The organism is Halomonas sp. AOP25-F1-15, assembly GCF_052378675.1.
GTDB lineage: Bacteria > Pseudomonadota > Gammaproteobacteria > Pseudomonadales > Halomonadaceae > Vreelandella > Vreelandella casei.
In genome coordinates, this window is record NZ_JBQSXV010000005.1 from 115,344 (window position 1) to 172,162 (window position 56,819).

The 56,819-nt window shown below is 54.0% G+C and carries 51 protein-coding genes, 2 tRNA genes and 1 other RNA gene (2 of these 54 cut by a window edge); 18 read left to right on the forward strand and 36 right to left on the reverse strand.

All coding sequences use genetic code 11. From position 1 onward, the window contains the following. From ACT3TF_RS11090 to betI, 5 genes are all read right to left on the reverse strand, one after another. A protein-coding gene (locus ACT3TF_RS11090; protein WP_444672213.1) for a glycerol-3-phosphate dehydrogenase/oxidase crosses the window boundary here: on the reverse strand, window positions 1–24 show its 5' end (the start). 1,620 nt of this gene lie to the left of the window's left edge; the window shows 24 of its 1,644 coding nt (coding positions 1–24); its start codon is at window positions 22–24; the stop codon falls past the left edge of the window. A 234-nt stretch (window positions 25–258) separates the two neighbouring features. Beyond that, window positions 259–2,745, reverse strand: a complete 2,487-nt coding sequence (locus ACT3TF_RS11095; protein WP_444672214.1) for an acyl-CoA dehydrogenase — start codon at window positions 2,743–2,745, stop codon at window positions 259–261. Between the two features lie 231 nt (window positions 2,746–2,976). Further along, window positions 2,977–4,650: a choline dehydrogenase gene (betA, locus tag ACT3TF_RS11100; protein WP_444672215.1), complete on the reverse strand. Its 1,674-nt coding sequence runs from the start codon at window positions 4,648–4,650 to the stop codon at window positions 2,977–2,979. Window positions 4,651–4,659: 9 nt separating this feature from the next. Continuing rightward, window positions 4,660–6,129 carry a betaine-aldehyde dehydrogenase gene (betB, locus tag ACT3TF_RS11105; RefSeq protein ID WP_444672216.1) on the reverse strand — a complete coding sequence of 490 codons (1,470 nt, stop codon included), beginning with the start codon at window positions 6,127–6,129 and terminating at the stop codon, window positions 4,660–4,662. A gap of 21 nt (window positions 6,130–6,150) precedes the next feature. Next, a complete protein-coding gene (gene betI / locus ACT3TF_RS11110; RefSeq protein ID WP_444672217.1) occupies window positions 6,151–6,771 on the reverse strand; it encodes a transcriptional regulator BetI in 621 nt (206 codons plus the stop codon). A gap of 216 nt (window positions 6,772–6,987) precedes the next feature. On the opposite strand from betI, the gene ACT3TF_RS11115 reads away from it, so the two are divergent. The 4 genes from ACT3TF_RS11115 to ACT3TF_RS11130 all read left to right on the forward strand — a co-directional run bounded on the left by ACT3TF_RS11115 (window position 6,988) and on the right by ACT3TF_RS11130 (window position 9,137). Then, entirely contained in the window at window positions 6,988–7,923 is a 936-nt protein-coding gene (locus ACT3TF_RS11115) for a choline ABC transporter substrate-binding protein (RefSeq protein ID WP_444672219.1), read from the forward strand. Between the two features lie 87 nt (window positions 7,924–8,010). Beyond that, window positions 8,011–8,087 (forward strand) — tRNA-Met (locus ACT3TF_RS11120). A gap of 51 nt (window positions 8,088–8,138) precedes the next feature. Then, an RNA gene (gene ffs / locus ACT3TF_RS11125) (signal recognition particle sRNA small type) lies at window positions 8,139–8,235 on the forward strand. A 137-nt stretch (window positions 8,236–8,372) separates the two neighbouring features. Next, a complete protein-coding gene (locus ACT3TF_RS11130) occupies window positions 8,373–9,137 on the forward strand; it encodes a DUF3750 domain-containing protein (protein WP_444672220.1) in 765 nt (254 codons plus the stop codon). 3 nt (window positions 9,138–9,140) lie between these two features. On the opposite strand, the gene mntR is transcribed toward ACT3TF_RS11130, so the two are convergent. Beyond that, window positions 9,141–9,617: a manganese-binding transcriptional regulator MntR gene (gene mntR, locus ACT3TF_RS11135; protein WP_096280296.1), complete on the reverse strand. Its 477-nt coding sequence runs from the start codon at window positions 9,615–9,617 to the stop codon at window positions 9,141–9,143. A gap of 204 nt (window positions 9,618–9,821) precedes the next feature. Between mntR and ACT3TF_RS11140 the strand changes: the two genes are divergently transcribed. Then, window positions 9,822–11,168 carry a Na+/H+ antiporter family protein gene (locus tag ACT3TF_RS11140; RefSeq protein WP_096280294.1) on the forward strand — a complete coding sequence of 449 codons (1,347 nt, stop codon included), beginning with the start codon at window positions 9,822–9,824 and terminating at the stop codon, window positions 11,166–11,168. Window positions 11,169–11,231: 63 nt separating this feature from the next. Here ACT3TF_RS11140 and ACT3TF_RS11145 read toward each other — a convergent pair whose 3' ends face one another. The 4 genes from ACT3TF_RS11145 to ACT3TF_RS11160 all read right to left on the reverse strand — a co-directional run bounded on the left by ACT3TF_RS11145 (window position 11,232) and on the right by ACT3TF_RS11160 (window position 14,915). After that, the gene (locus ACT3TF_RS11145; protein WP_441684434.1) at window positions 11,232–11,966 is read right to left on the reverse strand and encodes an RNA methyltransferase; all 735 of its coding nucleotides are present in this window, start codon (window positions 11,964–11,966) and stop codon (window positions 11,232–11,234) included. A 188-nt stretch (window positions 11,967–12,154) separates the two neighbouring features. Continuing rightward, on the reverse strand, window positions 12,155–13,798 hold the full coding sequence (gene groL / locus ACT3TF_RS11150; protein WP_096280290.1) for a chaperonin GroEL: 1,644 nt from the start codon (window positions 13,796–13,798) through the stop codon (window positions 12,155–12,157). Window positions 13,799–13,855: 57 nt separating this feature from the next. Continuing rightward, on the reverse strand, window positions 13,856–14,149 hold the full coding sequence (locus tag ACT3TF_RS11155) for a co-chaperone GroES (RefSeq protein WP_096280288.1): 294 nt from the start codon (window positions 14,147–14,149) through the stop codon (window positions 13,856–13,858). Between the two features lie 235 nt (window positions 14,150–14,384). Next, the gene (locus ACT3TF_RS11160) at window positions 14,385–14,915 is read right to left on the reverse strand and encodes an FxsA family protein (RefSeq protein WP_444672221.1); all 531 of its coding nucleotides are present in this window, start codon (window positions 14,913–14,915) and stop codon (window positions 14,385–14,387) included. Window positions 14,916–15,097: 182 nt separating this feature from the next. Between ACT3TF_RS11160 and ACT3TF_RS11165 the strand changes: the two genes are divergently transcribed. Further along, window positions 15,098–15,859, forward strand: coding sequence for an SDR family oxidoreductase (locus tag ACT3TF_RS11165; RefSeq protein ID WP_096280284.1), 762 nt, complete (start codon window positions 15,098–15,100; stop codon window positions 15,857–15,859). A gap of 300 nt (window positions 15,860–16,159) precedes the next feature. On the opposite strand, the gene ACT3TF_RS11170 is transcribed toward ACT3TF_RS11165, so the two are convergent. Beyond that, window positions 16,160–16,244, reverse strand: a tRNA-Leu gene (locus ACT3TF_RS11170). Between the two features lie 82 nt (window positions 16,245–16,326). Between ACT3TF_RS11170 and ACT3TF_RS11175 the strand changes: the two genes are divergently transcribed. The 4 genes from ACT3TF_RS11175 to ACT3TF_RS11190 all read left to right on the forward strand — a co-directional run bounded on the left by ACT3TF_RS11175 (window position 16,327) and on the right by ACT3TF_RS11190 (window position 20,465). After that, complete coding sequence (locus ACT3TF_RS11175; RefSeq protein WP_444672222.1) at window positions 16,327–17,046, forward strand: ComF family protein; 720 nt, start codon at window positions 16,327–16,329, stop codon at window positions 17,044–17,046. 35 nt (window positions 17,047–17,081) lie between these two features. Next, window positions 17,082–18,056, forward strand: coding sequence for a serine/threonine protein kinase (locus ACT3TF_RS11180; protein WP_444672223.1), 975 nt, complete (start codon window positions 17,082–17,084; stop codon window positions 18,054–18,056). Window positions 18,057–18,338: 282 nt separating this feature from the next. Next, complete coding sequence (gene folE, locus ACT3TF_RS11185) at window positions 18,339–18,890, forward strand: GTP cyclohydrolase I FolE (protein WP_096280280.1); 552 nt, start codon at window positions 18,339–18,341, stop codon at window positions 18,888–18,890. Between the two features lie 117 nt (window positions 18,891–19,007). Beyond that, window positions 19,008–20,465: an NAD-dependent succinate-semialdehyde dehydrogenase gene (locus tag ACT3TF_RS11190; RefSeq protein WP_096280278.1), complete on the forward strand. Its 1,458-nt coding sequence runs from the start codon at window positions 19,008–19,010 to the stop codon at window positions 20,463–20,465. 115 nt (window positions 20,466–20,580) lie between these two features. Here the strand turns inward: ACT3TF_RS11190 and purH are convergent, their stop codons facing one another. From purH to ppa, 8 genes are all read right to left on the reverse strand, one after another. Further along, entirely contained in the window at window positions 20,581–22,179 is a 1,599-nt protein-coding gene (gene purH / locus ACT3TF_RS11195) for a bifunctional phosphoribosylaminoimidazolecarboxamide formyltransferase/IMP cyclohydrolase (protein ID WP_176483398.1), read from the reverse strand. Between the two features lie 64 nt (window positions 22,180–22,243). Next, entirely contained in the window at window positions 22,244–22,567 is a 324-nt protein-coding gene (gene fis / locus ACT3TF_RS11200) for a DNA-binding transcriptional regulator Fis (protein ID WP_096280275.1), read from the reverse strand. Next, window positions 22,564–23,601 carry a tRNA dihydrouridine synthase DusB gene (gene dusB, locus ACT3TF_RS11205; RefSeq protein ID WP_441684446.1) on the reverse strand — a complete coding sequence of 346 codons (1,038 nt, stop codon included), beginning with the start codon at window positions 23,599–23,601 and terminating at the stop codon, window positions 22,564–22,566. The genes fis and dusB overlap by 4 nt, the downstream gene beginning before the upstream one ends. Window positions 23,602–23,700: 99 nt before the next feature. After that, the gene (gene prmA / locus ACT3TF_RS11210) at window positions 23,701–24,615 is read right to left on the reverse strand and encodes a 50S ribosomal protein L11 methyltransferase (protein ID WP_444625498.1); all 915 of its coding nucleotides are present in this window, start codon (window positions 24,613–24,615) and stop codon (window positions 23,701–23,703) included. Between the two features lie 131 nt (window positions 24,616–24,746). After that, window positions 24,747–26,087, reverse strand: coding sequence for an acetyl-CoA carboxylase biotin carboxylase subunit (accC, locus tag ACT3TF_RS11215; protein ID WP_096280268.1), 1,341 nt, complete (start codon window positions 26,085–26,087; stop codon window positions 24,747–24,749). Window positions 26,088–26,118: 31 nt separating this feature from the next. Beyond that, window positions 26,119–26,571: an acetyl-CoA carboxylase biotin carboxyl carrier protein gene (gene accB, locus ACT3TF_RS11220; protein WP_096280266.1), complete on the reverse strand. Its 453-nt coding sequence runs from the start codon at window positions 26,569–26,571 to the stop codon at window positions 26,119–26,121. Between the two features lie 303 nt (window positions 26,572–26,874). Further along, window positions 26,875–28,758 (reverse strand): protein-disulfide reductase DsbD, encoded by a 1,884-nt coding sequence (dsbD, locus tag ACT3TF_RS11225; protein ID WP_226938589.1) that lies wholly within the window; start codon window positions 28,756–28,758, stop codon window positions 26,875–26,877. 199 nt (window positions 28,759–28,957) lie between these two features. Further along, window positions 28,958–29,488: an inorganic diphosphatase gene (gene ppa, locus ACT3TF_RS11230; RefSeq protein WP_096280264.1), complete on the reverse strand. Its 531-nt coding sequence runs from the start codon at window positions 29,486–29,488 to the stop codon at window positions 28,958–28,960. Between the two features lie 269 nt (window positions 29,489–29,757). Between ppa and ACT3TF_RS11235 the strand changes: the two genes are divergently transcribed. Then, window positions 29,758–31,473 (forward strand): bifunctional protein-serine/threonine kinase/phosphatase, encoded by a 1,716-nt coding sequence (locus ACT3TF_RS11235; RefSeq protein WP_193063195.1) that lies wholly within the window; start codon window positions 29,758–29,760, stop codon window positions 31,471–31,473. A gap of 112 nt (window positions 31,474–31,585) precedes the next feature. Here the strand turns inward: ACT3TF_RS11235 and ACT3TF_RS11240 are convergent, their stop codons facing one another. Then, window positions 31,586–32,845: a 6-phosphofructokinase gene (locus ACT3TF_RS11240; RefSeq protein WP_096280260.1), complete on the reverse strand. Its 1,260-nt coding sequence runs from the start codon at window positions 32,843–32,845 to the stop codon at window positions 31,586–31,588. Window positions 32,846–32,998: 153 nt separating this feature from the next. After that, a complete protein-coding gene (gene rnt, locus ACT3TF_RS11245) occupies window positions 32,999–33,667 on the reverse strand; it encodes a ribonuclease T (RefSeq protein WP_096280258.1) in 669 nt (222 codons plus the stop codon). 226 nt (window positions 33,668–33,893) lie between these two features. Here rnt and ACT3TF_RS11250 point away from each other — a divergent pair, with 226 nt between their 5' ends. Both ACT3TF_RS11250 and ACT3TF_RS11255 read left to right on the forward strand, forming a co-directional pair. Continuing rightward, on the forward strand, window positions 33,894–35,114 hold the full coding sequence (locus tag ACT3TF_RS11250) for an argininosuccinate synthase (RefSeq protein WP_096280255.1): 1,221 nt from the start codon (window positions 33,894–33,896) through the stop codon (window positions 35,112–35,114). 78 nt (window positions 35,115–35,192) lie between these two features. After that, window positions 35,193–35,549 (forward strand): HlyU family transcriptional regulator, encoded by a 357-nt coding sequence (locus ACT3TF_RS11255; protein ID WP_444672224.1) that lies wholly within the window; start codon window positions 35,193–35,195, stop codon window positions 35,547–35,549. Between the two features lie 48 nt (window positions 35,550–35,597). Here the strand turns inward: ACT3TF_RS11255 and ACT3TF_RS11260 are convergent, their stop codons facing one another. Genes ACT3TF_RS11260 through ACT3TF_RS11275 form a run of 4 tightly spaced genes read right to left on the reverse strand, consistent with a single transcriptional unit; the run spans window position 35,598 to window position 40,973 of the window. Then, window positions 35,598–38,330, reverse strand: a complete 2,733-nt coding sequence (locus ACT3TF_RS11260; protein ID WP_444672225.1) for an ATP-binding protein — start codon at window positions 38,328–38,330, stop codon at window positions 35,598–35,600. Window positions 38,331–38,332: 2 nt separating this feature from the next. After that, window positions 38,333–38,542, reverse strand: coding sequence for a hypothetical protein (locus ACT3TF_RS11265; protein ID WP_096280249.1), 210 nt, complete (start codon window positions 38,540–38,542; stop codon window positions 38,333–38,335). Beyond that, on the reverse strand, window positions 38,539–40,602 hold the full coding sequence (locus tag ACT3TF_RS11270) for an exonuclease domain-containing protein (RefSeq protein WP_444672226.1): 2,064 nt from the start codon (window positions 40,600–40,602) through the stop codon (window positions 38,539–38,541). The genes ACT3TF_RS11265 and ACT3TF_RS11270 overlap by 4 nt, the downstream gene beginning before the upstream one ends. Then, entirely contained in the window at window positions 40,599–40,973 is a 375-nt protein-coding gene (locus ACT3TF_RS11275) for a response regulator transcription factor (protein WP_096280245.1), read from the reverse strand. The genes ACT3TF_RS11270 and ACT3TF_RS11275 overlap by 4 nt, the downstream gene beginning before the upstream one ends. Window positions 40,974–41,322: 349 nt before the next feature. On the opposite strand from ACT3TF_RS11275, the gene ACT3TF_RS11280 reads away from it, so the two are divergent. The 4 genes from ACT3TF_RS11280 to ACT3TF_RS11295 are packed head-to-tail and all read left to right on the forward strand — an operon-like array spanning window position 41,323 to window position 45,455. Further along, window positions 41,323–42,999 carry a carbon starvation CstA family protein gene (locus ACT3TF_RS11280; protein ID WP_441684421.1) on the forward strand — a complete coding sequence of 559 codons (1,677 nt, stop codon included), beginning with the start codon at window positions 41,323–41,325 and terminating at the stop codon, window positions 42,997–42,999. Window positions 43,000–43,029: 30 nt separating this feature from the next. Next, on the forward strand, window positions 43,030–43,332 hold the full coding sequence (locus ACT3TF_RS11285; protein WP_176483397.1) for a cory-CC-star protein: 303 nt from the start codon (window positions 43,030–43,032) through the stop codon (window positions 43,330–43,332). 51 nt (window positions 43,333–43,383) lie between these two features. Further along, on the forward strand, window positions 43,384–44,391 hold the full coding sequence (locus ACT3TF_RS11290) for an ArsA family ATPase (protein WP_096280240.1): 1,008 nt from the start codon (window positions 43,384–43,386) through the stop codon (window positions 44,389–44,391). Next, complete coding sequence (locus ACT3TF_RS11295; protein ID WP_444672227.1) at window positions 44,391–45,455, forward strand: tRNA-queuosine alpha-mannosyltransferase domain-containing protein; 1,065 nt, start codon at window positions 44,391–44,393, stop codon at window positions 45,453–45,455. Before ACT3TF_RS11290 ends, ACT3TF_RS11295 begins: the two co-directional genes overlap by 1 nt. Before the next feature lie 35 nt (window positions 45,456–45,490). Here ACT3TF_RS11295 and nth read toward each other — a convergent pair whose 3' ends face one another. The 11 genes from nth to ACT3TF_RS11350 all read right to left on the reverse strand — a co-directional run bounded on the left by nth (window position 45,491) and on the right by ACT3TF_RS11350 (window position 56,380). Beyond that, window positions 45,491–46,129, reverse strand: a complete 639-nt coding sequence (gene nth / locus ACT3TF_RS11300; RefSeq protein ID WP_444672228.1) for an endonuclease III — start codon at window positions 46,127–46,129, stop codon at window positions 45,491–45,493. 66 nt (window positions 46,130–46,195) lie between these two features. Further along, a complete protein-coding gene (locus ACT3TF_RS11305; RefSeq protein ID WP_444625570.1) occupies window positions 46,196–46,894 on the reverse strand; it encodes an electron transport complex subunit E in 699 nt (232 codons plus the stop codon). Between the two features lie 11 nt (window positions 46,895–46,905). After that, window positions 46,906–47,541: an electron transport complex subunit RsxG gene (gene rsxG / locus ACT3TF_RS11310; RefSeq protein ID WP_444672229.1), complete on the reverse strand. Its 636-nt coding sequence runs from the start codon at window positions 47,539–47,541 to the stop codon at window positions 46,906–46,908. After that, window positions 47,538–48,572, reverse strand: a complete 1,035-nt coding sequence (locus tag ACT3TF_RS11315) for an RnfABCDGE type electron transport complex subunit D (RefSeq protein WP_444625491.1) — start codon at window positions 48,570–48,572, stop codon at window positions 47,538–47,540. Before ACT3TF_RS11315 ends, rsxG begins: the two co-directional genes overlap by 4 nt. Continuing rightward, complete coding sequence (rsxC, locus tag ACT3TF_RS11320; RefSeq protein WP_444672230.1) at window positions 48,569–50,257, reverse strand: electron transport complex subunit RsxC; 1,689 nt, start codon at window positions 50,255–50,257, stop codon at window positions 48,569–48,571. Before rsxC ends, ACT3TF_RS11315 begins: the two co-directional genes overlap by 4 nt. After that, window positions 50,241–50,852 carry an electron transport complex subunit RsxB gene (gene rsxB / locus ACT3TF_RS11325; RefSeq protein WP_444672231.1) on the reverse strand — a complete coding sequence of 204 codons (612 nt, stop codon included), beginning with the start codon at window positions 50,850–50,852 and terminating at the stop codon, window positions 50,241–50,243. Before rsxB ends, rsxC begins: the two co-directional genes overlap by 17 nt. A gap of 12 nt (window positions 50,853–50,864) precedes the next feature. Next, the gene (rsxA, locus tag ACT3TF_RS11330) at window positions 50,865–51,446 is read right to left on the reverse strand and encodes an electron transport complex subunit RsxA (protein WP_096280226.1); all 582 of its coding nucleotides are present in this window, start codon (window positions 51,444–51,446) and stop codon (window positions 50,865–50,867) included. A gap of 180 nt (window positions 51,447–51,626) precedes the next feature. Then, on the reverse strand, window positions 51,627–53,663 hold the full coding sequence (metG, locus tag ACT3TF_RS11335) for a methionine--tRNA ligase (RefSeq protein WP_444672232.1): 2,037 nt from the start codon (window positions 53,661–53,663) through the stop codon (window positions 51,627–51,629). A gap of 103 nt (window positions 53,664–53,766) precedes the next feature. Beyond that, the gene (locus tag ACT3TF_RS11340; RefSeq protein ID WP_096280222.1) at window positions 53,767–54,048 is read right to left on the reverse strand and encodes a hypothetical protein; all 282 of its coding nucleotides are present in this window, start codon (window positions 54,046–54,048) and stop codon (window positions 53,767–53,769) included. 115 nt (window positions 54,049–54,163) lie between these two features. Continuing rightward, entirely contained in the window at window positions 54,164–55,345 is a 1,182-nt protein-coding gene (locus tag ACT3TF_RS11345; RefSeq protein WP_441684415.1) for a 1-acyl-sn-glycerol-3-phosphate acyltransferase, read from the reverse strand. 105 nt (window positions 55,346–55,450) lie between these two features. After that, a complete protein-coding gene (locus ACT3TF_RS11350) occupies window positions 55,451–56,380 on the reverse strand; it encodes a recombination-associated protein RdgC (protein ID WP_444672233.1) in 930 nt (309 codons plus the stop codon). A gap of 175 nt (window positions 56,381–56,555) precedes the next feature. Here ACT3TF_RS11350 and ACT3TF_RS11355 point away from each other — a divergent pair, with 175 nt between their 5' ends. Continuing rightward, window positions 56,556–56,819 carry the 5' portion of an acyl-CoA thioesterase gene (locus ACT3TF_RS11355; RefSeq protein WP_096282364.1) on the forward strand. 171 nt of this gene lie beyond the right edge of the window, so the window shows 264 of its 435 coding nt (coding positions 1–264); it begins with the start codon at window positions 56,556–56,558; its stop codon lies beyond the right edge, outside the window.

Below are 56,819 nucleotides of genomic sequence, written 5' to 3' on the forward strand. Positions count from 1 at the left end.
AGTGTTTCGATTTCGCAGTGTCATGGCGGGCCCCGTTAACATAAAAAACTCGCTTACCGTCATGGTGTGAACAGTAGGAGGTTTATTGTTTTTTTCACTAACGAAACTATAGGTGATCATTTTCGAACATTCAATGTTCTTTTGGACGCATTAGGCTAGCATCGCCTTATAGACTGCTCGGTAGGTAGATAACGTGGGCGCAAAAAAAACGGCCCCTTATTATCAGGGGCCGGTTGAAGGCGAGCAGAGCAAAAAGCGTTATTTAATGCCGGCTTCTTCCTGCTGAGGTGCTGGCGAGGATTGGCCGTTATGATCAATTAGCGTGGATTTGTTCTTGGCAAAGGCATCGTAGGCGAAGTCATCGACGGTGAGCATTTCCAACACTTCCGCTTCAAAGGTACGCATGAAGATGGCATCGTCCTCGCTGATGAGGCCTTTTTCCAAACCGGCCTCAATACGAGCTTCCGGGTGAAGCGCCGTTTGCGGTATCTCACCTTTTGAATAGGCTTTATTCACCGTGCGATAGAGTACCTCGGCGCGGTCATAGTCAACCAGCAGGGCGTTATAGCGTGCTAGCGGGTTGCGCTGTTCACCGTCATCCACGTCCCAAGTGTTATCCAGCAGCTTTGTGCGCAGAGCGCTGTGGGTGGAAACGCGCTTGGCGATGTCGCGGGCAAGATCGTCATGGGGCTTATTCCAGCGACGGCCGGCCGGCATGACCAAGGCATTGAGCGTTTTACCCAGGATACGATTGGGAAGATTATCGAAAACCTCCACAAGCGCTTGCTCGGCACGCTGGAGTAAAAAGCGGCAGCTATAGTGCAATAGCGCTTCTTCGCCTTCTACCTTACTGCCGGCTTGCCACTGCTTCAGCACCATTGACGTGAGATAAAGATTCGAAAGCACATCGCCCAGGCGTGCAGAAAGCATCTCGCGCTTCTTAAGCGCTGAGCCTAAGCTTGCCATCGCGGCATCGGCACATAGCCCGAAGCCCGCAGAGAGACGTGCCACGTCTTGGGCATACATAGCGGCAGGAGCATCGAAAGGCACGCTAGCTTTACCCAGGCCAAAGCCGAGGGTTAAGGCGCGGGCTGCGTTGCCGAAAATCAGCCCTGCATGGCTGAAGAAGGCTTTATCAAACGCCTGAATATCGTTTGCGTCTTTAGCGGCCAGTTCATCCAGCACATACGGGTGACAGCGGATAGCGCCCTGACCAAAGATCATCAGGTTACGGGTCATAATGTTGGCGCCTTCCACGGTGATCGCCACCGGGTTTGCGCTGTAGCCGATGCCCAAATAGTTGCGCGGGCCAAGCGTCACGGCCTTACCGCCATGAACATCCATGGCGTCACTAAGCAGCACGCGCTGAAACTCGGTTAGCTGACTTTTCAGAATCGCTGAAGGCACCGCGGGTTTTTCGCCGTGATCAATCATGTTCGCGGTTTGGTACACGGTTGCCTGGGAAATGTAGGCCATTGCTGCCATGCGTGCGAGCGGCTCTTGCACACCTTCCATTTCCGCCACCGGCACGTTGAACTGACGACGAACACGGGTGAAACCGCCGCTCCAACCCAGCGCATAGCGCGCAGTGCCGGTAGCGCCTGACGGCAGCGTGATACAGCGGCCAATAGATAAGCATTCCACCAGCATGCGCCAGCCTTGGCCGATCATGTCCTGGCCACCAATAATGGTGTCCAGCGGTACAAAGACATCGTTACCCACAATCGGTCCGTTCATAAACGGGCTGCCGATAGGGTGATGGCGACGACCTATTTCCATGCCAGCGGTGTCACGGGGAATCAAGGCCAAGGTTATGCCGCGATCTTCTTCGTCACCCAGCAGTTTCTCTGGATCAAACAAGCGAAACGCAAGGCCCACAACGGTGGCGATGGGGGCGAGGGTGATCCAGCGCTTTTCGAAGTTAAGACGAAGACCCAGCACCTCTTCGCCATTGATGGTCTGCTTGCAGACGATGCCGGTGTCGGGCAGGGACGTGGCGTCTGAGCCCGCGCGAGGGCCGGTGAGGCCAAAGCAAGGGATTTCACGGCCGTCGGATAGGCGCGGCAGGTAGTGATCTTTTTGCTCTTGGGTGCCGTATTTAAGCAGCAGTTCACCGGGGCCGAGTGAGTTGGGAACGCCCACGGTGACCATCAGCGTTTCATTGGCAGAGAGTTTTTGCAGCACCATCGACTGGGCTTTCGCGGAGAAGCCAAGCCCGCCGTACTCCTTCGGAATAATCATGCCGAAGAAGCCTTCTTTTTTCAGGTAGTCCCACAGTTGCTGGGGCAGGTCGGCGCGCTCATGGGCGATATCCCAGGCATTGCACATCCCCGCCGCTTTGGCGCACTGGTTGGCTAGAAAGGCTTCCTCATCGTCGCGCAGCCCGTCGTCTTTAAAAGCCAGCAGTTTGTCCCACTGAGGCTTGCCTGAAAATAATTCGCCATCCCACGAAACGCTGCCTGCTTCTAAAGCCGTGCGCTCTGTCGCAGATACTTTCGGTGCCACCTTTTTAAACATGGTAAATAGGCGCGGCGTTAGCCATTGGCTACGCAGCGCGGGGAGGCCAGCGGCGGCAACCGCCGCAGCGGCAATAAGCAGCAGCAGGCCGATCACTTTCGCGTCAAACAGCAGGCCAACGAGGCCCAGCACGGCAAGCACGATCAGCGCCGCGGGAGCGCCAGCTTCACGGCGCATTACCACGAGCAGACCTGCGATGGCGAGCACGATAAGGAGTAGGGTGAGCATAGACTCTCTCTCTGTTTCAGGCCTTTTATTTCAGCCTGCTGTTGTTAGTAAAAAGGCAATACAATAGTGGGTCGAACGCCTGTTTGAATATTGGCAGATGGGTGCCGTTTGGTGCAAGTATTTAGGTAGGGTTAAGGCCATTATAGCCACACACACTATAAAAAAACGCCATGGCAATGAGCCATGACGTTTTGAGTGATAAACGGACTAAATGTTCAGGTGTGCTTATGTTTAGACGCGTTGGGCGGGTGCGCCGTTTGCTACATAGTAGTCAACGCTGGCGCGAGGCAGCGGTGCGCTACCTTTTATACGGTCCGCGATTTTTTCCGCCAGCATAATGGTCGGAGCGTTTAGATTGCCAGTAGGGATTACCGGGAAAAGTGACGCATCGACCACGCGCAGACCTTCAATGCCATGGACGCGGCCCTGGCCATCGGTCACCGCGAGTTCATCGCTACCCATTTTGCAGCTGCCACAGGGGTGGTAGGCCGTTTCGGCGTGTTCCTTAACGAATGCATCGATTTCAGCATCTGACTGAACGTCAGCGCCAGGGGCTATTTCACGACCGCGATATGGTTCAAACGCTGGCTGGGCGATGATATGGCGGGTGAGGCGAATGGCGTCGCGAAACTCTTGCCAGTCGTTTTCTTTAGCCATGTAGTTGAACAAAATGCTCGGCGCCGCGTGAGGATCTTTCGACGTTAAGCGAATGCGGCCACGGCTTTCTGAGCGCATAGAGCCAACGTGGGCCTGGAAGCCGTGAGCCTGCACCGCGCTTTTGCCGTTGTAGCTGATGGCAATGGGTAAAAAGTGGTACTGAAGATTGGGCCATTCTTCTTCATCACGGCTGCGGATGAATCCACAGGCTTCGAACTGGTTGCTGGCGCCTACGCCGGTGCCATTGAAAAGCCATTCCGCGCCAATTTTAGGCTGGTTATACCACTTCAGCGCCGGATAGAGCGAGATAGGTTCTTTGCACTCGTATTGAATGTACATTTCCAGGTGATCCTGGAGATTTTCACCCACGCCGGGCAGGGCGTGAACCGTCTCGATATTAAGCTCTTTCAGCAGTTCTGGATTGCCGATGCCTGAGCGCTGCAAAATCTGCGGCGAGGCGATAGCGCCCCCGCATAAAAGAACTTCACGGCGTGCGTAGACCTGCTGCTTTTCGCCTTTCTGTTCATAACGAACGCCAACGGCGCGTTTACCTTCAAACTCAATAACGTCAGTAACCGCGTGAGTTTCAATGGTTAAATTTTGGCGTTTTTTGGCAGTGTCTAGGTAGCCACGGGCAGTGGACGCACGACGGCCCTTCGGCGTCACAAAGCGGTCCATGGGGCCAAAGCCCTCTTGCTGGTAGCCGTTTACGTCTTCGGTTTCCGGGTAGCCTGCCTGCTTACCAGCTTCAATAAAGGTGCGATAGAGCGGGTTGTTATCCGCTTTTGGCGTGGTCACGCTGACCGGGCCTTCACCACCGTGGTAGCTATTAGCGCCGGTATCGCGGGTTTCGCATTTTTTGAAGTAGGGAAGGCAGCTGAGGTAGTCCCAATCTTCAAGACCGGGCTGTTTGGCCCAGTTGTCGTAGTCGAGGGCGTTGCCGCGGATATAGCACATGCCGTTAATCAGCGACGAGCCGCCCAGGCCTTTGCCTCGGCCACACTCCATGCGGCGGCCATCCATATGCGGTTCGGGATCGGTTTCGAACGCCCAGTTATAGCGTTTGCCCTGCAGTGGGAATGCCAGGGCCGCTGGCATTTGGGTGCGGAAGTCGAGGCGATAGTCTGGGCCGCCCGCTTCCAGTAGCAACACACTGACGCCGCTGTCTTCGGTCAGGCGAGTAGCAAGCACGTTGCCCGCGGAGCCTGCGCCGATAATGATGTAATCAAATTCGCGTGGTTGAGACATAATAACTCCTTAAAACACTGACTCAAACAGGCCCATTTCAATCTGTACGGACTTAGTTTGGGTATAGTGATTAAGCGTCTCGATACCGTTCTCGCGACCAATACCCGACTCTTTATAGCCGCCTACCGGCATCTCGGAGGGTGACTCACCCCAAGTGTTAATCCAGCAAATACCGGCTTCCAGTTGGTGAATCACGCGGTGGGCACGATTTAGGCTTTCGCTAAAGACACCGGCGGCAAGTCCATATGTGGTGTCATTGGCGCGGCGAATAACTTCATTTTCGTCATCGAAAACCAACACTGACATTACCGGGCCGAAGATCTCTTCACGCACGATACGCATATCGTCGGTGCAGTCGGTGAACACGGTGGGTGCAGCCCAGGCGCCATCTGCAAAACTGCCAGTGCTCCAGTCGTCACCGCCTACGAGCAGGCGAGCACCTTGCTCTTTGCCCAGAGCGATATAGGAAAGCACTTTCTCTTGATGCTCGAAACTGACCAGCGGGCCAAAGTTGACGCTAGGGTCCATAGGGTCACCCGCCTTAATGCGCTTAACGCGCTCGACCAGCTTGGCTTCAAAGGCATCTTTGACGCTGCGCTCCACAAACACCCGTGTGCCGTTAGTGCAGATTTGGCCACTTGAATAGAAGTTGGCCATCATGGCGGCGTCAGCGGCACGGTCCAGGTCGGCGTCGGCGAATACCAGCAGCGGCGACTTGCCGCCAAGCTCCATAGTGACGTCTTTTAGCGTCGAGCTTGCGGCGGCAGCCATGACTTTCTTGCCGGTGCCCGCTTCGCCAGTAAACGAGACTTTGGCGATGCCAGGGTGCTGGGTGAGCATGGCGCCCACGCGGCCATCGCCTTGCACCACGTTAAAGACGCCGTTAGGCAGGCCTGCTTGTGTAAATATCTCGGCCAGCTTCATGACCGTGAGTGGGGTGACTTCGCTAGGCTTAAATACCACCGCATTGCCTGCGGCCAGCGCCGGCGCTGCTTTCCAGCAAGCTATTTGGATGGGATAGTTCCACGCCCCAATGGCTCCAATCACGCCCAGCGGCTCGCGGCGGGTGTACACAAAAGAGCTGCCACGTAGGGGGATCTGATTGCCTTCAATAGCAGGCGCCAGGCCAGCGTAGTACTCAAGCGCATCGGCGCCGGTCACGATATCAACGCTCGCCGTTTCGCTGATCGGCTTGCCGGTATTGCGGGTTTCCAATTCGGCAAGCTCGTCATTACGTTCTCGTAACAATGCCACGGCGCGCAATAATACGCGCGAACGCTGCATGCCGGTCATGGCGGCCCACTCACGCTGGCCGCGCTGAGCGGCTTCAACCGCGGTGTCAACATCTGACTGGCTGGCTTGGCCGATCGTAGCGATCAGGCTGCCATTAAAAGGATTGGTGACGGTAAAGGTTTCACCTGACGTGGCGCTTACCTGGCGACCATCAATATAGAGAGGCTGTATGTCTTGAGCGGCCATGTAGGTCTCCTCGAATAAAAACTAGCGATATGTATCGGATGCAGACGTTGCACAGCCATGATGATCAAGCAGTTGATCAAGGTAGGCCTGCGCGATAAGCCGGGCTTCATCTGCATCAAGCCCTGCGGGCGTTAACGCTCCGCGCAGCCATAGGCCGTCAATCATCGCCGCCAAACCGCGGGCGGCGCTGCGGGCATCATGGCGTGGCATTACGCGTCTAAACTGATGGCATAAATGGGTGTAAAGGCGCCGGTCATTGACATTTTGCAAGCGCTGTAGCATGGGCTTGTGCATGCTGCTCGCCCAAAAGGCTAACCATGTCTTGGCAGCGGGGCCGGTGACTTGGGTGCGGTCAAAGTTGCCCTCAATAATAGCGTTAATGTGGGCGCGCGGAGAGTCGTCTGTTAACGCATGGCGGCGCGCGGCAACGGCCTCGGTAAGATCGGTGAGGATTTGCCGCATGGTTGCTTCCAGCAGGCCATCTTTGCCGCCAAAGTAATGGCTGATGATGCCCGCAGATACGCCCGCATGACGAGAAATGCGCATCACGGTGGCTTCGGCTAGACCAACTTCATCAATGGCAGCCATCGTTGCGTGGATTAACTGCTGACGGCGTATCGGTTCCATTCCAACCTTTGGCACGTTGATCTCCTGCGAACGCTCACCTGTATACGTTGAATACTTAGCGTGAGTGAAACTTGAAACCCACTGTTAAGCATGATTACCTAACCATGATGGCATTTTTTTATTGAACGTTCAATCAATAAAAGATCGGTCTATACAGGCGACGTACTTTTTTCTGAATGTGAGCTGAGCTCTCAGTGCGCTCGCATCAGACGTTTCAAGGGGACAACGAACATGAGTAAAATTTCGACGTGTTACGCCGGTGCTTTACTGCTGGCCGCCGGATTACCAGCGGTGGCTTATGCCGACGACTGCAGCAGCGTACGCTTTGCTGAAGTCGGCTGGACAGACATTACCGCGACCACCGCGCTGGCCAGTGAAGTGCTTGAAGGGCTCGGCTATGCATCAAGCATAGATACGGTCTCTGTGCCCATTGCCTACGCGGGGATGCGCAACAATGATTTTGATGTATTTCTGGGCAACTGGATGCCTTCAATGGCATCTATTAGCGACCCTTATATTGAGCGAGGTGAGGTCGAGCGTTTGGTCGCTAACCTGGAAGGGGCAAAGTACACCCTGGCCGTGCCTCAATACGTTTATGATGCGGGAGTGACATCGGTCAATGACCTGGCGGCGCATGCCGATCAGTTTGACCGCAGCGTGCACGGCATTGAAGCAGGTAACGATGGCAACGAGCTAATCGAGCAAATGATTGATGATAACGCCTATGAGTTAGGCGACTGGCAGGTGGTTAACTCCAGCGAGGCAGGGATGTTGGCGGAGTTGCGCGCGCGCGTCCCGAATGAGCAGTGGATGGTGTTTTTAGGTTGGGAGCCACACCCCATGAACTCTAACTTTGAGATGGCCTATCTCTCAGGCGCCGATGATTATTTTGGCCCGGAGCTAGGGGGCGCGACGGTGCATACAAATACACGCGCGGGGTTTGTGGATGAGTGCCCAAATGTGGGGGTGTTATTACGCAATATGACCTTTACGCTGGAAATGGAGAACCAGCTGATGAGCGCGATTATGGATGATGGTGTCGCGCCCCGTGACGCCGCGCGTGACTACTTAAAAGCCAATGACAGTATCCTGGATGAGTGGTTAAACGGCGTGACAACGCGTAATGGCGAGCCTGGCGCAGAGGCCGTGCGCGCTGCCATTCAATAAGCTAATTTAGGTGGGGAAGGTGAGTCGGAATCCGGCTTGCCTTTCGCATTTAAGATAGGCATAATCTGCACCCGTTGATGAGGAAAAGGCTACGTAGCTCAGCTGGTTAGAGCACATCACTCATAATGATGGGGTCCCCTGTTCAAATCAGGGCGTAGCCACCACATCAGCATTAGCACACTTATTTCATACAGAGTGTGCCGTTATGGTGGCCCCTTAGGTCCTCCCGCAACGCTAAACTGCGAACCCCGCCAGGCCCGGAAGGGAGCAACGGTAGTGGTGGCTGCGTGTGCCGGGATGTGGCTTCTGGGGCTACCACCATTTCTAGCCTGCATTATTTTATTTCCCTCCTTTAAATACTGCTGACGCACAGACTCGTCAAGCAATACGCTTGCGTCTTGTAAGCTAGTGCGGTACTTACATTTAATATTAGCCTTACGGGTATTACGATGAAAACGCTACTGCGATGGCTGCTCAGCCTCGTGGCGCTTTTGGCGCTGCTGTTAGTGGGACCTGTATGGTTATTGGTGACGAATCAGGTGGTCACGGATGTTCATTGGTCATCGTTAGATCGCACCTCGACGGGTATTGCGCCTGACCCTGCAGCGTATTCTGAGGCTGTTGTGCAGGTCTATTCGGCCCGGGCATACAACTGGCGAGGGGCGTTTGGCGAGCATATTTGGATCGCAACCAAAGCGGAAAATGCTGACAGTTATCGGCTACATCAGGTATTGAGCTGGCGCCAGCCCACGGTGGTGTCCTCTATTGATACGCCTGACCGGACTTGGTTTGGAAATGCGCCTACGCTGTTGGCCGATTATCGCGGGGAAACGGCTGGCCAGATGATTCCGAAAATAGAGGCCGCCGCCACGGATTATCCTCAAGCCGACCTTTACCGCGTGTGGCCCGGGCCTAATAGTAATAGCTTTATTGCTTGGGTAATACGTGAAGTACCAGGGTTTGAAGTGACGCTGCCTGTGACGGCTATCGGTAAGGATTATATTTTTAACGGCGTGTTTGCGTCTGCACCCAGCGGCACTGGCTACCAGTTTTCACTAGGCGGCATGATCGGCATTATGTTCGCGCTGGAAGAGGGTCTTGAGATTAATTTTTTAGGGCTCAGCGTTGGTTTTGATGTTATGCGGCCTGCGTTAAAGCTGCCGGGTATCGGGAGGCTGGGAATGCCCGCCCGAGTATCAGGCAGTGGTGATTAGCTTTTAATTTTGCTGGTGGTCGGTAAAGCGTTGCATGATCGTGAGTGTTTCATCGCTTACGTGATGCTCCATGCCTTCAGCATCAATGCGGGCGGTGGCATCTTTAACACCCAGTGCACGCAGGAAGTGCAGCACGATGTCGTGGCGAGCACGCGACGTCTCGGCCATTTTTTGGCCAGCCTCGGTGAGGAACAGCGATCGGTAGGGCTTGCTAGTCACTAGCTCCAGCTCATTTAAACGCCGAATCATTTTCGATACAGTCGCCTGGCTAACCGCCATACGATTGGCTATATCCGCTGCACGGGCTTCGCCACGGTGCATCAGCAAATCACCTATCAGCTCAACATAGTCTTCAATCAATTCGGTTTCGTGAGCGTTGCGCACCGTTGCGTATTGCAGGGCGTGCTGCTCCACGGGGGGCAGCGCATCGCCAGGAATGCTGGCGGCGGGCAATGAGGCATTTGGATTAGATTCAGTCATTGGAAGATTATATCGGAGGCTGGTGTAACAATCATTGGATAGTCGCGTATTTTTACGCACAAAGCTTGCCAGTTGATAATACACAAAAGAGATCCGCTAAGAATCAGTGATTTTGCTGAGCGCTCCGCTTAGGTTTGTTGTTTTATTCTGCTAAAATCCGCCACCTTCGCTGTTAATAGCCTTTCAATAGCTTTAGGGATCTTCATGAATGCAGTAATTCTGGCGGTGCTGGTGATGGTGGCGCTATCGCTGGCGCGTGTCTCGGTGGTTTTCGCGCTGGTGCTGGGTGCTTTAGTGGGCGGCTTGGTGGGTGGGTTGAGCCTTGAGCAAACCATGGATGCATTTAATGCAGGCGTGGGTGGCGGTGCCCAAGTTGCATTGGCCTATGCCACTCTGGGCGCGTTTGCAGTGGCGATTTCCCGCTCTGGTTTGCCGGACATGCTGGCGAATCGTCTGATTACGTTACTGGGCAAACAAACCACGCCAGCACATCAAGCGCGCGTTAAAGTGCTGCTGCTAACGGCGGTTTTGCTGGTTGCCATCTCGTCACAAAACGCTATTCCTGTGCATATCGCTTTTATACCCGTGCTTATTCCGCCGCTCTTAATCGTGATGAATCGCTTGAGGCTAGATCGGCGCGCGGTGGCCTGTGCACTCACGTTTGGATTAACTGCGCCGTACATGCTGCTGCCAGTCGGTTTTGGGGCGATCTTCCTCAACGATATATTGCTCGCTAACTTAAATAGCGCCGGCGGGCCGTTAGGCTTAGAGATTACCCGTGGCATGGTGCCTATGGCCATGGCGATCCCGGTAGGCGGTATGGCGTTAGGGCTAATCGTCGCGCTATTTTGGAGCTATCGGCGCCCGCGTGACTATCAGGCTCAAGACATTGCTAACGCTAACGTGATGGAAGGGCATACGCCCGCCGAGCCTCACATGCTGGGGCTTATAATGTCGGGCGTTGCCATCGTCGCTGCGCTGGGGCTGCAGCTATATAGCGGCTCAATGATTTTAGGTGGCTTGGTAGGTATTGGTTTGCTCTCGCTTGGGGGAATATTCAAGTGGCGGGAAGCTGATGATCTCTTTACCAGCGGCATGCGAATGATGGCGCTGATTGGTTTTATCATGATTTCAGCGGCGGGCTTTGCCGAAGTGATGAAAACCACGGGTGAAATCGACACGCTGGTATCGGGTGCCTTTGCGGTACTGGGTGATAACCGGGGCTTAGCTGCGCTAGTAATGCTGCTGGTCGGGCTGTTTATAACGCTGGGGATTGGCTCTTCGTTCTCAACCATTCCCATTATTGCCGCTATTTTTGTGCCCTTAGCGGTGCAGTTTGGCTTTTCGCCCATGGCCACGGTAGTGCTGGTAGGTACGGCAGCGGCGCTGGGAGATGCGGGCTCACCTGCGTCTGATTCAACCCTGGGGCCGACCTCCGGTCTTAATGTGGATCGTCAGCATGATCACATTTGGGACAGCGTTGTGCCGACGTTTCTGCATTACAATATTCCACTAGTGGGCTTTGGCTGGCTGGCGGCAATGATGCTGTAAGCATGTGGCTTTGATATGCAAAGGGACAACAGGCGTTGTCCCTTTTTTATGAGTAATCATGCCTCACTGCTTAGGCAAATAAGACTCAAAAGCGCTTAGTAGGCCTCGCAGCAGAGAAAGCTCTTTGCGGCTAGGCTGCGCGCGAGCAAAGAGTGCTTGGAGCTGCTCTTCAGTGCGGGCGTGGGGTTGGGTTAAAAAGCCACTTTTTTGCATTAACTCCCCGAGATGCGCTTGGAAGTGTAGAAACTGTTCACGGCTAGGGGGTATCGCTTCCAGCGGCCGTTGATATGCGAAATCGTTATCTGCGCTTTTACGCCATGCACGGTGCACTTCGTACGCTAAAATTTGCACCGCTTGAGATAAATTCAGAATGCCGTAATCGGCATTGGCTGGGATGCTGACCTGGTGGGTGCAGCAGCGAATCTCATCGTTTGTAAGTCCTGAGCGCTCTCGTCCAAATACTAGTGCTACCGGTGCAGTTTGCGCATTCTGAATGACGTCTAAGGCCATATCGTCGGGTTCATCATAGTGGGGCAACGGTAGGCTGCGCAGGCGCGCGCTAGCCCCCACCACTTGAACACAGTCGATAACAGCGGCGTCTAGCGAGCTGACAATGCGGGCATTATCAAGCACATCGTTAGCGCCCGCGGAAAGGCGAGTGGCTTCTTCATCAGGGTATGAGCGTGGGTTAACCAGCACCAGCTCAGTCAAACCCATGGTTTTCATTGCCCGCGCCGCAGCCCCAATATTGCCTGGGTGAAAGGTCTGTACGAGCACGATACGGATATGCTGCAACATGCGTTATCGCCCTATAGCCTTAAAAAATCGGCCTGATAATAGCACGTTGGCTTAGCTGAATGGACGATAAGTTATGATGTAGCGTTAATGCCGTGCAGGTCTTTATAACGCAACAACCCCGCACAAGGCGGGGTTGTTGGTGATGACATTAACAGCTAGTCATCTTGAGCAAAGGGCTCAGGGTTGCGTTACATCATGCCGCCCATACCACCCATTCCACCCATGCCGCCCATATCAGGAGCGCCTTCTTTCTCTTCGGGGTCTTCTGCGATCATGCACTCAGTGGTGATCATCAGACCTGCAACAGAACCAGCGGACTGCAGCGCAGTACGGGTTACTTTAGCGGGGTCCAGAACGCCCATTTCGAACAGATCGCCGTATTCGCCGGTCTGTGCGTTGTAGCCGAAGTTGCCTACTTCATCTTTAACGCGATTAATTACGATGGCAGCTTCTTCACCAGCGTTAGTCACGATTTGACGAAGCGGTGACTGCATAGCGCGCAGCGCCATGTTGATACCGTGGTTTTGGTCTTCGTTTTCGCCAGTCAGGCCTTGTACTTTAGCCATAACGCGAACGAGTGCTGTACCGCCACCAGGTACCACGCCTTCTTCAACGGCTGCACGAGTAGAGTGCAGAGCGTCTTCAACGCGTGCTTTCTTCTCTTTCATTTCCACTTCGGTCGCAGCACCAACGCGGATAACAGCAACACCGCCTGCTAGTTTAGCAACACGCTCTTGCAGCTTCTCTTTGTCGTAATCAGAAGACGTATCTTCGATTTGCGCGCGGATCTGGTTAACGCGAGCTTCAATGTCGTTTTCTGCACCAGCGCCGTCGATGATTGTGGTGTTTTCTTTAGACATCGTCATGCGCTTAGCCGTACCCAGGTGATCCAGGGTAGCTTGCTCAAGCGTCAGGCCAACTTCTTCAGAAATGACCGTGCCGTTGGTCAGGATAGCAATGTCCTGCAGCATGGATTTACGACGGTCGCCGAAGCCAGGTGCTTTAGCAGCAGCGACTTTAACGATACCGCGCATGTTGTTAACCACCAACGTTGCAAGCGCTTCGCCTTCGATATCTTCAGCGATAATAGCTAGCGGCTTGCCTTGCTTAGCAACGGCTTCAAGAACCGGCAGCAGCTCACGGATATTGGAGATCTTTTTATCCACTAATAGGATGTAAGGATCTTCCAGTTCAACCGTCATGGTGTCCTGGTTGGTAACGAAGTAGGGAGACAGGTAGCCGCGATCAAACTGCATACCTTCAACAACTTCTAGCTCATCTTCAAAGCCACGGCCTTCATCAACGGTGATGACGCCTTCTTTACCTACTTTTTCCATCGCTTCAGCGATGATTTCACCAATACGCTTGTCGCCGTTGGCAGAAATCGTGCCGACCTGAGCAATCGACTTGGTGTCGGTGCAAGGTACGGACATTGCTTTGATTTCTTTAACAGCGGCCGCAACGGCTTGATCGATGCCGCGCTTAAGGTCCATCGGGTTCATGCCGGCAGTCACGCCTTTCAGGCCTTCAGCAATGATTGCTTGGGCGAGAACGGTAGCGGTGGTGGTGCCGTCGCCAGCCGCATCAGAAGTCTGTGAAGCAACTTCTTTAACCATCTGGGCGCCCATGTTCTCGAACTTGTCTTTCAGTTCGATTTCTTTAGCGACAGAGACACCGTCTTTAGTAACGGTGGGGGAGCCGAAGGATTTTTCCAGCACCACGTTACGGCCTTTCGGGCCTAGCGTTACTTTTACTGCGTTGGCAAGAACATCAACGCCGCGCGCCATACGTTTGCGTGCGTCATCAGAAAATTTAACTTGTTTAGCTGACATAGTGGTTACTTCCTAAATTGAATTCAAAAACGTGAAAGTAAATAGCTGAAATGAGGATTAACCTTCAACAACGGCAAGGATATCGGTTTCACTCATAATCAGAACTTCTTCGCCGTCGACTTTTTGTTTCTCAACGCCGTAGCCATCTTTAAAGATCACGTTGTCGCCGACTTTAACGTCTAGCGGACGTACTTCGCCATTTTCAAGAATGCGACCATTGCCGACGGCTAATACTTCACCACGGGTAGGTTTTTCTTGTGCATTACCAGGAAGCACGATGCCACCAGCCGTTTTCTGTTCTTCTTCAACGCGACGGACGATGACACGATCATGTAAAGGACGGATGTTCATTCACGTTCTCCTAAGTAGGTTGAAGCCCTTATTGAGGGCAGCTAGCTAAAAAATGTTCTCGTGGGAGTCCCCGCGAGACGTGAAGACCTTGCGGTCTTCATTGTTAATGGCGGCTGCTACATTAAGCAGTCACCGAAATTATGTGCTGGCTAAAAAGTGGGGGCTGCAGGTGGCCTTTCAAGGGGGGAGAGCAATAAAAAATTGCTTTTGTGCAGATTTTCTTCCAAACGGTGCGTTATCGATGGCGTGACGACTCATCACGGCTAATGAAATCACCTTCAATGGGGCCTTTTTGATCCGATGAGGAAGTTGCGGAGTCTTTAGCTGGCCCATCAAACCATCCGTCATCGTTGTCGGCGCGCGTTGAGCGTGAGTGGGCAGACGATGTATGCGGGCCTTGCTGCTGTCCTGCAATGGTCTTAATGCCTAGCCACGTTAATGCTTTAAGCATTAAATGGCGTGCACTGGGAATCAGGCATGCAAGGCCAAGTGCGTCCGACAAGAAGCCCGGTGCCATCAGTAAGGCGCCGCCAAAAATAAGTGCGGCGCCAGTCAGAAGCTCGCTAGAAGGGATTTCACCTGCCTGCATGCGTTGGCGTGCACGGGCGAAGGTTGAGACGCCTTCTTTACGAATAAGATGTAGCCCGGCAAAGCCTGTGCCAAGCACTAATAATAGGGTAGTAATCAAACCTATTTGGCTGCCAATTGAAAAAAGCACAATAAAATCTAGTAAAGTGAACAGCGATATAAAAATCAAAATAGGCATGGTTAACTCCAGAAATAAACGACTTAATAACCGTCGTAGCTGGCTAATATGGTGCCAGAAATACAAATAACAAGCAGCTAAAGATGTGCGTTTTAGCGTTAGTGCCGTGCGATTCGGGCTAGTAAATCCCTTGTTGTGCGGCGCACAATGAGGCGGCGTAAATCTTCTTAAAGGAGTCAGTGATGGTTATTACCGATAAAGTCATTGCTATAACCGGTGGCGCACGAGGATTGGGCTATGCCACGGCCCTGCGTTTGGGCAAGCAGGGCGCGCGCGTGGCGCTGCTGGATATGAGTAGTGAAGCATTGGCTCAGGCGGTATCACAGCTTTCTGCTGAAGGGGTTGATGCGCAGGCCTTTGTGGTAAACGTTGCGGAAGAGGCTTCCGTTATTCAGGCATTTGCCGATATTGCAAAACGCATGGCGCCGGTAAGCGGCTGCGTGAATAACGCAGGCATTACCCAGGACGCACTGCTGGTCAAGGCGAAAGATGGCCACGTTGAGAAGCGTATGTCGCTGGAAAGCTGGCAAAACGTCATTAATGTTAATTTAACCGGCGTTTTTCTGTGCGGGCGTGAAGCGGCTACTCAGATGATTGAGGCAGGGCATGAGGGGGTAATCGTCAATATCTCAAGCATTTCGCGTGCGGGCAATATGGGGCAGAGTAACTATGCGGCGGCCAAGGCGGGAGTGCATGCGTTAACGGTAACCTGGAGTAAGGAGCTGGCGCGCTATAGCATTCGTACAGGTACCGTTGCACCTGGATTTGTGGCCACGGAAATGACTGCTGGTATGCGCCCAGATATGTTGGAGCGCATTACCTCTAGCGTGCCGTTAAAACGTTTGGGGGATCCCGATAATATTGCCCAAAGTGTCGCTTTCATTGTTGAAAATGATTATTTCAGCGGGCGCATCATTGAGTGTGATGGCGGATTGAGGCTATAGCTTTCTGAGTATAGTTTTTACACCAGCTCTGCCTGGGCGGCCTGTATGGCCGCTCTGCAAGCATCATTGATACGCCCGCAACATCAATTAGCAATTAAACAGCGCAACGGTTTTGCATTAAAAGTAGTCGCGGCTGATTTTGCCTTGCTCTCGGTTCAGCTTAAGCCGTGCACTTGGTTCTGCTTAAGTAAGTGCAGCTGTGTAACGAGCAGGCACAAAAAAAGCACCTCATGGGTGCCTGATATGCTGACTAATTCAGAGAAAATTTTAAAGCTAACTTCTTGAAAACTAACAAGTAATTGGTGCGGATGGGGAGACTCGAACTCCCACACCTTACGGCACTAGAACCTAAATCTAGCGTGTCTACCAATTCCACCACATCCGCGAAGACGAGGCGTATGTTATCATTTTTGTGATACAAGTCAACGCCTAGTTTGATATTTGTTTAAATGGGTGAAGAGCGGTCTATGTTTTCTAAGAAATCGTTTTTGAAGCAAGGCCTGCAAAGAGGGAGTTATTGGATAAAGCGAAACATGCCGGGCTATTGCGCTTTTTGCCTAGCCCCTACGGCGCAGGGGCTAGGGTGGTGTGATGCGTGTGCCGATGAGCTCCCATGGAATTTATATGCCTGCAGCCAATGCGGTGAGCCGGTGAAGCACGGCCAGCGATTATGCGGGCATTGCTTAACGGAGCCTCCGGCCTTTTTGGCGACTCAGGCGGGGTTGCTGTATCAGGGTGCCATTAAAGAGCTAATACATGATTTTAAATTCAACGCCTCACCGAGGGCTGGGGTATTGCTTTGCGAACTGATGTTAATGACGCAGCCCCAGCTAACTGGGCAAGCGTTCGTGTCAGTACCGATGCACCCTGCAAATGCCCGTGAGCGTGGATTTAACCAATCATATTGGCTGGCAAAACAGCTCAGCCACAGATTGGCTGTTCCATTGCACACTGCTCAGCGAGTTAAGAGAAGTCGTTCCCAGCGCACGTTGAATCGCCGCGAGCGGGCATCCAATCTAGCCGATGCTTTTGCATTTCAGATGCCGCCACCGGAGCATTTGGTGATCATTGACGATGTGGTGACTACCGGTGCTACTGGGCATGCAATGGCGTGTGCCGCGCTGGAGGCAGGTGCTAAGCGCGTCGATATTTGGGCAGTAGCGCGGACGCCCCTGGGCAAGGGTTGATAGAATAGGTTTTTTGCCGACCCCAGGAGTGACCTATGTCACACCCGTTTAGCTCTCTTTCGCCCGATTTAGTGATGTCTGCAGCCGAGTCGCTTGATATTTGGCCAGCGGGTGAGCCTTTCGCGCTAAATAGCTACGAAAACCGCGTGCTAATGTTTCGCGATGAGGATGGCAAAAACTGGATTATTAAGTTTTATCGGCCTGACCGCTGGTCAGAGGCGGTGATTCAGGAAGAGCATGATTTTTTACAAGAGCTAGCTGACAACGATGTGCCGGTCGTGGCGCCTTGGCGAAACACTCAGGGCCAGTCGCTACATAAGTTTAAAGTATTTAACTTTGCGTTATTTCCTCACTGTCCTGGTCAGGCCCCGGAGCTTGATAACCCTGCTCACTTATTTGCAATGGGCGAGGTGCTGGGGCGCTTACACGAAATCTCCGCTAAACAAGCTTTTCAACACCGCCCGCGATTAGAGATGGCAAGCGGTGTCCTTGATGCTCAGCAGCGTGTGCTGACAAGTGAGCGATTGAGTGGTCATCAGCGTCGAGCATATGAAAACGTCATTACGAAAGTACATCAGCAGCTTTCAAAGCACTGCGTACCTGCTAGCAGCATGATTCGGTGTCATGGTGACTGTCATTTAGGCAATGTGCTCGGCCGCGATGAGCAGTTTACGCTGGTCGATTTTGATGACTGCCTTATGGCGCCCGCGATTCAGGATATCTGGATGATGCTTCCCACCGACGACCCGCAGGGCTGGGGAGCACACTTGAATGAGATTACCGAAGGGTATGAGGAAGCGCTGCCGTTTCCGACGGAGCAGATATCGTTAATTGAACCGTTAAGAAGCTATCGGTTGATTCGTCATACTGCTTGGCTGGTATCGCGCTGGAATGACCCCGCTTTCCCACGGGCGTTTCCGTGGTTGGCGGATAGCGGTTACTGGGATCAGCATATCCGCCAGTTAGAGCAGCAGTGCCTGCAGTTAGAAACCCCGCGTTGGTTGGCATAGCGCGGGGAGGGGAATGGCCGCGTAATGTGTGGAGCTGAGCGGTGTCTTCGCATCGCCTTGTTAGCTACGACGCTGCCATAAATGAGAGGCTTACGTTAAAATAGGTTATTCCAGACAATAATGGTTCAGCAGTCTTTGTAGCTATTTTTTGTACCTTAACTGCTGGCCAATATGCTCGTAAATTTTATATTTAGACGGGTCTAATATTAATTCGCGTAAAGAAAGAATTGACGTAGGTGTCAGTCTTTTTGCATTTGTGCACCGTTTTTGATGAGGCTTAACATGTCCGATGATATTGCTCACCACTATCGCCAGATAATCACTGCTTTGGGAGAAGATCCCGATCGGGAAGGATTGCGGGATACGCCAAAGCGGGCAGCGAAAGCCATGCAGTTTTTGAATGCGGGCTATAATCAGTCGCTGGGAGAAATTATTAACGGTGCCGTGTTTGAGTCGCACACAGACGAAATGGTGCTGGTAAAAGACATTGAGCTTTATTCAATGTGTGAACACCATCTGCTGCCCTTTATTGGCAAGTGCCATATCGCCTATTTACCTAACGGCAAGGTGCTGGGGCTATCTAAATTTGCGCGCATTGTTGATATGTTTGCACGACGTATGCAGATCCAAGAAAATCTCACCCTACAAATCGCCGATGCCGTTCAAGAAGTCACGCAGGCAAAGGGCGTCGCAGTGGTCATTGAGGCTCGCCATCTTTGCATGATGATGCGTGGCGTCGAGAAGCAAAACTCCAGTATGACCTCATCCGTCATGCTAGGCAGGTTTCGCAGCGACCAGGCGACTCGGCAAGAATTCCTAATGCTGATTAATTGAATCTGGTGCCGCTAGCCGATAATCAAGGCACGCTAGAAACTTGGTTTATAGGGGTGTTTCGTCTTAGCATGAAGTGTTAACAAGCCTACACGGCCATCATTTGGTCAGGAGTCTGTCATGGAAGCGCTTAAAGAAACGCAGCTGTATTGTCCTTTTGCCTATATCGACGGCAGTTGGGTTGCAGCCGATAGCGGCGAGCAGATCACGGTCTTGAATCCGGCAACCGGTGAGGCTATCGGCAATATTCCGCGGTTAGGTAAAGTTGAGACTGAGCGGGCCATCGATGCCGCCGACGCCGCTCTGCCTGCATGGCGTGCATTGACCGCTCAGGAACGCGCCGACTTATTATTAAAGTGGCACGACCTGATGCTTGAGCATCAGCAAGACTTAGCCATGCTGATGACCTACGAGCAGGGCAAGCCGCTTAAAGAAGCCGCGGGCGAAATTGCCTATGCTGCAAGCTTTTTGCGCTGGTTTGCTGAAGAGGCCCGGCGCGTTTACGGTGAAACGATTCCCGCGGCAAACGCCAATCAGCGTATCGTCGTGACTAAGCAGCCAGTGGGCGTTGTGGGCGCGATTACCCCGTGGAACTTCCCGGCGGCGATGATCACCCGTAAAGCGGGCGCTGCGCTGGCCGCTGGCTGTACGATTGTCGTCAAGCCTGCGAGCCAAACGCCGTTTTCAGCCACGGCATTAGCGCTATTAGCTGAGCGTGCGGGCATTCCGCGTGGGGTTTTTAACGTAGTGCCGGGCAGCGCCAGTGATATTGCGCAAGCGATGACGCACTCGCCGAAGGTGCGCAAAATCACCTTCACCGGTTCTACCGAAGTGGGTAGTAAACTGATGGCGCAGGCGGCTGAGCATATTCAGAAAATCTCGCTAGAGCTGGGTGGCAACGCGCCATTTATTGTCTTTGAAGATGCTGATTTAGATGCCGCAGTAGATGGTGCTATGGCGGCGAAATTTCGTAATGCTGGGCAAACCTGTGTATGCACCAACCGCTTCTTAGTCCACTCCAGTGTCATCAACGCGTTTTGTGAAAAGCTGGCGGTGGCAATGAACAGTGAGTTGCGCGTTGGCGATGGCACCAAAGCGAATATTAATCTTGGCCCGTTAATCGATGAAAATGCGGTCAAGAAAGTCAGCGAGCACGTGCAGGACGCGATAGATAATGGCGCTGAGCTGCTGCTGGGTGGGCACCCCCATCCATTGGGCGGTAATTTCTTTACGCCGACGCTGATTAGCTTTGCCACCGATAAAATGAAAGTGGCTCACGAAGAGACGTTTGGCCCGCTTGCCGCTGTCTTCCCGTTTGACGATGAGCAAACCGCGATAGCAATGGCCAATGACACTCAGTATGGCCTAGCCGCGTATTTCTACTCGCGTGATCTGGCTCGCGTGTGGCGCGTCGCTGAAGCGCTAGAATATGGCATGGTAGGGATTAATACTGGCGCCATTTCTAACGCAGCGGCACCGTTTGGCGGGGTTAAAGCATCGGGCTTAGGTCGCGAGGGCGGTCATCAAGGGTTGGAAGAATACCTTGAAACAAAGTATCTATGCATTGACCTTGGCTAGCGCTTTGAAGCCTGTCTTTTAATCGGCAGCCACTGTCATTAACAAGCCCCCATTGGCAGAGTGCCAATGGGGGCTTGTTATGTGCTGGGTGGGCCAGCGGTGCTAGTGAAAAGGCTTAGTGGCGGAAGTGGCGCATGCCGGTAAATACCATGGCAATGCCTGCTTCATTGGCGGCGTCGATCACTTCCTGATCGCGCATTGAGCCACCGGGTTGAATAACCGCGGTAATACCCGCTGCTGCCGCGGCATCAATGCCATCACGGAACGGGAAGAAGGCATCAGATGCCATGACCGACCCAGGCACTGAAAGGCCTTCGTCTGCGGCTTTGATGCCCGCAATTTTGGCTGAGTAAACGCGGCTCATTTGTCCTGCGCCCACGCCCACTGTTTGCCCATCTTTGGCATACACAATGGCGTTGGACTTAACGAACTTAGCCACTCGCCAAGCAAAGGCTAGGTCGCGCAGTTCTTGCTCGCTGGGAGCGCGTTGGCTGACAACCGTCAAGTCCTCGCGTGCCACCATTCCCTCATCGCGCTCTTGTACTAATAGCCCACCGTTGACGCGCTTGAGATCAAATGCAGTCTGGTGTTCGCCTGACCAATGATCGCTGACATCCAGTAGGCGAACGTTCTGCTTGCTGGCCACAATGGCGGCAGCGTCATCGCTAATCCCGGGGGCGATAATTACTTCGACAAACTGGCGATCGATAATTGCCTGGGCGGTTTCAGCGTCCAGCGCTGTATTGAAGGCAATGATGCCGCCAAATGCGCTGGTAGGGTCGGTGGCGAAGGCTTTGTCATAAGCCGCTAGCGCTGTTGAACCAACGGCAACGCCGCAGGGGTTGGCATGCTTGACGATCACACAGGCGATCTCTTTAAAAGCCTTGACGCATTCAAACGCCGCATCGGTATCGGCAACGTTGTTATACGATAGCGGTTTGCCTTGCAGCATTTTTGCCGTGGCAACGCTTGGCTCGCTAGCCTGCGGGTCAACGTAGAACGCTGCCTGCTGATGGGGATTTTCGCCGTAGCGCATATCCTGCTTTTTATGCAGCTGAAGATTAAAGGTGCGGGGAAATGCTTCGTCTGCAGCGTCAACCTTGCGGCCCAGGTAGTCGGCAATAGCGCCATCATAGCCGGCGGTGTGTTCGAATGCTTTGACCGCTAAATCGAACCGCGTTGCCGTGCTTACTTGACCATTTTGAGCGGCCAGCTCACCAAGCACGCGGGCGTAGTCAGCGGTATTCACGACGATTGTTGTATGCGCGTGGTTTTTAGCGCAGGCGCGTACCATGGTAGGGCCGCCAATATCGATATTCTCGATAGCATCTTCTAACGTGCAATCAGGCTTAGCGACAGTCGCGGCGAAGGGGTAGAGGTTAACGACGACCATATCGATAGGGGTAATGTCGTTTTCGGCCATGACCGCATCATCCTGGCCGCGCCGTGCCAAAATGCCGCCGTGAATTTTGGGATGAAGCGTTTTGACACGACCATCCATAATTTCGGGAAAGCCGGTATGTTCAGACACTTCTTTCACCGCAATGGCATTTTCTTGCAATAGCCGGAAAGTGCCACCGGTTGAAAGCAGTTCAACGCCATGCTCAGTTAGGCCGCGGGCGAATTCTACAATGCCAGTTTTATCAGAAACGCTCAGAAGGGCGCGGCGGACGGGAGTAGCGTTACTGTCAGTCAAAGTAGGGTTATCAGCCATGAGGATGCTCGTGTGCAGCGTTGTGAAGTCAACGTGGGTAAATAAAAACAACAACGCCCCAGTGTTATGGGGCGTCGCCTTCGATAAGTCCGTAAAGCTTTAGCTTTTTACGCAGGGTGCCGCGGTTCAGGCCCAGTGCATCAGCGGCCCGGGTCTGGTTGCCGTCAGTATGCTCCAAGACGCAGGCCAGTAAAGGAGCTTCTACTTCGGCCATCACCATGGCGTATAGGTCAGTTGCCTGGCTGCCATCGAGATGCTCGAAGTAGCGGCGCATCGCTGTTTCCACGGCCTCCCGCAGAGGCTGCGGTGGTGTGCTCACCGTTGGATTAGCCAGCATGCGGGTGAGGTGAGAAACAGTATCGCTAGAGAGAAGATCGCGTTCGGTCATGCAGCATAGCTTCCTTTGGCTAGCAAACGTGTGGCGGCATCGGGAGCCATCGCGTCGTTGATCCAATCAAATTGCGTTTCGGGTGATGCTAACGCATTGAACTGCTGCTTCAGCGCGTGCTGTTGAGGCGGCGTAAAGCGCGGGTCGTCGCTGAGGTACCAGCCGACATGCTTACGCGCTATGCGTACGCCCATCGTGTCACCATAAAATTCATGCAGTGCGCCAACGTGCCCATTAAGCACCTGCTGGCGCTCGGCTAGGCTGGGTGGCGCCATTCGCGTGCCATGCTGGAAATAGTGGTTGATCTGTTGAAATATCCACGGATTTCCCTGCGCACCACGGCCTACCATGACAGCATCAGCACCGGTGTAAGCGAGCACTTCGGCGGCTTTTTCAGGGCTTGTTATGTCGCCGTTAGCAATCACCGGTATCGAGAGACGAGATTTGATGTCGGCAATCGTGTCGTACTCTGCCTGTCCAGTATAGCGCTGTTCGCGATGTCGGCCATGTACGGCTAGCGCTTGAATGCCTGCGGCCTCGGCCAACTGAGCAATGCGCAGGGCGTTGTTCGATGCCGCGCACCAGCCCGTGCGGATTTTAAGCGTCACGGGAATATCAACGGCGCCCACCACCGCCTGCAAAATGTCAGCGACCAAGGCTTCATCGCGAAGCAGGGCAGACCCTGCCGCTTTATTACACACCTTCTTAGCGGGGCAGCCCATATTAATATCAATAATTTGAGCACCTAGTTCAGCATTCAGGCGGGCTGCCTGGGCAAGCATATCAGCATCACCACCCGCAATTTGCACCACACGCGGGTCTGGCTCGCCCTGGTGGTCCATTCGCAGCTGTGATTTACGCGTATGCCATAGGCTAGGGTCTGACGTGACCATTTCGCCCACCACCCAGCCAGCACCCAGCTGTCGGCATAGCTGACGAAAGGGGCGGTCGGTAACGCCGGCCATTGGTGCCAGGATTACGCGATTTGATAATCGATAACGACCAATGCTGGGTAGGGTGTTCATTAACGTCATGGCGTAGGCTATGTGGATGCTGGTCTGGCGACGAGTAAGCGCTTTCAAGGGTGCGTATGATACGCCTACTCGCCGTTAGGTTGAAGGCCGCAGGGTGCTTTAATCTGGGCGCTGGCCTGAGAGCCTTACCCAGCCTTCACGAATCACCGGCTCTTGCATGATGATGCCCTGGGCCGTGTAGGCTTGCTGAACATCGTCGGCCTGATTGGCTAAAATACCCGATAGCGCAATGCGCCCACCTGGGGCCACGTGCCCGGCAATCATCGGCGCTAGCTCAACCAGTGGGCCCGCCAGTATGTTAGCGGTTACGACAGGATAACGAACGTCATCGCTTAACTGCTCAGGGTAATAAAGCGATAGCTGCTGTTCGGCAATGCTATTACGTTCTGCGTTATCACGACTAGCTTGCAATGCCTGGGGATCAATGTCGGTAGCGTCGGCATGGTGTGCGCCAAGCTTTAGGGCGGCGATAGCGAGAATGCCCGAGCCACAGCCTACATCAAGTACATGCTGCTGCGCTAAGTGGCCAGCCACTGCCAGTTCATCCAGCCACTCTAGGCACAGCGCGGTAGTCGGGTGCGTGCCGGTGCCAAACGCAAGGCCTGGATCTAGAATCAGGTTGACCGCGTCTGCCTCAGGCGGCTCGTGCCAGCTGGGCACAATCCATAGCCGCTGGCCCATGCGTAGAGGGGTGAAATCATCCATCCACTCACGCTCCCAGTCGCGGTCGGCAAGTAGCTCATACTCGATCGTGGGGCAGGGTTCGCTCGCCATGTGCTCCGACCAGGCCGCCTCAATGCGCGTAAGCATGTCGTCAACGCCTTCAAGGTCATCATAAAGCCCCGTCAGAATCGTATCTTGCCAAAGCGGAGTGGTGCCGCGTTCAGGCTCAAATACAGGGTCGTCGTGGGCATCTTGAAGGCCAATGGCAGTGGCGCCTTCTTCGAGCAGCAGCTCTTCCAGAAATTCTGCTTGCTCGGGTGCGACATGAGCTTTGAGTTGAAGCCAGGGCATGCAGGTTCTCCGCAAGGCGAATTTAAAAATAGAGACAGTAAAGACAACTACAGTAAAGACAGTACCGTAAAGACAACTACGGGGTGGACGTGGCCACCCCGTTGGGTATCGAACATAGCGCTGGAGTGGCGTTAGCCGCCGAGTTTCTTTTCCAGGTAGTGGATGTTGACACCGCCTTCGCGGAAGTGGCTGTCACGAACCAAATCTTTCTGTAGGTCGATATTGGTTTTGATGCCTTCCACAAGTAGTTCATCAAGCGCATTGCGCATGCGCGTCAGCGCAATTTCGCGGTCTGCACCCCACGTGATCAGCTTGCCGATCAGGGAGTCGTAGTGGGGAGGCACGGTGTATCCCGTGTAAAGATGCGAGTCCATACGCACACCCAGGCCACCCGGCGAGTGAAATAACGTCACTTTCCCGGGCGAAGGCATAAAGGTACGGGCATCTTCGGCATTAATCCGGCACTCGAAAGAGTGGCCAGCGATCTTCACGTCTTCTTGACGAATAGACAGCGGAAGGCCAGAGGCTATGCGCAGCTGTTCTTTGACGATATCCACGCCGGTAACCATTTCAGTAACCGGGTGTTCGACTTGAACGCGGGTATTCATCTCAATGAAGAAATACTTGCCGTCTTCGTACAAGAATTCAAAGGTGCCGGCGCCACGGTAATTGATTTTAATGCACGCCTGACGGCAGGCTTCAAGCACCTGCTCACGCGCTTTCTGATCAAGGCCTGGGGCTGGGGCTTCTTCAAGCACTTTTTGATGACGGCGCTGAAGAGAGCAGTCGCGATCATAAAGATGGATAGCGTTACCTTGGCCATCAGCCAGCACCTGCACTTCTACGTGACGCGGTTTCTCAAGGAATTTTTCCATGTAGACCGTGCCGTCACCAAACGCCGCCTGTGCTTCGGTACGCGTAACGGTAATCGCCGACAGCAGGTGGCCTTCAGTATGCACCACACGCATGCCACGCCCGCCGCCGCCAGAGGCTGCTTTGATGATGATCGGATAGCCGATACGCATAGCCGTCGCTAGATTGACAGCATCGTCATCGCCGAGTGGCCCATCGGAGCCTGGAACCGTAGGAACACCGGCTTCCTTCATCGATTGAATCGCGCTGACTTTATCACCCATCAGGCGAATCGTTTCTGCGCGAGGCCCTATGAAAGTAAAGCCTGAACGCTCTACCTGCTCGGCAAAGTTGGCGTTTTCCGACAGAAAGCCATAGCCCGGGTGAATGGCCGTTGAGTCAGTCACTTCGGCTGCGCTGATAAGGGCCGGTATATTCAGGTAAGACTGCGCTGACGATGCCGGTCCGATACAAACGGCTTCATCTGCCAAACGAACGTGCATGAGTTCACGATCAGCTTTGGAGTGTACCGCGACGGTTTTAATGCCCAGTTCTTTACAGGCCCGTAGGATACGAAGGGCAATCTCGCCGCGATTCGCGATTAATACCTTGTCCAGCATGGGAGAGTCCACCCGTGTTGAAAATGAAAGATTAAGCGATAACGATCATAGGCTGATCGAATTCCACCGGCTCGCCATCTTCCACCAGAATAGCTTCCACCACGCCGTCACGGTCAGCTTCAATCTGGTTCATCATCTTCATGGCTTCAATGATACATATGGTATCGCCTTGCTTAACGGTGTCGCCTACTTCCACAAAGGATTTAGCGCCCGGTGCTGGGCTGCGATAAAAGGTGCCAACCATCGGTGAGTTAACTGCTTCACCACGGTAGCTTACACCGGCAGATTCAATATCCGCAGGCGGTGCGCTTGCGACCGGCGCATAGGTTGGCTGCGCATACTGGGGCATTGGCTGCTGCTGCCAAGTCGCACCGTTCGGATGGCGGCTTATGCGGACTGATTCTTCGCCTTCTTGAATTTCAATCTCACTAATATTGGATTCTTCGAGAAGCTCAATCAGTTTCTTAACTTTGCGGATATCCATGGCATAGCCCCATCAATGTCATAAAAGGTAGTCACAGAGCAAACTCAGCCTCTAAGCGGAGGTGCTATGCGGCGCTGAACTAGCGCAGTAAACCAGATTTTAAAATGAAGAGAACGCGGCATGTTAGTGAACGTTACCTCGTTCTCACCCCTAAAAAGGAAGTTTTTAGCTAATATGGGAGCGGAGTTTGCCGAAAAAGTGCCACGATGTCCAGCAGCCGGCCCGGCAAGCGTTGACGTAGCCTTAGAGGATGCTGGGCAGTATCTGGCCGGCGATATCCACGATACGAGCCCTTCATGCATGTCACTGGGCCGCTATCCACTGGCTGACAGATTCAAGATGTTGCTGAAGCTGGTCGGCGGTTACTTCGCCCTGAATGCGGGCATCGCGCAGTTCCTGGCCTTGATTAAAAAATAGCAGGCTGGGCGGACCAAATAAATTGAACTGGTCTAGTAGCTCTCGGCTGTTGCTATCGGTGTGCGTGACATCGGCGGCAATCAGCTTATAGCCACTTAACGCTGCGGTAACGCGTGCATCTGGGTATACATCGCGTTCCATTAATTTGCATGAAATGCACCAGTCGGCAGTAAAGTGCACAAACACCGGCTGATGATTGCTTTTTGCGTTAGCAATTTCATCCTCAAGAGCGCTCAATGTGTCGACTTCAGTGAAGCTGAGTGCCTGTGCCTGTACAGCGTTTGCTGGATTGGGGGTTGCCGCGAGTGGGCGCAGCGGATTGTTGCCCCCTTGGGCGGCTCCGATCACCAGCAGTACGCCCCAAGTCAGTAGCATAAGCGCAAGCGTTTGGCGCGCGCGCGGCCAGCCCAGCGGCTGATTGACGTTTAAAGCGCCTAAAGCGAGCGCGCTTCCAATCGCTAGCGCAGCCCATAGCAGCAGCGCGACGGGCGCAGCGACCAAGCGCTCTACCATCCAAATAGCCACCCCCAGCAGCAGCAGGCCAAAGCCAATTTTTACGCCGTTCATCCAGGCACCGCTGCGTGGTAGCAAGGTGGCGCCGAACGTGCCGACTAAAAGAAGGGGCACACCCATTCCCAAGCCCAGCGCAAACAGCACTGCGCCGCCAAGCGCGGCATCCCCGGTAGACGAAATAAATACCAACGCGCCTGCTAACGGCGCCGTGACGCAGGGTGATACCACTAGCACTGAAAGGGCGCCCGCTACCGCTAAACCCGCAGGGCCGCTGCGCTGAGCGCGTGCCTGCCAAGCATCAATGCGGTTGGTTAAACGCGGCGATAGATTGAGGTTAAACGCGCCAAACATTGCTAAAGCAAAGAGCGAGAAGAGTATCGCGAAGATGATTAAGACCGGTGCCGACTGCAAGCGCGCCTGAAGATTAAGTCCGGCGCCAAACAGCCCCATCAATACGCCCACAAGCGCATAAGTCACTGACATGCCTAATACATAGCTGGCAGAAAGCACAAATGCCCGAGAGCGAGTAGGGTTCTGGCCGACCACAATCGATGACAGAATAGGAATCATCGGCAGCACGCAGGGCGTAAAGGTAAGCCCTAAGCCAGCGATAAAAAATAGCCCCAGTGCCAATGGCAGGCTTGCGCTGCTAATCAAGCTGCTGAAGCGGCTGTCTTCACTTTGGGGGGCTGAAAAGTCACTCTGCGTTGCGGTGTCAGCTGTATCTTGTCCTGAGGCGTTGGCCGCTGCGTCGGAGCTGCTGTTATCGGCCTGCCAGTCAGCGAATTGGCTGGGTGGCTGTGTCTCACTGGCCTGAAGGTTAGCTTGTTCCGGGGGGTAGCAGAGCCCTGCGTCCGCGCAGCCTTGAAAGGTTAGAGTGATATCAAGCGGGCCTGAGTAGGGGGTGCTTAAGGGGACCTCAAAGACTAATTGATCCCTGAATACGTACACATCTCCCATGAATTCATCGTTAATAAACGTGCCCTGGGGGATGTTAGGCTCGCCTAGGTCGACGCTCTCGATTTGGCTGCTAACCGCAAACTGGTGGCGATAAAGGTAATATTCATCAGCAATGTCCACGCCGATATAAAGGGTGTCGTCATCATGCCAAGCAGTGGGTTCAAATGCCTCCATAACGGGCAAAAATGCGTCTTGATTACTGGAGGAAGAGAACCACTGGGCGTGAGCCATCAGCGGTAGTCCGATAAGTAGAAGGGTGAATAAAGCAAATCGGCTTAGGCGCTTAAAAGGTAACAAGGTATATCCTTAATTAATGGCATCGCAATGCAGGTAAACAGCATACCGCAAGCTTAAGCGTCTGACTTACTCGCTGCGGTGACATGACGCGGCCGCTCGTGCGCTAGCCCTTATCGCTAGGCTGATAACGCAAAAAACCGCCCGAAGGCGGCCTTTAGATGCATTAAGCGGGTATGAATTCCCGCTTAGGTGCTAATTATTACGCTTTTTGATAGGCGCTAACGGATTTTTCAATCGCTTTACGCGCCGCGTCGGCACCTTCCCAAGACTCTACTTTTACCCACTTGCCTTTTTCTAGATCTTTGTAATTCTCGAAAAAGTGAGCGATTTGCTGGCGCAGCAGTTCAGGTAGATCAGTGACTTCCTGAATGTTGTCGTACAGTGAGCTCAGCTTGGCATGGGGCACACATATCAGTTTGGCATCTTCACCGGCTTCATCGGTCATGTTCAGAATACCAACCGGGCGTGCACGGATAATGCTGCCAGGCTGAACGGGATGCGGTGTGACGACTAAGGCGTCAAGGGCATCGCCATCGTCGGCTAGGGTGTGGGGAATGAAGCCATAGTTGGCTGGGTAAAACATGGGGGTGGCCATGAAGCGGTCAACGACCAGCGCGCCCATATCCTTGTCAATTTCATATTTGATCGGGTCATGGTTAGCTGGAATTTCGATCACCACGTAAACGTCGTTGGGGAGATCCTTTCCGGCAGGGATATTATCGAAGTTCATCGTTGATTCCTTGATAGTACAGTGGCTGAGTCTTGCTGCGGCTAAGCAATCGATTCAGAGGCTTTGATAGCCGGAATTATACGAATATGGTTACACGATTGCCAATGTGACATAGCAGGAGGCCGAGAAAGGTTGGCGATTTTATAACATTTCAGCGCTTAAATAGGCGAGAGACACTTTGAATCGGCCGATAGAGACGTTTGGTGAGCATCGCTCCTGGTTCACAGTGTGTATCATAAGTGCTCGAGTCGACAGCCTAGGAGGATGCCTTGTCGCACGCCCAGTTGCTCATCAGTTATGGTCAAGCGTTTGTCGCCCCCGATCGATGCCTACATCGCAGTTCAATGTCAGTACGCTTTCCTGAGGCACCGCTACTGCGCGCCAAAGGCGGCTGTGCGGTGATTAGCGACTCGATTTCACGCAACACCATGGCCAAACAGGCCGGTGACCTAAGCGTACGCGGTTTTCTGGCTGACTATTTTTCAACGCCTGATCACTGGGATGTCAAAACATCTGCCACCCGCGTCCTGCGCGCACTGAATAGCTGGTGCTATAGCCAAAGCCAGCATGTTAAAGAGGGCAGCTTCGTTTCCTCTATGTCCGCCATGGTCTTTCGCGGCCGTGAAGCTCATCTATTTCATATGGGCGATACGCTGGTCTTTCGCTTGCGCGGCGCAGAGTTTGAGCAGCTAAGCCGCGACCACGTAACGGACGTGGGCGGCTACCGCTATCCTTCGCGGGCACTGGGCATGGACGGCAGTGTCGACATTGATTACACCCATATAGCGTTGAAACAGGGCGATTTATTTCTTTTCACTACCCAGGGTGTGCGCGGCACGTTACTGCCTTCAGACTACGTGCGCTTGATTCGCCAAGACGCGAGCGATTTAGACGCTGCCTGTGAGCGTTTAGCGGATGAGGCGAAGCAGCGCGCTCAGGAGCGTGGCTATGGAGGCGATCAATTTTGCTTCCAGCTAGTTCGCATAGATGAATTGCCGGAGGAAACAACCGAGCGCCCTGGGCAGCTTTATGGCGATTTGCCCATTCCGCCTGAGCTGGCGCCGGGCGATCGCTTAGATGGCCTTGAGGTGCTCGCGGTGCTGTCACGAACCGCGCAGTCTCGCGTTTATCGCGTTCGCGATGTGCACACCGAGCGTGAAATGGTGATGAAAGCACCAAGCCCCGAGCTTTCGTTGCGTAATGCCTACCTTGAGCATTTTCTGCTGCAGCAATGGGTCGTAGAGCGCGTTAATTCCCCCTTTGTCGTCAAAGTAATGGAGCGGTCTCGTTCGCGTCGCTACCTCTACTACCTTATGCAGCATATCGAGGGAGAAACGCTTCGCCAGTGGGCAGAACGCCATCCGCAGGCGAGCTTGGTGCAGCGGCTTGATATCGCCAATCAGCTCGGCAAGGCGGTGCAGGCTCTGCATCACCGAGATATTATTCATCAGCAAATTAGCCCTGATAATATTCTAATCGATCTACACGGTAAGCTGGTATTGACAGACTTTAGCGCTTGCCACATGCGGGATGGCGAAGGACATCGACATTCTGGCGAGCTGCTCAGTCAAGTTGGCCTCAACGAGCACACTGCGCCAGAGTATGCCCTAGGAGATGCCATCGGCCGTCGCAGCGATCAATATTCGTTAGCATCAACTGTCTATTGGCTGTTGACCGGGGCTCTGCCCTATACATTGACGCCAAATCGGCTGCGCAGCCATACCGACCTTGAAGAGCTGTCGTTTCGCAGCGCACGCACCACGAACCCTGAAATCTCCCCCGACTTAGACGATGCACTGCGCCGTGCGCTGGATCCACAGCGAGCGCTGCGCTTTAGGCGCATGTCAGAGTTTATGCATGCGATACGCGTGCCGCTTGGCCGTCGCTCTGCTCAAGATGAAAGCCGTCAGGAGCCACGACGTTTCTGGCAGGGCGTCGCGGGGATTTTATTGCTGCTGCTGGTGCTTTCCTGGCTATTGCGCTAAACGCAAAGCATAAAAAAACGGGGGATGATTGATGTCATCCCCCGTTTTTGATGGTGCGTTTTACCGCTAGGCTTTTTACTGCCGGGCTGTTTTACAGAACTAGGTTACTTGTTTACAGCGTAAAGACCGGCAGTTTGCGCTCGGCTTTGGCTAGCTTCAGCTTGGCTACTTTAGGCAGGCCGTTTTCAAACGGTGGGAAATCTTCACCTTGGATGAGCGGTGAAAGATAGTCGCGGCACGCCTGCGTAATGCCAAGTCCGTTTGCGCTAATAAAGTCGCGGGGCATGAACTTCTCTTGGTTAGCCACCTGAGACAGTGGGGCAGAAATCACATCCCACTGGTAAGGGTTCTGAGAAATGCGGCGAATGGCCGGCATCATGGCATTTTTGCCAGCAAGCGCCAGCGTTACCGCTTCGTAGCCGACCGCGTAGGCTTGCTCAACGTCGGTTTTAGACGCCAAGTGGCGCGCGGCACGCTGAAGGTAGTCTGCTACCGCCCAGTGATATTTGTAACCCAGGTCTTGTTTGATCATGCCGGCAAGCGTCGGTGCTACGCCGCCTAACTGGCGATGGCCAAAGGCATCGGTATTGCCCGCATCGGCTAAGAACGTGCCGTCTTCGTAACGGGCACCTTCTGACACCACTATCACGCAGTAACCGTACTGCTTAACGCATTCTTCAACCCGTGCCATTGCCACTCTACGGTTGAAGGGGATTTCCGGGAAGATGATTAGGTGCGGCGGCTCGCCTTCCTCTTGGCCTGCTAGCCCACCCGCGGCGGCAATCCAGCCGGCATGGCGACCCATCACTTCAAGCACGAACACCTTAGTGGACGTCGCGCACATAGAGGCGATGTCCAGCGACGCTTCAAGCGTTGAGGTAGCAATATACTTAGCAACGCTGCCAAAGCCAGGGCTGTTATCGGTGATCGGCAGATCGTTATCCACGGTTTTGGGCACATGGATGGCCGTGAGCGGATAGCCCAACTTTTCGGAAAGCTGCGAGACTTTTAAGCAGGTATCGGCGCTGTCGCCACCGCCGTTGTAGAAAAAGTAGCGAATATCGTGAGCTTTAAAGACTTCAATCAGGCGCTCGTACTGAGCACGATGCGTATCGATATCTTTCAGCTTATAGCGGCAGGAGCCGAAAGCGCCACCGGGCGTGTGGCGCAGTGCGGCAATCGCTTCGTCAGACTCTTGGGTGACATCGATGAGGTCTTCGGTTAGAGCGCCGATAATGCCGTTATGACCGGCGTACACCTTGCCAATTTTATCGGGCGCTTGGCGGCAGGCTTCAATAACGCCGCAGGCGCTGGCGTTAATTACGGCGGTGACGCCACCGGACTGGGCGTAAAAGGCATTATGCTGGGCCATGGAACGTCTCATCTCTTGAAAACGGATAGGGTAAATCGAAGTCATATACCATCGCTAGGAAAAATCGCTAGTGGTGGCAGGTTAAGCTTAGGTTATGCAGTGCGGCAAAGTTTAGTGCAAAGCTATGATGGCTGCATCAGCGGCTATCGCTGGTTAATCGGGGCCATCCATCTCTTGCTCGCGCTGGGCTAACTCCCAACCGCCAAGGTCTTTATAGCGGTTAACCATGGCGCAAAATAGCTCGGCGGTGCGCTCGGTGTCGTAGCGAGCGGAATGCGCGGCCTTATTGTCAAACTCAATGCCGGCAGCCCTGCAGGCACGCGCCAGAACCGTTTGACCATAGACCAAACCTGCCAGCGTTGCCGTGTCAAAGCTTGAAAACGGATGGAAAGGGTTACGCTTAATGCCGCAGCGATTAACCGCTGCATTCAAAAAACCTTGGTCAAATGCCGCGTTATGACCCACCAAAATAGCTCGCGTGCAGTCATGCGCTTTGAGCGACTTACGGATTGGGCGAAAAATCTCTCCCAACGCGTCAGCTTCGCTCAGCGCCACTTGGCGACGCAGCGGATCGTCCAGATTGATACCGGTAAAATCGAGCGCCGACTGCTCCACATTGGACCCTTCAAAGGGCTCAATATGGTAAGCATAGGTAGCATCAGGAAGCAGGTTGCCTTCCGGATCCATGGTTAGCGTGACGGCGGCTATCTCAAGCACAGCGTCGCCTTGGGCATTAAATCCCCCGGTTTCTAAGTCAATGACCACGGGTAGGTAACTACGAAAACGTTGGGCCATTAATTCGCGGGCAATTGCCTCGCTCATGCAGCTCTCCTTAGTAAAGCGAGTAATCAGTCAAGATAAGCGGTATGCCACCGCTTTGAATGGATTGATTCTAGCAGCTTTACCCCCCAAGCGTCGTTGGCGGTATTCGCTGGGCATTGAGAACGCTATACTCAAGGTCTGTTGCAAAGATATATCGCTTAGCCGTGTGCTAAATGATAGTGCCTTTTTCGCTAATGAATTTCGTATAGTCAATGAGGAGCAAAGAATGTCCGATGTCAAAAAGGTTGTACTGGCATATTCAGGCGGCCTGGACACATCCGTTATCGTTAAGTGGTTGCAAGAAACTTACAACTGCGAGGTAGTTACGTTTACTGCCGACATCGGTCAGGGCGAAGAGGTCGAGCCCGCCCGCACTAAGGCGCAAGCCCTTGGTGTAAAGGAAATCTACATCGAAGACCTGCGCGAAGAGTTTGTCCGCGACTACGTTTATCCCATGTTTCGCGCCAACACTGTTTATGAAGGCGAGTACTTGCTAGGCACGTCTATTGCTCGTCCGCTGATCGCTAAACGCTTGATTGAGATCGCTAACGAAACCGGTGCCGATGCCATTTCTCATGGCGCTACCGGTAAAGGCAACGATCAGGTTCGGTTTGAGCTTGGCGGCTATGCATTAAAGCCGGGCGTTAAAGTCATCGCCCCTTGGCGTGAGTGGGATTTGACCTCGCGTGAAAAATTGATGGCTTATTGTGAAGAACACAATATCCCCGTCGATTTTGCCAATAAGAAGAAAAAATCGCCTTACTCCATGGATGCCAACCTGCTGCATATTTCTTATGAAGGCGGCATTTTGGAAGACCCGTGGGCCGAAGCAGAAGACGATATGTGGCGCTGGAGCGTTTCTCCTGAAGCCGCGCCCGATCAGGCAACCTACGTTGAGCTAACGTTTGACAAGGGCGATATCGTAGCCATCGACGGTGAGCCGTTGAAAGCCCACGAAGTGCTGGAGAAGCTCAATAAAATGGGCGGCGATAACGGCATTGGCCGTTTAGATATTGTAGAAAACCGCTATGTGGGCATGAAGTCTCGCGGCTGTTACGAAACGCCAGGGGGCACCATTATGCTGCGTGCCCACCGCGCTATTGAGTCACTGACGCTAGACCGCGAAGAAGCTCACCTGAAAGATCAGCTGATGCCGAAATATGCAGAAGTGATCTATAACGGCTACTGGTGGAGCCCTGAGCGTCGCATGCTGCAAGCGGCTATCGACGAAACGCAGAAAAACGTCGCTGGCGTTGTGCGCATGAAGCTTTATAAAGGCAATGCAATCGTTGTTGGCCGTAAGTCTGACGAATCGCTCTTTGATGAGTCGATTGCGACCTTTGAAGATGACGCGGGCGCCTACAATCAGAAAGATGCGGAAGGCTTTATTAAGCTTAACGCGCTACGTCTGCGTATTGCCGCTGGCAAAGGACGTAAACAGAGCTAATGAAGCGCTGATACAACGCTGCGTTTATCTTGTAGGGCGGCAGACACGAACCGCCGTCCTACAAGCAAAGGAATAATGATGCTTAAAAAAATCTTATCCGGACTCTTTGGTAGTCATTCCCAAGCTGCCTCAGGTCCTACCACTGATGCCGCTGAACCGGTGGAATACAAGGGCTACTGGATTGTGCCCCAGCCCGATAATAAGAGTGGCCAATACCGCGTGAGCGGTTGGATTCGCAAGCCCGGTACGTCAGAGGAAATGCTCGAACATCGCTTTGAACGTTCCGATATGCTGCCTAGCCGTGAAGCGTGTGACGCCATGATGCTTACTAAAGCACAGCGCTATATTGATGAAGTGGGTGAGGCCATGTTCGAGCCAGACCCGCGTCGTGATACAGAAATGAATAGCACGGATATGAACAGCGCAGACCGCTAGTCATTGTGTAAAACGGCCGATGTGCCTCTCAACGTGATAAACCGCGCGTTAGCTGTTCGGCGCGGCGGGTAGCTCTAGTGTCAAGCAAGCGCCGCCTAAGTGTTTAGCATCCTCCACCCAGAGTCTCCCCCCCAGATGAACGATGATGCCCCGGCTGATCGGCAGACCTAGACCGCTGCCGCTTGGCCTGCCGCGGGGGATATCGCCGTCCTGCTGTAGTTGATGGAATTTTTCAAATACCCGCTCGCGCTCATCCATGCTGATACCCGCACCGTTATCTTCAACGCTCAAGCGATAATGGTCACGATGTCGATACAGCGCCAGGCGTACTGTTGGCTGTAGCCGATCAGCAAATTTACCTGCGTTATCAAGTAGATTGATGATGACTTGCTCTAGACGATCCTGATCGCCAACGATCATTGCAGGATCGACCTCTAAGCTGATGTCTAGAGCAACGCCGCGTTCTTCATGCAGATGCGCAATAGCGTTAATGCTGTGCCGTGCTAGCGCTGTCAGGTCGAGTGGCACCGGGTTTAGCGTTAAACGGCCGCTTTCTAAGCGAGCAAGATCCAGTATCTCTTCAATTAGGCGTGATAGCCGCTGGCTTTCATGCACGATTACGCCAAGAAAATGCTGGCGCTTCTCGCTGGGTAGTTGCTTGCTATCTCTCAAGATTTCAGCAAAGGCGCGGATGGACGTTAGCGGTGTGCGCAGTTCGTGGCTGACCATGGCCACAAACTCATCTTTTAAGCGGTCTAACTCACGCAGACGCTCGTTGGCACTACGTAGCTCTTCGCCAATCTGCAGCAGCTCCTGAGATTTTTGTTCTAACCGGCGGTTGTACTCTAGCGTTTGTGAGGTGGTGTCAAGAATGCTAAGAATCGACTCAATATCCAGCGCTTCACCGCGCACCACTGAGTTGATCAGCACCCGTGCAGAGGCGCTGCCCAATGACCCAGCAAGGGCCTGCTCTGCGCGGGTGATGAGCTCAGTGGTGGCCGGTTGATCCGCCTCAAACGCGTTTTTGTTATTGCTATAGCTGAAGATGCGGCGAGTGGTTTGAAGGCCTAGGTAGCGAGCAAGCAATTCATTTAGTGCGCCTTGAGTGGTTTGCCCACGCCATAGCGGGGCAGTGGTCAGGTTCGGGTGCATAGCCTCAGTGAAGAGCGCGGCTTGGGTTTGCTCAAGGGGCGTAGGGCGGGTAAACAGCGACACGCCCACTAAAAGCCCGACGTTTACCAGCATACTCCACAGCAGTGAGTGACTATAAATGTCCCAGTTTTCGAGCCCAAACAGGGCGTAGGGAGTGAGCCAAGTGATCCCCCAAGGCCCTTCGGTAAGCAGCGCAGCGTTCAACCAGCCTGACTGAGCAAAGCCCGGAAGAAGCAGTGTATAGCTCCACACTAAAAAGCCGGCGATCAATCCACACGTGGCCCCTTGGCGAGTGGCGCCGCGCCAATAAAGGCCAATCAACAGCGCTGGGGCAAACTGGGCGGCCCCCGCGAAGGACACAAGCCCGATGGTGACGAGGCTGTAGGAATCACCAATCAGGGCGTGGTAGAGATAACCGAGCAATAGAATAAGCACAATGGCTACGCGGCGAATACCCAGCAGCCAGCCGGCCAGCTCCCCTTTAGTGCTCAGGTGTAACCGTCGTGAGCGAAGCAGTAGCGGCATCACCAGTTGATTGCTGACCATGGTGGAAAGGGCAATGGTTTCAACAATCACCATGCCGGTGGCCGCCGATAGGCCACCGATAAACACTAACAGCGGTAAGCCTTCCACGCCTGCTGAGAGCGGCAGCGTCAGCACAAAGCTGTCAGGGTCACCTGCGCTAGCGCCTAGCAGCATGCCCGCCAGGGCAATCGGTATGACGAAGAGATTAATCAGCAGCATATAAAGCGGAAATAGCCAGCTCGCCCGCGTTAAATGCTGCTCATCAACGTTTTCGACCACTAACACTTGGAATTGGCGAGGCAGCGTTAAAAATGCCAGAAAGGCCAGCACTAGCATGCCAACCCAGCCGGTAACGCCACCCGGCACGCGATCGAGCCGCATGCTGTCTACTAGCTCGGGCGTGGCCGCCACCTGCGAAAATAGCGCGCCGGGCCCTTCAAACATCACAAAAACCACGAAGATACCGACCGCCATAAAGGCCACCAGCTTGACCAGCGATTCTAAAGCGATAGCGGCAACCATGCCTTCGTGGCGTTCGCTGGCATCCAGGTGGCGGGTGCCAAAGAGAATTATAAACACGGCCAATACCAACGCGACCCAAAGCGATTTGTCCATCCAAAAGCGTTCATCGATCAGCGTGGTATCGGGCGTGTAGGGATAGTTGATCAGCACCGCATGGCTGACGGTAATCGCTTTTAACTGCAGCGCAATATAGGGCGTGATACTGATCAGCGCCATTAGCGCTACCAGCGCGCCTAAGCTGGCACTTTTGCCATAGCGGGCACTAATAAAGTCGGCAATAGAAGTGATACGCTGGCGTGCAGCGATGCGCACCATTTTGCGAATAACGGAGGGCGCCAGCAGCATGGCCAGCGTAGGGCCTAAGTAGATAAGCAAAAAACTAGGACCATGCGCTGCGGCTCGGCCCACGCTGCCATAAAATGTCCATGCGGTGCAGTAAACGGCAATAGAAAGGGCATAGACAGTGGGTGATCCGATCAACGAGCGGCCCTGCTCAGCCCGCCGGTCACCCCAGGCAGCGACTAAAAAAAGTAGCGCAAGGTAGCCAAAGGCTGTGCCAAGAATAATCGGCTCAGTGCGCATAGTCAGCGATCCGCATGATGTTCCATTAGCCACGCAGTTAAGCCGATCACGACGGCCCAAGCGCTAAATAAATACAGCGGCAGCCAGCCTACGTGAAGCGTGGTTAAGCGGTCTACGACGATAATCAGCGGTGGGCAGAACAGCAGCAAGGCAACGGCCACTAAGGCCATTAAGCGTTCTGCTTTACGTGATTTTTCGCCGCTGGGTTTCATAAGGCGCTGGCATCCTGTCGATCAAAGGCATTCGCTTGCAGCGCTAGCAGTTGTTCAAGCGTATCAATGCTACGCGCTTCTAGGCGTGGCAGCAGTGCAAGCCACAGCTTGGCCGTTACGCGCGCATCTCCCAGGGCGGTATGGCGAGTGTCAGGAGGGAATGTCAGGCCATAGCGCTGAGCAAGGCTGTCGAGGTCGTGGCCGACTAGCGCTTCATCCAGCGCTCTAGAAATCAGCAGTGTGTCGATTACCGGTATATCAAAGGCGACGCCCTGCTGGCTAATCGCAAGCAGATCAAATGCGGCATTGTGGGCCAGAAGCACGGCTTCACCCACGTAGTCGCGAAAGCGAGTGAGCACGACATCCAGCAGCGGCGCGCCCGCCACATCAGCATCAACAAGGCCATGGATGGCGGTACTCGACGGCGGTATCAGGCGCTGTGGGTCGACCTTTTGATCGAAGGTCTCACTTGCCAGCAGGCGCGCATTGACGACGCGGCAGGCACCCAGGCTAATGACCGTGTCTCCCCGGCGCAGCTCAAGCCCAGTGGTTTCAGTATCAAACGCGACCACTTCGAGGCTGCGCAGTGAGCGGCTGGCGAGCGCATCGCTGGGGGGGGGGAGGTCGGCAATGCCAAAATCGTGAAACTCAGGGCGGGGAGGCGCAATTTCACGCGGGGCGCCCACGCGCTCCATGGCGGGCAGCGGCAGGCGCAAGCGTGCATATACGCCGTTGTCGTCGGCAAGGCTCCAAATATCGCTAGCGTGCTGACGCAGCACATCCGCAACGCTCGGGTTTAGCGGTAGCGAGGTCAAAGGCTGCTGGCGCCATCCGGCCAGCTCATGCTCCGGTATCGCTTTGCCGCGCCAAATAAGATCTAAATAGACGCGTTTATTGCCCAAGCATATTTCACCTTCAAAACCACTGTCAGGTAAGTAGTTACTGAGGTGCTTTACCAAAGAGTTAAACAGGGCGATCAGCGCGGGCGCATCGCCTTTAAACCAGGCGGGCATTCCCACAGGAGTAATTAAGCGCCGCTCAGGATCAAGACGTTCATCCAGTGCTTGCCAGAAGTCGTTGGACCACATGGGCGTTAAGCGCTCACCTTGATGCTGCATATCGTCGAGCAATTGGCCTATTCTTGCGACGTGCTCGCCAAGCGTAGCTCCTTCCTCTTGAATAACGCGCTCGAAACGTTGGCGTAATAACGATGTGCTGGGGTCATTTTGGTCACGTAGTTGAATCAGCGCATCGGCAGCGCTGGTCAAGCTCGCGGTATGCTGACGGAGTGGCGTAAGTATATGGGCAAGCTCTGCTCTCACGCCCATTTCATTCGACCAGGACGCTGTTGCATCGCTAAAGGTGAGCAGCGTTTCGCCGTCACTGCCCGGTACGCGGCGCAGTATCACTTTTAGCCAGCGATTATCGCAGGGCACCAAAAGTTCGCGCGGGGAGCCATCGCAAGGTAGCTGGCTAAGCGCTTGCTGCAGGCTGCTAACGGGGAGTAGAGCGTCCAGGCGTTTGCCTAAACCCAGTCCCGAATTGTCGATAAAAAAATCTTCAGCGGCTTGATTGAATAGCATCACGCGGCGATGGTGATCGCACAGCAACAGAGGCGTTTCGAGGACTTGCAGCAGCGTTTCAAGCTCCTGGCGAATACGTGCAGCGCTGCGTGCGCCTTCCGCATGGGCGGTCGACAAACGGCTGCGATCTGCTTGCCAGTTTTCGCTGACACGGCGTAAGTCTGGACCAAGCCCTTTTAGCCAACCTTCAGGCAACTGTTCATCGTAGGCATCGGGATTGCCGACCAAGCGTACAAGCTGGGCTTGGAGGTGTCGCAGCGGGGTAAATAACATGCGTTCAAGTATCAATCCCGCTACAAAAATCGTGGCGCCACCAGAGACGCTGCCGACCCATAGGGCTGCTCTTGCCCAACCGGCAGGAGCCAGCTGAGTATCCAGCCAAACGGCAAACACCGTACCGCCAAACAGGCTAATACCGCTAAGCAGAAGCCATAAACCAACAAGATGCTGGCGCTTGGGCAGCCCATCTCGCGTCATAGCTGCTTTCCAGCCAGCAGCGCTTTAACTTTTTCCACCAATGATTGGGTTGAAAACGGTTTAGTGATGTAGTCATCGGCGCCCAGAGCCATGCCTTTTTCACGCTCTACGTCGCGGCCATGCGCGGTTAGCATAATAATCGCCAGATGCGCGGTGGCAGCATCGCCACGCAGGCGTTCTAACACGTCAAAACCGCTCATACCCGGCAGGCTTATGTCGAGTAATAGTAAATCGGGCTGGCTATCATTAACGCACGCCATTGCCTGCTCGCCGTCTTCAGCCGTCATTACTTCGAAACCTGCCTGCTCCATCAAAAATTCCAGCGATAGCACGATATTGGGTTCATCATCGACCACAAGCACTTTGGCCATGAAAATCTCCTGTCTTTATCAGTGGTAGTGCCGGGCGCACCGTGTGCATAGCTCTGAGTGCATGCGTGATCAATCGTTAATATGCAGTGTAGTGAGCTAGAGGAGTGCGGCCAAGACGACCTTGGCCGAATGCTGGTAAATGAGTATTGCTAAATAAATAGGCGGGCTAATAAGGCTTATATCGAGATTTACGCTGCTTTAAGTACAACTTTAGAATCAACTCCCGCGATTAGCGCCGTATTGTTATGGACGTAAGCGTTTCCTCATACCACTCTGTAAGGTGATAAGAGCAGCAATTCCCAGGTTTATTAAATAAACAATAACAATCAAACCCAAAGGAGCGGCGCCCATGAGTGCTATTTTCCTTCTAGTGGTAGGTCTTGGCGCAATGGCCGTGGGGTACTTCGTGTACTCCAAGTTTATTGCGGAGAAGATTTATCAACTGGATCCTGATTTTAAAACCCCTGCCCATGAGTTTGAGGACGGCATTGACTATGTGCCGACCAATCGATTCGTCTTATGGGGCCATCACTTTACCTCCGTTGCGGGAGCAGCTCCGATTGTGGGGCCTGCGATCGCCGTTATATGGGGCTGGGCGCCGGCTTTTTTATGGGTAGTGTTCGGCACTATTTTCTTTGCCGGTATTCATGACTTCGGTGCTATTTGGGCCAGCGTACGCAATCGGGCTAAATCGGTCGGGGCATTAACCGGTGACGTGGTTGGTAAGCGTGCTCGTAGTATCTTTATGATCGTTATCTTTCTAGTGCTACTAATGGTTAATGCGGTCTTCGCCGTGGTGATTGCCGGGTTAATGATGAACTTCCCAAGCGCGGTAGTTCCGGTTTGGGGCGCGATTATTGTGGCATTAATTATCGGGCAAATGATTTATCGCCGGATTATGAGCCTGGCGGTGGTGTCGGTTATCGGCGTCATTGCGCTCTACGCGCTGATTGGTATTGGGCCTTCTGTGCCTATTCAAATGCCTGCTGAAGTGGCCGGTATATCAGGCAATGCAATTTGGATTGTTATTCTGTTCGGTTACGCGGCGATTGCGTCATTGTTGCCGGTGTGGATGCTGCTGCAGCCACGGGACTATATTAACGGGCTGCAGCTCTTCATTGGCTTGCTCATTCTTTATGGGGCCCTGGTGCTGTTGAACCCGGTGCTAGTAGCGCCCGCATTTAATAGCGATGTTCCTGAAGGCACGCCGTCGTTAATACCGCTGCTGTTTGTCACTATTGCCTGCGGGGCCATCTCGGGCTTTCACGGGCTTGTTTCATCAGGCACTACGTCTAAGCAGCTGAATAAAGAAACCGATGCTCGTTTTGTGGGTTATTTCGGCGCGGTGGGCGAAGGCATGTTGGCGCTAGCGGCTATTTTGGCAGCGACCGCCGGTTTTGCCACCTTTGGCGATTGGCAGGCGATGTATAGCTCCTTCGGGCAGGGCGGCGTCAATGCCTTCGTACAAGGTGGCGCCTTTATTATTCATAACGGTCTTGGGTTGCCTGAGGTGACCGCGGCGACGCTACTCACTGTGATGGCGGCGCTTTTCGCGGGCACTACCATGGACACGGGCCTTCGCCTACAGCGCTACATTTTTCAAGAGTGGGGCGATATTTACGACCAGCCGTGGATGAAAAAACCATCGATTGCCACGGGGCTAGCGGTAGGCACTTGCTTGCTGCTAGCGTTTGGCGCAGGCGGTGCAGATGGTTCGGGTGGTCTGATTATCTGGCCCCTGTTCGGCACCACCAACCAGCTACTGGCAGGCCTAACGCTACTCGTGATTACTGTCATGCTTGTGCGCCTGAAGCGCCCTATGTGGTATACGCTGGCGCCGCTATGCTTTTTATTGGTCATGACGATTCTGGCGCTACTGATACAGCTGCGCACGTTCTGGAACCAGGGCAACATGTTCTTACTGGTGATGGATATTGTGGTGCTGGTGGCGGCTATTATGGTGGCGATGGAATGTGCCTCCGCGCTCAAGCGTTCGCGCGCTGAAATGGCTGCCCAAGGTGATTAACGCAAGTATGACTGAAAGGGAGTAATCGCTATGCATGATGACCCGATGCACGGGTCATCGCCGCGTCGTGACAAGTTACGGGCCTGGCTGAACCAGGCCCGTTTCTTTTCTGAAGAGGTATATAACTCGCGCTATCGAGGCGCTATTGCGCGAGCGCGACGCGACGAAGACGACCTGTTTATGCTGTTGGTGTTCTCTGAAATGATGGGCTTACAGAATCCGGCCTCGTACTACACCCTTGAGCTTCAGCCGCTGTTACTGGAGCGTTTCCATGATTGGCACACGCGAATGGGCATGGAGCGTTCGCCGCTGGACCATTTCCGTTGCTGCTGATGGCTATTGTCTTGCCTTAGAGAGCGCTACGTCGAACAAGTGAGGAATGCCATGCAAGCAGTACTCAATCGTCGCCTGCTGTGGGTAGGCGGCAAAGGTGGTGTTGGGAAAACCACGGTAGCGGCTTCTTTAGCCGTGCTCGCGGCCAGTCGGGGAAAGCGTGTGCTGGTGGTGTCGACCGACCCGGCGCACAGCTTAGGTGATGTCTTCGATCGCTCGTTAGGTGATGCTCCGCGGCGACTGCTGCCCAACCTGGATGCGATGGAAATTGATCCTGATATCGAGGTGGAAGCCCACCTTCAGCGCGTGACCCAGCAGATGCGTCGCTACGCGGCTCCTGAAATGATGCAGGAGCTGGAGCGTCAGATGCGTCTAACCCGCCAGTCTCCCGGCACCCAGGAGGCCGCGTTGCTGGAACGGTTAGCGCGATTAATGATCGACGACACCGCGCCCTACGATCTGATTATTTTCGATACGGCGCCGACTGGCCATACGTTAAGGCTGTTAACATTGCCTGAAGCGATGGCCGCCTGGACCGACGGGTTACTGGCCCACAATCGCAAGTCCGCAGAGCTTGGCAAGGTGCTGGACCACCTCACTCCAAAGCGGGGCCGTGATGTGGCAACACCGTTTGATGATCCTAGTGAAGACCCTTTGAATGATTTAGACGAGCGTACCCGGGAAGTGGCCACGACATTGATCAATCGACGGCGGCTGTTTCATCAGGCGCGACGACGCATTGAAGACACCACAGCCTGTAGCTTTCTGTTTGTGATGACGCCCGAGCGGCTGCCCATCCTAGAAACAGATCGCGCCGTTCGAACGCTCGAAGAGGCGCATATTCCCGTGGCAGGGACGCTGGTTAATCGAGTGATCCCAACGGATGCGGACGGTGCTTTTTTACAGGCGCGGCGCGAGCAGGAAGCCAGCTATCTTGCGCGCATAGATACGTTATTTGCGCGATTTCCGCGGCCAAGTTTGCCGTGGCTACCTACCGATGTTCAAGGTATTGAGGTATTAGAAATGCTGGCGGGTAAGCTTGAACAACAGGGGTTTTAATGCGGGTATTACTGTTATCAGCCTATGAAGCTGTTAGCCATCGATACTGGGCGCAGAGCTTGATGGCACAGCTGGATGATGTGTCATGGACACTATTAAGCCTTCCACCGCGTCACTTCGCTTGGCGAATTCGCGGTAACCCGCTGAGCTGGATGTTAAAAGAGCATGCCACTCTCAGCCAGTCGTTTGACGTGGTGCTGGCGACTTCAATGGTCGATCTCGCAACGTTAATTGGGCTGTTTCCGCACCTTGGTCAAGCGCAAAAGATCGTCTACTTTCATGAGAATCAGTTCGCCTATCCGGAATCCAGCGACCAGATGCCGCAAGTAGAGGCCAAAATGGTCAATCTCTACACCGCTTTGGCAGCCGATAGCGTTGTATTTAACAGCGCCTATAATCGCGATTCTTTTATTGATGGCGCACGGGCATTTCTGAAAAAAATGCCGGAAAATTTGCCTGCCGCCAATCCGCTTGAAGCGCTGCGTAAACGCGCTCATGTGCTGCCAGTGCCTCTATCAATAAGGTCAACTTCTTTGCATGATACGCCTAGGCGCCCTCAGCTTATTGTATGGAACCACCGCTGGGAATATGACAAGAACCCGAATGATTTTTTTGAGGTGCTGTTTAGACTAAGTGCTGAAGGCGTAGCGTTTGAGCTTGCCGTGCTGGGGCAGCGTTTTCGTCAATCCCCCGATATTTTTGAGCAAGCGGAACAGCGTCTAGCTAAGCATGTTGTTGCCTGGGGCCCGCAGCCAGAGGCTGAATACCGCACGCTGCTAGAAGGCGCGGGTATTGTCGTCTCAACTACCTGGCATGAGTTTCAGGGGCTGGCCATTATGGAAGCGGCCCAGCGCGGGGCGCTTCCGCTGGTGCCTGACAGGCTTTGCTTCCCGGCGCTTTATCCGCCGGCCTATCGCTATGACGGCACGCGGGAAGGGCTTTATCAACGGCTTTACGACTGGTTGACAGACTCGACGACGCGCCCGGCACCCCTGGCGACCACTGCATGGGAATGGCCCGCCTGGCGCGATGCGTATCGCCAACTATTAGCTGTTAGCGCGTAAGCCGTGCGCTGGCGTTAGGTGTTGGGTGTTAGGCATTAGGCAAGCTCAGTTTTGTCTTTAAAGTCGCATAGATCTTCAATGATACAGCTGCCACAGCGGGGTTTTCGCGCAATACAGGTGTAGCGTCCGTGCAGTATCAGCCAGTGATGCGCATCATGCAGAAACGCTTTGGGTACATGGCGCAGCAGCTTTTGCTCTACCTCGACAACGTTTTTACCTGGTGCGATGCCGGTACGATTAGAGACTCTGAAGATATGCGTATCGACCGCCATGGTGGGCTGGCCAAACGCCGTATTAAGAATCACATTCGCCGTTTTACGGCCGACGCCGGGCAGTGCTTCTAGCGCTTCGCGAGTATTAGGCACATTGCCAGCGTGCTGATTGACGAGCATATGACAGGTTTTCATCAGATTTTCGGCTTTAGTGTTATATAAACCGATCGTTTTGATGTGGTCTTTAAGCGCATCGACCCCTAAATCAATGATCCCCTGGGGCGTGTTGGCCACCGGGTAAAGTCGCGCAGTGGCTTTGTTGACACCGACATCTGTGGATTGAGCTGATAGCAGTACGGCGGCCAGCAGCTCAAACGGTGTATGCCAATTAAGCTCAGTGGTCGGGTGTGGGTTTTCTGCCTGCAGGCGGGAAAAAATTTCATGGCGCTTTAGGGCATTCATGGATGTTCTCTTAAATGATAAAACCAAACTGCGTATTAAACCGACGCGTTGAATAATACGTGTCGATTATTTAATCGTACCGGTCACGCGTACGCGCCGCTCTGTGCGAGGAGCCACTACCGGGCTGGCTCGGGAGCGTTGGCGCTGGTCGAGAACATTTTTTAGCGCGATTAGCATCCCAGCCACGAAAAAAGCCCCCGGCGGTAGCACAAAGAATAGAAACTGATAGTCATCGGCGATAGTGAGTTGCCAGCCGCTTGCCGCCGAGCCGAATAGCAGCGCCATATCGCTAAACAGCGTTCCTTGGCCCAGCAATTCACGCAGTGCGCCCAGCAGTATCAATACGGCGCCAAAACCTAAGCCCATCATAAAGCCATCTATGGCCGCGGGCAGCACGGGTTGGCGCGAGGCAAACGCATCCGCGCGACCCAGAATGGCGCAGTTGGTGACAATCAAGGGAATAAATATCCCCAGCACTTGGTAAAGCGGGTAGGCATACGCGGCCATCAGTAGCTCTGCGCAGGTAACAAAGGCCGCAATCACCATCACGAAGGCGGGCAGGCGTACTGCGCTGGGTACCTGGTGGCGAATCAGCGAAATGGTGGTACTGGCAGCGACCATCACCATTAGTGTGGCAAGGGCTAACCCCAGGGCGTTGACGACGCTAGTGCTAACGGCAAGCAGCGGGCAAAGCCCTAGCAGCTGCACAAGTGCAGGGTTATTGGACCACAGGCCCTCGCGAGCAAGCTGATGCCATTGGCTCATGGCGCTGGATTTCATGTGCCTGGCTCCTCATTTGGAATAGCTAGCGGCGTGTCGGCGGCGTATTGCAATGCGTTGTGCACGGCATTAACCACGGCGCGAGGCGTAATGGTGGCCCCCGTAAAGGCATCAAAATGACCGCCGTCTTTATCAACCGCCCAGTCGTCGGGTCGCAGGCTGTCTAAATCCAGACCGTCAAAATCGGTAATCCAGTCACTGCGGCGACGCTCAATGTCATCGCCTAAACCCGGCGTTTCCTGGTGCTGGGTAACGCGTACGCCAGTAATTCGCTGTTGTCCATCAATGCCAATTAAAAGATGAATTTCGCCATTATAACCTTGGCGTGTCACTACCGGGAAAACCAGCGCGCTGCGGCCTTGATCGCTAATCCGCCAGCCCTGAGCACCAGAAGCTAGCCCAAGGCGTTCGACGTTGGGGAGCGTGAAGCTACTCTCTAATACGCGCTTCATGGGCGTATTAGCCAGCGCGCTGGGCAGCACTTGTTGAAGCTGACGGTGCTGATAAGCTAACTGATGCGTTGCTATGCGGTCGACGGTGAGTGTGCGCGTGAAAGCAACGCTACCGGCGGTTACCAGTGCAAAGGTGCCCAGTGCGATTGCGCCACGCTGCATAGCTTGGCGTGGCGTCATCGCCGACCTCCGCGCGCTGCGTGGCCCATTGGGCGAGGCACGCTATACAGATCCAGCAGAGGTACGCAGAGATTCATTAACAGCACTGCAAAAGCAACCGCGTCGGGATAGCCACCCACGCTGCGGATTATCATGATCAGTGCGCCAATACCGGCGCCATAGATGAGTTTTCCACGCCGGCTGGTGGCCGCAGAAACGGGGTCGGTGGCGATAAAAAATGCCCCGAATAGCGTTGCACCCGTCACCAGATGCAGTAGCGGAGAGCCAGCGTGGCTTGGATTGTTAAGGTAGAACAGCGTAGCCAGCAACATCATGCTGCTCAGCATCGCTACTGGAATGTGCCAGCTGATAATGCGCTTCACCAATAAAAGTAGGCCCCCCGCTAGCCAGGCGATAGCGATTAAACGCCAGGCGGCTAGCGTTCCTGAGGGCAGTGGCTGAGCTGCCCAGAATTCGCTGGCAAGCATCGCCTCGCTTTTATGTTTAAACGCATCCAGCGGCGTGGCGCCGCTCAAGCTATCAAGCTGGGCTGTCGGTAGCGATCCGCTAATTTGAGCCCATAAGTCGCTGGGTACAGCGCCTTGAGGGGGTGCCCACAGCGTCATATAGGTGGGAAATGACACTAGCAGCAGCGCATAGCCGACCATCGCTGGGTTAAAAGGATTGTGCCCTAATCCACCGTATAGCTGTTTGGCTACGATGATGGCTGCCACCATGCCCACGCCGATTAGCCACCAGGGGCTGGCAGGCGGCAGTGATACGCCGAGAAGAATACCTGTCAGCAGGGCGCTTGAGTCATTCAGCGTGACGCGTATCGGTCGTTTACGTAGCCGCAGTATGGCCGCTTCAAACGCCATACCGAACGCTGCAGCTAGCAGCATGTTGCTCAGTACGCCAAGGCCAAAAAAATAGCTCATCGTGACGATGCCCGGTAGGGTGGCAATGATCACCCAGCGCATGATGTTCGCAGTTGATGGCCTTTTGGCTGCGGTGTTCCCACTGCCTGTCTGAGAGGCCTGCATCATGCTCATAATGATTCCTTATTCTGAGCGGGCGCGGGCGCGGGCGCTTCAGCGGCCTGCTGCTTGCGTGCCTGGGCCAGCTGTAAATCGGCAGCGCGAAAGTTTTCCTGCGCGGTCGCAAGCTGTATTTCGAGATCTTCAAGCGACTGTTTTGGGTCTTCCTGGGCCACCCGAGCCAAGGTTTTTTCGGCTTTTTTGACCGACGCTTTGGCTGCAGCATGAGCAATCCGCAAACCGCGTAGGTCAACTTCTCCGCTGTTAGCGGGTGCAGTCGCAGGCGGCGTTCGGCGGTTTTGTGACTGGCGGGCCTCGCGCCGGGCCTGTTTCTCAGCCTCTTCCCTAGCGATCCGCGCTTGGCGGAACTCAAAGCGGTGCTTGGCATGCTCGGCTTTCAGCGTTTCTATACGCTGATGGCGTAGGCGGTTTTTGGCATCGCGATAATCATCGACCAGCGGAATGTGGCTCGGGCAGACATAGCTACAGGCTCCGCATTCAATGCAGTCAAACAGATGATAGCGCTCCATCCTGGCATCGTCTTTGGCACGTGCGTACCAGTGCAACTGCTGTGGCAATAGCGCCACCGGGCACACGCTTTCGCACTCGCCGCAGCGAATGCAGGGCAATTCAGCCGGAGCCTGCGGCAACTCATCGAACGTTGCGGCGATTAAGCAGTTGGTGAGCTTCGTGACCGGTGTCGCTAGCGTTAGCAGCGGGGAGCCCATCATGGGGCCGCCTTGGATGACATGGCTCAGCTGTGCGCGGTTAAGGCCTACCTGCTCCAGCAGTTCCTGAATAGAGGTGCCTAGGCGCACCCAGCGATTGCCAGGGCATGTAATGGCGTCGCCTGTCAGAGTCACCACTCTGGAAATTAGTGGCTGCCCGTCGCGTACAGCTTGAAGGCAGGCTAGTAGGGTGCCGGGGTTATGACACACCACGCCTACGTCTGCGGGCAGGCCACCGCTTGGCACGTTTAGGTTGAGCAGCTTTCTAATCAGCTGTCGCTCGCCGCCGCTGGGGTAGCGGGTAGGAATGACGTTGAGTTGAACGATCAGAGGTTGGCTAAGTGGCAGCGCCTCGCGAAGCGCTTCAATGGCCTCAGGCTTGTTGTCTTCAATGCCAATGACGATATGCCTTGCACCGCATAGTTTGGCTATTAGCTGCGCGCCTTCGAGCACATCACCGGCATAGTGGCGCAGCGTGAGGTCATCGGCTGTGATGTAAGGCTCACATTCGGCGGCGTTAATCACCAGCGTATGAATCGAATGCTGTTCCATCACCCGTGCCTTAATGTGGGTGGGAAAGCCTGCGCCGCCTAATCCAACAATACCGCTGTCGTTTAAGCGCTCTAAAAGGGCAGGTGGCTCGCTAAGCTGCCAGTTCATCGCAGGCAAGCGCTGCCAGTCATCACGTCCATCGCTGTCGATGGTTATCTGGGTCGCGCTAATCTTGGCAACGACGCCGCTAATGCTGGCGTGTAGATGGCTTGAAATCATGCCTTCTTGGCGGGCGATAATGCTGCCGACCTTCACCGCATCACCTTCGTTAACGCAGGGCGTAGAGGGCTGGCCGCTATGCTGGTGAAGGGGCAGTATCACCTGGCGAGGAAGCGGTGCTTCAAGCAGTGCCGATTGCTGAGAGCGACGCTTGCGCTCGGGCGGGTAAATACCGCCTGGAAAATCAAACGCGGTCGGCATGAGCATCCTCAGACAGCGCTGATTGGTCGCTGGCAATGACGTTAGATGACTGCGCCCTGAGTGGCTGCCAATCGTTGAGAGGCGTGCTGCGCGTTAGCATATCGATACAGTCAACGGGGCAAGGGTCCAAACACAGGTCGCAGCCGGTACATTCATCTTCAATCACGGTATGCATGAGCTTGGCGGCACCAATAATGGCGTCGACGGGGCAGGCTTGAATACATTTTGTGCAGCCAATGCACTCCGCTTCGCGAATAAACGCTACCTTAACTTCGCTTTGCACTTCGCCATCCAACGGTGCTGGCTCGCGACCTAACAAATCAGCCAGCGCGTGAATCGTTGCTTCGCCACCCGGGGGGCATTTGTTGAGCGCATCGCCCTGGTTTATCGCCTCGGCATAGGGGCGGCACCCAGGATAGCCGCATTGGCCGCACTGGGTCTGGGGCAAGAGCGCATCAATTTGCTCAACTAACGGGTTATCTTCACGTTTGAAGCGCTCACTGGCGAGGCCTAAAAGGGCGCCAAAACCAATGCCTAGGCCCGTAAGCACCGCCACTGCGCTAACAATACTGATGACATCCAGTGTGTTAATCATTATGCGCGGCCTTCATCCCTGCACTAATCCAGAAAAGCCCATAAATGCTAATGACATAAGGCTTGCGGTAATCATCGCAATGGCGGCACCTTTAAACGGTGCCGGGATGTCTGCACCCGCTAAACGTTCGCGCATCGCGGCAAACAAAACCAAAATCAATGAGAACCCTAGCGCCGCCCCTAGCCCGTATAGCGTGGTATGAAAAAAGCTAAGGTCGCGGTTTAGCGATAGCAGCGCGACGCCTAATACCGCGCAATTAGTCGTGATAAGGGGCAGAAAAATACCCAGCACTTGATGCAAAAGCGGGCTCAGCTGGCGCACCATAATTTCGGTGAATTGAACCACCGCGGCAATGACCACAATGAAGCTGATGGTGCGCAGGTACGTTACGTCCAGCGGCACTAGTAGGCCGTGATAAACCACAAAGCTTGCTGCCGATGCCAAGGTCAATACAAACGTGGTGGCAAGCGACATTCCCATGGCCGACTCCAGCTTATTGGAGACGCCCATGAAGGGGCACAGCCCCAAAAACTGGACTAATACAAAGTTGTTAACCAGCGCAGTGCTGATCAAAATAATAAATAGCTCACTCATGATGGCGTATTGTGCGAACAAAGCTCGGCAGTTGCTAGGGGGGCGATTGAATGATTGATGAGGGGCTAGCCTATAGGTTGCTCGGCACTAACGCCGTACGAAGTGGCAGTATGAATGTTTAAAAACGTAAAAGGGCAGAGCGCACTGTCTCTGCCTTTAACATAGCGTGTTTTATATACGTTACGTGACGCGCTGGCCTGGTTCGGCTCCGTTGTCAGGCGTTAGTAAATAAATGCCTTCTTCATTAGCACTGGCGAGCACCATGCCTTCTGATAGGCCAAAGCGCATTTTGCGCGGGGCTAGGTTAGCTACCATTACCGTTAAGCGCCCTTCAAGTGCTTCTGGTGCATAGGCCGAGCGAATGCCGGAGAACACGTTGCGCGTTTCGCCGCCTAAGTCGAGCGTCAGCTGCAGCAGTTTATCAGCGCCTTCGACATACTGAGCTTTAACGATGCGCGCGATGCGCAGGTCAACCTGGGCAAAGGTTTCAAAGTCAATTTCGGCAGCGATTGGGTCTTTTGCCAACGGACCTTTCGGCGCTTCTTTGAGTTTTTGCTCTTCCACAAGATCTTCCTTCGATGCTTCAATCATCGCATCGATTTTGTCGCGCTCAACGCGGGTCATTAGGGGTTTAAACTTATTGATCGAATGGCTGGTCAGTATGCGTTGACGGCTGTGCCAGTCTAACGAGTCAACGTTAAGGAACGCGCGCGCTTGTTCAGCCATGGCTGGGATGACCGGGGCAAGGTAAACCATTAGCTGGCGGAACAGGTTAATGCCTACCGAGCAGATCTCAAGCACGTCGGCTTCGCGACCCTCTTGCTTAGCCAGTGCCCAGGGCTCTTTTTCAGCGATATAAGTGTTCGCTTCATCCGCCAATTCCATAATGTGGCGCATGGCCCGGCTAAATTCACGCGCTTCAAAGTCTTGGGCGATCTCGTCACCGGCCGCAATAAAACGGGCGACCATTTGAGGTTCGGCGCAGTGCTCCGCTAGCTGCCCGCCGCCGAGCTTTTTCACAAAACCGGCGCAGCGACTGGCGATATTGACCACCTTGCCAACTAGGTCTGAATTTACCCGTGCGGCAAAATCATCCAAGTTTAAATCCAGGTCATCCACTTTGGACGTCAGCTTGGCAGCAAAGTAATAGCGTAGGTATTCAGGGTTTAGATGATCCGCGTAAGTGGCTGCCTTGATAAAGGTGCCGCGAGATTTTGACATCTTGGCACCATCAACGGTTAGGAAACCGTGGCAGTTGACGGCAGTGGGCGTGCGCAGGTCTGCACCATGCAGCATGGCCGGCCAGAATAGAGCGTGAAAGTAGACAATATCTTTGCCGATAAAATGATAGACCTCGGCCTCAGAGCCTTTCTTCCAGTAGCTGTCGAAATCAATGCCTTCTCGGTCGCACAGATTCTTAAAGCTCGCCAGGTAGCCAATCGGCGCATCTAGCCACACATAGAAGTATTTGCCCGGCGCGTCGGGAATCTCAAAACCGAAATAGGGAGCGTCGCGGGAAATATCCCACTCGTTAAAGCCAGACTCAAACCATTCCATGAGCTTATTGCGAATTTGCGGCTGCACGTGGCCATCATCAATCCAGCGCTGTAAGAAATCCGCAAAGTCGGGCAGCTTAAAGAAATAGTGTGTCGAGGTGCGTACTTCGGGCGTTGCGCCGGAAATAGCCGAGACCGGGTTAATCAAGTCCGCGGGAGTGTACGTTGCGCCACACTTCTCACAATTGTCGCCGTACTGGTCGTCAGAAGCGCATTTAGGGCAGGTGCCTTTGATAAAGCGGTCGGCGAGAAACAGTCCTTTTTGCGGGTCAAACATCTGCTCTATATCGCGCGTAGCAATATGGCCTTTATCGCGCAGGCGCTTATAAATCATTTCGCTGAAGTGACGGTTTTCAGAGGAGTGTGTGGAATGATAGTTGTCGAACCCAACCCCAAAGCGCGCGAAGTCCGTTTGATGATCCTGTGAAACGCGCTCGATCAGCGCTTCAGGCGAAATGCCTTCCTGCTCAGCACGTAGCATAATAGCGGTGCCATGAGCATCATCTGCACACACGTAGTAGCACTGTTGGCCACGGCTTTTCTGGAAACGTACCCAGATATCAGTCTGGATATACTCAAGTAAGTGACCGAGGTGAATGGCTCCATTGGCATAAGGGAGCGCGCTAGTCACCAAAATATTGCGCGTGGCGGTGTTAGACATGGTGAAGATTAGTTCCGAGTGGATAAGAGTGCGGGTGAGGCGGGAACAAACAAGGCGGCGAAGTCGCTAAACACTTCGCCGATGGCGCTGTCGTGAGTAGCGCTTAATACAGCGCCTGCTCTTCTTGGACCACTTCGCGCAGTAGCTCTAAAAAGAGTTTGTCGGCGTCAGAGTGCTCAGCGGGATCTTCTGGAATATGCACACTGGTGGTGTCAGAGATTTCGTTGGCGATACGCACCATCGCCGCAGGGCTGTTGCCCTCGGTTAGCTGCTGGCGCGCAATGGCCAATGATTGCTCGAGAATTTTTGGGTCTTCCAGCAACTTGCGAATGAAACCACGTAGCTCGTTGATGACACGTGTTTTCTGAATTTCTGAACCGGACATGGGTGTCTCCTTAAGATCGCGATCAGCATTAACACCAAGCGAGACCAATCAATATTCTGACCATAGCATTTTTTCAGCTAACGGGCATGACTTGTCTGCTATAAGCGGCCTTACCTTAAAGCGTCAAACGGCCCGCTTTATGCTTAACAGGGTTTGCATACTGAGCAAGCCAGTAAGGGCGCAGCGGCGCCGGAACCTCGGCTAGTCGAGCATTAAAACGTTCCCTATCTTGTCGAGTGATGGCCTTGCGTGCCACTAGCTCAGGCGCTTCACCAAGTGCTTCTAAGGCTAGGTAATGGCTTGGAAAAAGTCGATATCCGCCGATAACTTGGCGATCAATTTCGGCGGCTACTTCATCAGGCGTTGCCATGTCCGAGCCAACCGGGCTGCCAAAATGCAGCCTTACGCGCCCTTTAGAGCCTGTGATGCCGGCCACAATAGAGCGAATATCTTCAAATTCACCCTTAGCGTAGCTGCCCTGAGTGTCCACATCATGCAGCTCTTGGGCCTTTTGCACATCGCAAGGATCATACTCATAGCTAATCGATACGGGTACCAATTTTAGCTCGGCGATGGCTTCACCAAAGACCATATCGCGTTCTGAAAGGCGCTTGGCCATGATGAGCATTTTGATTATGGCCGGCTCGGTGTGGTCGATGCCGTTCTTGGCGCGGCCTTCACGCTGAGCCATCCAAATGGAGTGCTGGTCTTCGGTAATGGTGTGACGAATATAGGCTGAAAGCTGCTGATAGGCCGCCAGCATTGCTCGCTTGCCCCGCGCGCTGCGCGGAACAATGAAGCTTTTGTTGAGCCGCATCAGATCGGTGACATAGGGCTTTTTAAGCAAATTGTCGCCAATCGCAATACGCACCGTGTCGCGATTGGCCTGGTACAGCGCGTAGTTAACGAAAGCAGGGTCCAGGGAGATATCGCGGTGATTACCAATAAAGAGGTAAGCGCCGTTAGGATCGAGTTTGTCAAGCCCGGTGACTTCAAACGCATCCGTCGTGGTGCGAATCATGCGTTCCATATAATGCGCAATGCGCATTTGAAACTCATAAACGCTCGATACATCTTTGACTTCACGGCGCACTGCACGGCTAGCAAGCGTACGTGCAATCGAAGGGGCCCAGCGCGCTAGGCGAGGCAGCCGAAAACGCGTCAGCGCATCCAGCAGCTCGTTATCGCGGGAGAGCCTGGCAAGCACATCGGCCACTTCATTATCCATAAAGGGCCGAATATCGGCCCATGGATCTGCCGTGGTAGAGACGTTGGTAGCGTTATTGTATTGAGTCATGCGAACCGTTGGCTGATAAATAAAAAGTGTCGACGAATAGTATCGAGGCGAAGGAATGCGCTATCCCTGCGGAGAACTGAATCCCTATGGAGAACTGAGAGCCCATTACTGAGCCGCAGGTTCCCGCTGCGTCTCGCCGCCTAACCATTCTATTAAGCGAGGAATGTCTTCAGACAATGCTTGCGCCATTAAAATAAAGTCCGTTTCCAGGCGAGCAAGGGCGTCATCGCCGTCGTCAGCATGGTCGGCTTCTTCAATGAGTGCATCGCCAAACCGCAATGATTTCAACGCAAGATCGTCATGCAGCACAAAGCTTAAGCGTCCTTCCAGGCTAATGGCGAGCTTGCTAGCTTGGCGGCCGCTTTCAAGCAGTTGCTGAATTTCATCGCTATCAAGATCGACTTGCCGGGCCCGTAGCACGCCATCATCGCCTTTTGCTTTGAGCTCTACCTGATCGCCTAGCTGCAGGTCGGCAGGGCGGCTAGCAGCGTCGCCTAGCCACGTCGTCATCGCACGGATAGGGAGCGTTTGCGAACTGAGCGGCGTGACCTTCAAACTGCCTAGCGTTTCACGCAGTAAATCCAGGATATCCTCGGCGCGGGTGCGCGAGCTGGCATTGATGCCAATCAGCTGGCCGCGGGTATCCCACCAGAGATCAATTTTCTGGCTACGAACAAACGCGCGGGGCAGCAGGTCTTCGGTTACTTGCTCTTTGAAGGCGGTCTTTTCTTTGCGAGTCACTTTGCGGCCTTCACTGGCCTCGATGTCTGCTACCAACTCGTCAACTTCTTCTTTTACGACAGATGCAGGCAGTAGGCGCTCTTGGCGCAGAGCTGAAAGCAGGCGATGCCCTTGGATTTCATGTACAAGCTGCCCGCTACCCAGACGTCCTGCTGGCGCTGTCCAGCCAAGTCGGCGCGCATCGGCGTTGCCCAGTGGTTTGGCGGAATGCTCATCTAAAGCGCGAGCGAGCGCATCGATGCTCAATTCAGGCGCGTCGTGCAGGCGGTATATATGCAAGTGCTTAAACCACATGAGGCCAATCCTGTTCAAAAGGTGGCACATTATGGCGAAAGAGTGGCATTCCTACCAGTACGCTACCGGCAATCCACATTGTTGCATCTGTTTCAAACTTGTGTTTGATTGACTTTTTGCATATCTAGCTTTCTTAACAGCTAGTTTTTGAACAGCTAAAGAGAGAGAAATGGCTATGACAGCATCGTTGTCGCGAGTTCAGCTGCGCGTGCGGGGATATCATCTGGATGGCTATGGCCATGTTAACAACGCCCGCTACCTAGAGTTTATGGAGGAGGGGCGCTGGGATTTTTTTGATCAATATCCCGAAATGATTCAAACGCTTCATAAGGCAGGGAGGGCGTTTGTTGTCGTCAATTTGAATATTGATTATCTCGCCGCGGCACGCCATGGTGATGACTTGGAAATTCTTACCGGTATTGTTCACGTTGGGGAGCGT

Bases quoted from the DNA above. Each gene is read 5' to 3' on its own strand.
- purH (WP_176483398.1), bottom strand. From the start codon at position 22,179: ATGGCTGATAACCCTACTTTGACTGACAGTAACGCTACTCCCGTCCGC.
- prmA (WP_444625498.1), bottom strand. From the start codon at position 24,615: ATGCCCTGGCTTCAACTCAAAGCTCATGTCGCACCCGAGCAAGCAGAA.
- rsxB (WP_444672231.1), bottom strand. From the start codon at position 50,852: ATGATTAACACACTGGATGTCATCAGTATTGTTAGCGCAGTGGCGGTG.
- ACT3TF_RS11290 (WP_096280240.1), top strand. From the start codon at position 43,384: ATGCAAGCAGTACTCAATCGTCGCCTGCTGTGGGTAGGCGGCAAAGGT.
- ACT3TF_RS11255 (WP_444672224.1), top strand. From the start codon at position 35,193: ATGCTTAAAAAAATCTTATCCGGACTCTTTGGTAGTCATTCCCAAGCT.
- nth (WP_444672228.1), bottom strand. From the start codon at position 46,129: ATGAATGCCCTAAAGCGCCATGAAATTTTTTCCCGCCTGCAGGCAGAA.
- folE (WP_096280280.1), top strand. From the start codon at position 18,339: ATGTCCGATGATATTGCTCACCACTATCGCCAGATAATCACTGCTTTG.
- ACT3TF_RS11180 (WP_444672223.1), top strand. From the start codon at position 17,082: ATGTCACACCCGTTTAGCTCTCTTTCGCCCGATTTAGTGATGTCTGCA.
- ACT3TF_RS11260 (WP_444672225.1), bottom strand. From the start codon at position 38,330: ATGCGCACTGAGCCGATTATTCTTGGCACAGCCTTTGGCTACCTTGCG.
- ACT3TF_RS11315 (WP_444625491.1), bottom strand. From the start codon at position 48,572: ATGAGCATGATGCAGGCCTCTCAGACAGGCAGTGGGAACACCGCAGCC.
- ACT3TF_RS11270 (WP_444672226.1), bottom strand. From the start codon at position 40,602: ATGACGCGAGATGGGCTGCCCAAGCGCCAGCATCTTGTTGGTTTATGG.
- fis (WP_096280275.1), bottom strand. From the start codon at position 22,567: ATGACCGAACGCGATCTTCTCTCTAGCGATACTGTTTCTCACCTCACC.
- ACT3TF_RS11340 (WP_096280222.1), bottom strand. From the start codon at position 54,048: ATGTCCGGTTCAGAAATTCAGAAAACACGTGTCATCAACGAGCTACGT.
- ACT3TF_RS11265 (WP_096280249.1), bottom strand. From the start codon at position 38,542: ATGAAACCCAGCGGCGAAAAATCACGTAAAGCAGAACGCTTAATGGCC.
- betA (WP_444672215.1), bottom strand. From the start codon at position 4,650: ATGTCTCAACCACGCGAATTTGATTACATCATTATCGGCGCAGGCTCC.
- ACT3TF_RS11350 (WP_444672233.1), bottom strand. From the start codon at position 56,380: ATGTGGTTTAAGCACTTGCATATATACCGCCTGCACGACGCGCCTGAA.
- groL (WP_096280290.1), bottom strand. From the start codon at position 13,798: ATGTCAGCTAAACAAGTTAAATTTTCTGATGACGCACGCAAACGTATG.
- ACT3TF_RS11160 (WP_444672221.1), bottom strand. From the start codon at position 14,915: ATGCCTATTTTGATTTTTATATCGCTGTTCACTTTACTAGATTTTATT.
- ACT3TF_RS11345 (WP_441684415.1), bottom strand. From the start codon at position 55,345: ATGACTCAATACAATAACGCTACCAACGTCTCTACCACGGCAGATCCA.
- ACT3TF_RS11130 (WP_444672220.1), top strand. From the start codon at position 8,373: ATGAAAACGCTACTGCGATGGCTGCTCAGCCTCGTGGCGCTTTTGGCG.
- ACT3TF_RS11155 (WP_096280288.1), bottom strand. From the start codon at position 14,149: ATGAACATCCGTCCTTTACATGATCGTGTCATCGTCCGTCGCGTTGAA.
- rsxA (WP_096280226.1), bottom strand. From the start codon at position 51,446: ATGAGTGAGCTATTTATTATTTTGATCAGCACTGCGCTGGTTAACAAC.
- ACT3TF_RS11115 (WP_444672219.1), top strand. From the start codon at position 6,988: ATGAGTAAAATTTCGACGTGTTACGCCGGTGCTTTACTGCTGGCCGCC.
- rnt (WP_096280258.1), bottom strand. From the start codon at position 33,667: ATGAGCGAGGCAATTGCCCGCGAATTAATGGCCCAACGTTTTCGTAGT.
- rsxC (WP_444672230.1), bottom strand. From the start codon at position 50,257: ATGCCGACCGCGTTTGATTTTCCAGGCGGTATTTACCCGCCCGAGCGC.
- ACT3TF_RS11295 (WP_444672227.1), top strand. From the start codon at position 44,391: ATGCGGGTATTACTGTTATCAGCCTATGAAGCTGTTAGCCATCGATAC.
- ACT3TF_RS11145 (WP_441684434.1), bottom strand. From the start codon at position 11,966: ATGTTGCAGCATATCCGTATCGTGCTCGTACAGACCTTTCACCCAGGC.
- ACT3TF_RS11275 (WP_096280245.1), bottom strand. From the start codon at position 40,973: ATGGCCAAAGTGCTTGTGGTCGATGATGAACCCAATATCGTGCTATCG.
- ACT3TF_RS11190 (WP_096280278.1), top strand. From the start codon at position 19,008: ATGGAAGCGCTTAAAGAAACGCAGCTGTATTGTCCTTTTGCCTATATC.
- ACT3TF_RS11305 (WP_444625570.1), bottom strand. From the start codon at position 46,894: ATGAGCCAATGGCATCAGCTTGCTCGCGAGGGCCTGTGGTCCAATAAC.
- mntR (WP_096280296.1), bottom strand. From the start codon at position 9,617: ATGACTGAATCTAATCCAAATGCCTCATTGCCCGCCGCCAGCATTCCT.
- ACT3TF_RS11250 (WP_096280255.1), top strand. From the start codon at position 33,894: ATGTCCGATGTCAAAAAGGTTGTACTGGCATATTCAGGCGGCCTGGAC.
- ACT3TF_RS11095 (WP_444672214.1), bottom strand. From the start codon at position 2,745: ATGCTCACCCTACTCCTTATCGTGCTCGCCATCGCAGGTCTGCTCGTG.
- ACT3TF_RS11140 (WP_096280294.1), top strand. From the start codon at position 9,822: ATGAATGCAGTAATTCTGGCGGTGCTGGTGATGGTGGCGCTATCGCTG.
- metG (WP_444672232.1), bottom strand. From the start codon at position 53,663: ATGTCTAACACCGCCACGCGCAATATTTTGGTGACTAGCGCGCTCCCT.
- ppa (WP_096280264.1), bottom strand. From the start codon at position 29,488: ATGAACTTCGATAATATCCCTGCCGGAAAGGATCTCCCCAACGACGTT.
- rsxG (WP_444672229.1), bottom strand. From the start codon at position 47,541: ATGACGCCACGCCAAGCTATGCAGCGTGGCGCAATCGCACTGGGCACC.
- ACT3TF_RS11240 (WP_096280260.1), bottom strand. From the start codon at position 32,845: ATGGCCCAGCATAATGCCTTTTACGCCCAGTCCGGTGGCGTCACCGCC.
- dusB (WP_441684446.1), bottom strand. From the start codon at position 23,601: ATGACGTTAATGAACACCCTACCCAGCATTGGTCGTTATCGATTATCA.
- ACT3TF_RS11285 (WP_176483397.1), top strand. From the start codon at position 43,030: ATGCATGATGACCCGATGCACGGGTCATCGCCGCGTCGTGACAAGTTA.
- ACT3TF_RS11175 (WP_444672222.1), top strand. From the start codon at position 16,327: ATGTTTTCTAAGAAATCGTTTTTGAAGCAAGGCCTGCAAAGAGGGAGT.
- ACT3TF_RS11280 (WP_441684421.1), top strand. From the start codon at position 41,323: ATGAGTGCTATTTTCCTTCTAGTGGTAGGTCTTGGCGCAATGGCCGTG.
- accC (WP_096280268.1), bottom strand. From the start codon at position 26,087: ATGCTGGACAAGGTATTAATCGCGAATCGCGGCGAGATTGCCCTTCGT.
- betB (WP_444672216.1), bottom strand. From the start codon at position 6,129: ATGGCCGCTCAAGACATACAGCCTCTCTATATTGATGGTCGCCAGGTA.
- accB (WP_096280266.1), bottom strand. From the start codon at position 26,571: ATGGATATCCGCAAAGTTAAGAAACTGATTGAGCTTCTCGAAGAATCC.
- ACT3TF_RS11165 (WP_096280284.1), top strand. From the start codon at position 15,098: ATGGTTATTACCGATAAAGTCATTGCTATAACCGGTGGCGCACGAGGA.